Consider the following 56,125-nt stretch of genomic DNA (forward strand, 5'->3'; position numbering starts at 1 on the left):
TGTCGCAATCCACACCGAACCGGAAGGCCCTCACCTGTTCAAGATCCCTCAGCCGAGACCTGGCTCACCCGTCCACAACCTCCCCGGACAGAACATCTAGGGCAGGCCCCGGCGCCCGCTCCGGGTCACCGGCGACCACACGGCGCCGCGGCGGTCCGGTCCGCCACTCATCCGAACTGCACGGACCGCTTCGCCATTCCCATCCAGAAGCCGTCGATCACCGACTTCTGCGCGTCCGGCCCGCCGCCGGCGTCCGCCGCGCCCAGGGTGACGAAGAGCGGGGCGAAGTGTTCGGTGCGCGGATGGGCGTAGCGGCCGGCCGGGGCCTTGTCCAGGAAGTCCAGCAGGGCGTCCCAGTCGCGGTCCTCCAGGGCCCGGCGGCCCCAGTCGTCGAACTCGGCCGACCAGCTCGGCACGCCCGGCCCGGTGTGCCGCAGGGCGGCGAGGTTGTGGGTGAAGAAGCCCGAGCCGACGATCAGCACGCCCTCGTCGCGCAGCGGCGCGAGCCTGCGGCCGAGGTCCATGAGCCGGACCGGGTCGAGGGTGGGCAGGGAGACCTGGAGGACGGGGATGTCGGCGTCCGGGTACATCTCGACGAGCGGGACGTAAGCGCCGTGGTCCAGGCCCCGGTCGGGGATGTCCTGGACGGGCAGGCCGGGGGCGCGCAGCAGCTTGCGGACGGCGTCGGCGAGGGCGGGGGCGCCGGGAGCGGCGTAGCGGACCCGGTAGTAGTGCTCGGGGAAGCCCCAGAAGTCGTAGACGAGCGGGACGGTCCGCACGGCGCCGAGGGCGAGCGGGGCCTCCTCCCAGTGGGCGGAGACCATGAGGATCGCCCGGGGCCGGGGCAGGGCGGCGGACCAGGCGGCGAGCTGGCCGGGCCAGACCGGGTCGTCGGCGAGCGGCGGGGCGCCGTGGCTGAGGTACAGGGCGGGCATGCGCTCCTGGGCGGTGGCGGACATGGTGGCGGCTCCGGTGGTTCGATGAAGATGCTTTAACTCTCAAGCAGTCTCGGCGACACCCTACCCACCACTTGTTCAAGTTTCAAGAAGCTGCCTCGTACAGTGGATACATGAACACGGCACCGGACTCCGTCGCGCGGCAGCGCTGGCTCACCGACGAGGAACAGCGCGTCTGGCGCGCCTACCTGCACGCCACCACCCTGCTGGAGGACCACCTCGACCGGCAGCTCCAGCGCGACGCGGGCATGCCGCACATCTACTACGGCCTCCTCGTCGGCCTCGCCGAGGCCCCGCGGCGCCGGCTGCGGATGACCGAGCTGGCGATGCAGGCGAAGATCACCCGCTCCCGGCTCTCGCACGCCATCGCCAGGCTGGAGAAGAACGGCTGGGTCCGCCGCGAGGACTGCCCCTCCGACAAGCGCGGCCAGTTCGCCGTCCTCACCGACGAGGGCTACGAGGTGCTGCGGCACACCGCGCCCGGCCATGTGACCGCCGTACGGCAGGCGCTGTTCGACCGGCTGAGCCCGGAACAGCAGGAGGCCCTCGGCGAGATCATGGAGATCGTCGCCGAGGGCCTCCAGCCCAAGGAAGCGGGCGCGGACCTGCCCTGGCTGCGCTAGGGCCTCTCGTTCGGATCACGCCGGGCTCGCGGGCCGATCCAAACGAAAGACCCAGCCCGCCGGGCGGCTCACCGTACGGCCGCTCAGTGGGCGATCACCGGCACCGGCAGCTCGTCCTCGGCACCCTCGCCCGAGACCACGGCGCCGGTGTCCGGACGGCCGGCGTTGACGAAGGTGAAGGCGATCAGCGAGGCGAGCGCCAGGATGCCGACGGCGACCCAGATCGCGGCGCTGTAGCCGTGCACCATGCCCTGGAGCTGCACCAGCTCCTGCTGCGGCCTGGCGGTGGCACCGGCGATGTGGTCCTTGACGTACGAGGTGGTCGCCGAGGCGGCGATGGTGTTCAGCAGGGCGGTGCCGATCGCGCCGCCCACCTGCTGCGAGGTGTTGACCATCGCGGAGGCGACACCGGCGTCCCGGGGCTGGACGCCCTGGGTGGCCAGGGACATCGCCGGCATGAACGCCGTACCCATGCCGAGGCCGAGCAGCAGCATCGCGGGCAGCAGCAGCGCCGGGTACGAGGAGTCGATCTCCAGCTGGGTCAGAAGCAGCATGCCGAGGCCGGCGACCAGGAAGCCGGGGCCCATCAGCAGCCGGGCCGGGACCCGGGTCATCAGCCGGGTGCCGATCTGGGTGGAGCCGGTGATCATGCCCGCCACCATCGGCAGGAAGGCGAAGCCGGTCTTGACCGGCGAGTAGCCCTTCACGATCTGCAGGTAGTAGGTCAGGAAGAGGAACAGGCCGAACATGCCGATGATGGCGAGGCCGAGCGAGAGGTAGATACCGCCGCGGTTGCGGTCGGTCACCACGCGCAGCGGCAGCAGCGGCGCCCTGACCTTGGTCTCGACCAGCACGAACGCCAGCAGCAGCACCACGGACCCGACGAACATCGACACGGTCACCGAGTCGCCCCAGCCGTCGGACTCGGCGCGGGTGAAGCCGTAGACGAGCGCGACCAGGCCGAGGGTGGACAGGATCACGCCGGGGACGTCGAGCGGGGAGCGGTTGCGGGCACCCGCCGGCTCCCGGATGACGAAGTACGCGCCGGCCGCGGCGACCACGGCGAACGGGACGTTCACGAAGAAGGTCCAGCGCCAGTTCAGGTACTCGGTGAGGAACCCGCCGAGGATCAGGCCGACGGCACCGCCGCCGCCCGCGATGGCGCCGTAGATGCCGAACGCCTTGGCGCGCTCCTTGGCGTCCGTGAACATGACGGCCAGCAGGGACAGCGCGGCCGGGGCGAGCAGCGCGCCGAAGACGCCCTGGAGGGCGCGGGCGCCGAACATCAGCGTGCCGGTGGTGGCGGCGCCGCCGAGCGCGGAGGCGGCGGCGAAACCGGCGAGGCCGAGCACGAAGGTGCGCTTGCGGCCCCACAGGTCGGCGACCCGGCCGCCGAACAGCAGCAGACCGCCGAAGGCGAGCGCGTAGGCCGTGATCACCCACTGCTTGTTGCCGTCGGATATGCCCAGGTCCTGCTGGGCGGCGGGCAGGGCGATGTTCACGATGGTGGCGTCCAGGACGACCATCAGCTGGGCGAGCGCGATGAAGAGGAGCGCTTTCCAGCGGTTGGCGTCACCGCTCGTGGCGGCGGGACCGGGAGCCCTGAGGGCTGTTTCGGACATGGAGATACCCACTTCGGGACTTCGGGAGCAGACGGTGTCGGCAGGCGTGCCGAAAAATGACGAGAAAACGGAGTAAGGCGGAAAGATGAAGTGACGGGAGCGCGAACGGAGTCGGAAAGCGGCGGACGCGAACGGGAAGGACGGAAGGTGCGGTCGGAGGGAGCGGCCGTACCGGCCGCCGTACGGCCGGCGGACCGGGCACGGGAGCCGGACTGATCGGTCAGGAGCCGCGCAGCTCCCGGAGGTTGACGGCCCTCCCCGGCAGGAGCGAGCGGGCGGGCGCCCGCAGACCGTCGAGGAAGAGCTGGAGATGGCGGTGGACGAAGCGGTCGCCGCGCAGACAGTCCGTGCCGGCCGGGGGCCGGCTCAGCTGGGCCACGGCGATCATCAGATCGCCCACGTCGACGTCCGGCCTGAGCTGCCCGGCCGCCTTGGCCCGGGCCATGATCTCCTCGACGAGCTGCTCGACGCGCTCGCGGGCGGCCTCCAGGTCGGGGTGGTGCTGGTCGAACGTGCTGGACACCATGGGACACAGCGCGCTGATCCGCTCGTCGGCAGCGGCGTGCGCGAAGTGCTCCAGGGCGGTGAAGGCGTCCCCGGTCTCCGCGAGGGCCAGTTCGGCAGCCTCGGCGGTACGGTCCATCACGGAGCAGACGACCTCGCGGACGAGGGCGTCACGGTCGGGGAAGTTGCGGTACACCGTGGCGTTGCCGACGCCGGCCCGGCGGGCGATCTCGTCCAGCGGCACATCCGGGCCGTGCTCGACAAACATCTCGCGGGCGGCGGTGACGATCCGTTCCCGGTTGCGCAGGGCGTCGGCGCGCGGCCGGGTCACCTTGCGCGCTGCGGGGGCGGTCGCGGCGGACACGGGCACTCCTGAAGGTCGTGGTGGGCGATCCGGGGAGCAGGTCCCCGTTTCGCTCGGACACAGGGCTAAACGGGGAGAGCGTCCCCGGTTATTTCCGGCCAGGGAAAAGAATGCCTGTGACCTGAGCCACACTCACCATCCGTCGGGATTCACCCTTCCGCCGTCCCGCTTTCCCACCGTCGGCCTCCTCCAGCGCGCGGCCCCCGCGCCGTCGGCACAGGGTGTGCGCAAGGGTGCAGCCGGAGACCGGCGGCTGCCGTGGCGCGAAAGGTCCCCGCATGCAGCCGCAGCCCCGCCGCCGCATACGCCCGCGCCGGATGGCCGCCCTCTCCCTGGTGACCGCACTGACCCTCGCGGTCAGCACCTCGGCCGGGACCGGGCACCTGACGGCGCCGACCACCGCCGGGCCCGTCGGCCTGGCCCGCTCCGCCGCACTCGTCCCCTGCATGATCCACGGCGGCCTGGACGTGCAGATGACCGAGGGCCTGCCCACACCGGCCGGCTACTCCCGCTCCACCGGCACGGTGCACGCGCTGACCCTGATGGTGGACTTCCCGGACGCGCCCGGCGAGGGCGGCGCGATGGACCGCTTCCACGAGTTCTTCCCGCACACCCAGGACTGGTTCCACACCGCGTCGTACGGCCGGCTCGACTACCGCCCCGAAACCCCCGTCACCACCTGGCTGCGCATGCCCAAACGCTTCCAGGACTACGGCATAGAGCGCGGCGCCCCCTTCGACCCCGGGTACCGGAACCTGGTGCAGGACCTCGTGGCCGCCGCCGACCCGAAGGTGGACTTCCGCGACTACGACCTGCTGAACGTGCTCGTCACCCCGAACGCCGGCCCCTCCGCCCTGGACACCGTGCTCTCCGTGACCTTCGCCGGCAACGACGACGCCCCGGTCGCCGACGGCGTCCGCATATCCAACGCCTCCTTCGTCTACTCCCGGCAGGACGACGGCTCCGGCTCCTACGACAGCACCGGCTACCGGGTGCTGCCGCACGAGAACGGCCACACCTTCGGCCTGCCGGACCTCTACACGCAGGACGGCGGGGGCGCGGTCGGGCACTGGGACATCATGAGCGAGGACTGGGGCGCCAACAACGACCTGCTGGGCTGGCACAAGTGGAAGCTGGGCTGGCTGGACGGCGGACAGGTCGGCTGCGCGGCGGCACCGGGCAGCGCCGAGTTCGCCCTGACCCCGCTCTACCAGCAGGGCGGCGGGAAGCTGGTTCTCATACCGGTCACCGCGCGCAGCACCTACGCGCTGGAGGTCCGCGCCCAGGGCGGCAACGACGAGGCGGTGTGCCGGCCCGGCGTACTCATCTACAAGATCGACGCCGCGGTCGACACCGGCCGCGGCCCGGTCACCGTCTTCGACAGCCACCGCGGCAGCGGCGGCTGCACCCGCAGCCCCAACGTCCACGCGGAACTCTCCGACGCCCCGTTCACCGCCGGCGAGACCTTCAAGGACCCACGGCACGGCATCAGCGTGCACGTGGTGTCGATGGACGCGGACGGCAACTGCCGGATCCGTGTGACGCGAACGGGGGGTGGGGGCGGGGGTGTGACGGTGAGTACGGGGTGACGGTGAGTACGGGGTGAGGAGGGGGTGGGGTGGTGGGGAGGGGTGGCTGGTGGGGCGGGCTGGCCGGCTGCTCGGGTGGCCTGGCTACGGGGCGAGGTGAGCGGGGCGGCCGGGGCCGGGTGGGCCGTGCTCGGGGCGACTGGGCTGGCCGAGGCCGACTGAGCTGGCCGGGCTGCTCGGGCTGCTCGGCTGACCTGCCGGGGCCGGGTGGGCTGCTCGGCTGACCTGGCGACCGGGGCCGGGAACCGACCGGGACTCCGGGTCTCCGGGTCTCCGGGTCTCCGGGTCTCCGGGACTCCGGGACTCCGGGACTCCGGGACTCCGGGACTCCGGGACTCCGGGACTCCGGGACTCCGGGACTCCGGGACTCCGGGACTCCGGGCTGGCCGAGGCCGATCGAGGCTGACCGAGGCCGGCCGGGGCGTCGGGGTTTACCGTAGGCGTGCCCCCATGCCGTACCGGAGAGACGATGCCCGCGATGACCGCAGTGGATGCCGACGCCCGCGCCGGGGCCGGGACGCCGGCGGAGGTGGTCGGGCCGCTGGTGCGCGGGGTCGGGGTGCTGCGGCGGCTGACGGAGGCGGGCGGCGCGCTGAGCCCGAGCGCGCTGGAGCGGGCCACCGGTCTCGCCCGCTCCACGGTGGACCGGATCACCGCGACCCTGGCCCGCATGGGCTACGTCCGCCTGGACGGCCGGGACGTCGTCCTCACCCCCGGCGTACTGGAGCTGGGCAACGCCTACCTCGCCGCCCTGCGCCTGCCCGCGCTGCTCGGCACGCACGCCGACGCCCTCGCCGACGAACTGGACGAGTCGGTGTCGCTGGCGGTCGCCGACGGCGACGGCATCCGCTTCATCCACCAGGCCACCCGCCGCCGCGCGCTGTCCGTCAGCTTCCGCATCGGCGACCTGCTGCCGGCCGAACGCACCGCGCCCGGCGCCCTGTTCGCCACCGAGTGGACGGACGCGGAGTGGTCCCGCTGGCGCGCGCGCCGGGCCCAGGACCCCGAGGGTACGGCGTTCCCCGCGGTTCCCCCCGGCCCCGCCGCCGAGGAGACCGAAGCCGCGTTCGCGGAGCGGGTGCGCCGGGCCCGCCGGGACGGCTGGGCGCTGGACGACCAGTTGATCGAGCCGGGCCTGGTCGCGGTGTCCGTGCCGGTGCGCGACCCGGGCACCGGCCGTCCGGTCTGCGTGGCGAGCGTGGTCAGCCACACCAGTCGGCACGCGGCGGCGGATCTGCGCACCAGTCTGCTGCCCAGGCTGCGTACGGCGGTACGGGCGATGGAGGCCGCCCTGCGCACCGCGCCGCCGCCCGAGCCGGGCCCCGCGCCCGCCGGTCTGGCGGCCTGGACGACGGCGTCCAAGCACGAGCTGGGCCGGGACTTCGTGGAGTCGCTGGCCCGTGGTCTGACGGTACTGACGGCGTTCGGCGAGGGCCGCCCGGCGCTGTCCCCGGCCGAGGCGGCACGGGCGACCGGCCTGTCCCGGGCCACCGCCCGCCGGGCGCTGCTCACCCTCGACCACCTGGGCCTGATCGCCGCGCACGACGAGCACGCCTTCACTCTCACCCCGCGCGTCCTGGACCTCGGCTTCCCGCCCCTGGCCCGGACATCGCTGCCCCGCCTGGCGGAACCGCATCTGCGGGCCCTGGCGGAGCGGCTGGACGAGCCGGCGGCGCTGGCGGTCCTCACCCCCGACCGCACCGAGATCCAGTACACGGCGGGGGCGGGCGCGGGCCGGGTACTGACCGTCCGGGTCACCGTGGGCGCGCGGCTGCCGGCCGCCGCGACCTCGCTGGGCCGCGTCCTCCTGGCGGACACCGACGGACCCCTGCCTCCGGGGCTGGCCGAGGTCCGGGCGCAGGGGCACGCGCTGGCCGACGAGGAACTGGAGTCCGGCCTGCGGTCCGTCGCCGTACCGGTACGGGACCGCACGGGCCGCGCGGTCGCCGCGCTGAACGTGGCCACGCACGCGGCCCGCCGCACCCTGGCCGACTGCGCCGACACCCTGCTCCCGGCCCTCCGCGAAACGGCCGCCCGCATCGAACGGGACCTACACACCACGTCCCGCTTCACCCACGTCCCACCCACCTGACCTCCGACCCCCGCACCCCGCGTCACCCACGCCCCGGCCACCCGACCCACGACCCCCGCACCCCACCCGGGGCCCCGCCCTGGATCCGGTACCCTGTCCACCAAGCGCCCACCAGGACGCCCACCCACGCCTTCGTAGCTCAGGGGATAGAGCACCGCTCTCCTAAAGCGGGTGTCGCAGGTTCGAATCCTGCCGGGGGCACTAAACGCATGGCCCTGACCTGGGGTTTCTCCTCAGGGAAGGGGCCTACTCGGCCCCGGACGTCCCGTCCGGGGCCCCACAGCCGCCCACGCCGCGCCGCCGCCTTCGCGAATCCACGCTGCGCGAGAAGCGCGTCCACCCCCGCTACAGCAACGACGAGTTCACCCTCCTCGCGAACGCCGCCGCCCTCAGCCGCATGCCCGTCGGTGGCTATGTCGCCGAGACCTCGCTGGCCGCCGCCCATGCGGATGATCCCACCGCCGCGGTGGCCGACTACCGGGCCATGGTCAAGGCGCTGATGGCGGCCAACGGGCAGCTCGGCAAGATCGGCGGCAACCTCAACCAGCTCGCATGGCATCTCAACAAGGACGGCGCGTGGCCCGCACTGGACCTCGTGCAAAGGCTGCTGGACCGGGTCGAAGCGTCGATCGCGGATGTGGACGTGGCCGTCGCTCAGGTGACCTCAGGGCGGTGAGCACGTGATTCCGAAGATCATCCTTGGCAAGGGTGCTCGCGCCACCCGTCGCCTCATCGGCTACCTGTACGGACCGGGCTCCGCCAACGAGCACACCGACCCGCACCTGGTCGCGTCCTGGAACGACTTCGCCCCCGACCCCGGCCGCAGCCCCCACCGCAACCCCAAGGATGTCGAGGACCAACTCGCCGCGCAGCTCGACCAGCCCGTGAAGATGCTCGGCGACAAGGCCCCGACGACCACGGTGTGGCACTGCCCGGTCCGCGCCGCGCCCGAGGACCCGATCCTGACCGACGCCCAGTGGGCGGACGTCGCCCGCCGGATCGTGGCCGCCGCCGGCATCGCCCCCGAAGGCGACGAGGAAGCCTGCCGCTGGGTGGCGGTCCGCCACGCCGACGACCACATCCACATCGCCGCCACCCTCGTACGCCAGGACGGCCGCCGCCCCCGCCGCGACCACGACATCCGCGCCGTCCAGCGCGAAGCCCGCAAGATCGAAGCCGACCTCGGCCTGCGCCGCCTCAACCCCGGCGACGGCACCGCCGCCAAACGCCCCACCAGCAAGGAGCGCTTCAAGGCCAAGCGCCTGGGCCAGGACACCACCACCCGCGAGATCCTGCGCACGCGCGTACGGCAAGCGGTGGCAGCCGCCTCCACCGAGACCATATTCTTCGCCCTGCTGGAGGCGACCGGCGTCGTAGTGCGCCCCAAGACCGGACCGTCCGGCGACGTCCTCGGCTACAGCGTCGCCCTGCCCGGCGACCTCAACAAGCACGGCGAGCCCGTGTGGTTCTCCGGCTCCACCCTCGCCGGCGACCTCTCCCTGCCCAAGATCCGCCACCGCCTCACCTCCACCACCCCCGAACCGGCCACCGCCCGGGCGGCCGACCCTTGGCACCAGGCCACCGCCGCCACCGAACGCATCCCCCGCCGCCTCACCCACGGAGACGACCACGTCGCCCAGGGCCAGCTCGTCGCCCTCGGCGGAGCCCTCGACCTGCTCCCGCTCACCGCACCAGCCGCCGCGAGGAGCGAGCTCGAACGTGCCGCCGCCGTCTTCGAGCGCGCCACCCGCTCCCGCATCACCGCCGACTTCGACAGCGCCCGCGTCCTGCGCCGCAGCCTCCAGACGATCCTGCGCACCCGCGCCGCAACAAGCGACGGCGCCGGGCTGGCGATGCTGCTGGACGCCGCCCTCATCTCCGTGGCCTTCGCGAAGCACTGGCACCGCACCCACCAGCACGCCCAACAGGAGGCAGCAGCCCAGCAGGCCCTCGTCCACCTCCAGACCGCGTACGCCCAGGTCGCCGTCCCGGTCCTGGACGATCTCGCCCGCCGCGCCCCCGGTATCCAGACCAAGCAGCGTTACGCCCGCCACCTCCAGCAGGCCGTCCCCGAGCACGCCGATCGCATCCTGAAGGACCCCGCCTGGGACGCCCTCGCCACCGTCCTCGCCGACGCGGAGACAGCCGGCCACACCCCGTCCACCCTCCTCGACCAGGCCCTCGGCCAACGCGCTCTCGATGACGCCCGCAACCCAGCGCGTGCCCTGACCTGGCGCATCCACCGCCTCGGGCAACGCCACGCACCCGGCCCCCTCGCCCAGGCAGCCATGGCCCGCAGCACCACACGGCTCCCTGCCACCCCGGTCCACCCGCCGGCGGCCACACCGACCGCCGTACAGCAGCCGCAGGTGCGGCGGCGTTGACCGACCCTCGTGTTCCCCGAGGGAACAGGGAAAGCGTTCCCTCGGGGAACACCCGATTCGTTCCCTCCGGGAACGGGCGCGTCCTGCCGAGGCAGACCAGTGATCCTTGTGCGTCTGCACGGCCGACTCCCGTATCGTCGCCAGGGTGACCGACGCGAACGTGGCGGACAGGACGCACCTCCCCACAGACGATCTTGCCGAGCTGATCCGGGCATACGACATCGACGAAGTGCTGGACCGACAGCACCTGGCCGATGGCCTCATGAACGTGAACTGGCGGCTGGACACCCGGGCCGGGAGGTTCGCCCTCAAGCGGGTCACAGACGTGCCGCTCGATCGACTGCGTCGCAACCTCGCGGTCCTTCCCGTCCTGGCTTCGTACGGCGTCCCCGTATGTGCCCCGCTCCCCACCGTCCACGGCGATGTGATCGCCGAGGTCCGCGGTGGCGTCTACTGCCTCTTTCCCTGGTCGGCCGGGGAACACGTTCGCGGAACTGACCTGTCGCTGACGCAGACGTCCAAGCTCGGCACACACCTCGCGGGACTCCATACGGCACTCGGCCGTGCTGTCGATGAGGCCGGGATGACCGCAGTGCCGGCCTCGGTCACCGCTGAGGTGACCGAGGCCGGCCGAGCCGTCCAGAAGGCTGACCGGCTTGCCGGAGCCGTGTCGGCCCGGGGCGCGGGCGACGCTTTCGACAGGGCCGCGGGAACTGCCCTCGAAGAGCGCAAGATCCTCCTCGACAAGCACGCCCACCTGCGCCCCGAGGGAGACGCCCCTGCGGGCCCGCATGGCTGGACGCACGGTGACTTCCAGTACCGGAACCTCCTCTGGGCGGACGGCGGACTGGTTGCCGTCCTGGACTGGGATCGGCTGGGAGTCCGCCCGTACGCGGAAGAAGTCGTTCGTACGGCGCAGGTGCAGTTCGGGGTGGAGGGCGTGTTCGACCTGGAGCGGGTGGCTGCCTTCGTGGCCGGCTACCAGTCGGTGATCCCGTTGGAGTCGGCCGATCTGGTCGACGCCGCGCGGCGACTGTGGTGGAAGCGAATGACGGACTTCTGGCAGCTCGAGTTCCACTACGACCGGGGCGACCACTCCTGCGACGAGTTGTTCCTCGCCGACGAGGCGCTTCTTCACTGGTGGACGGAGCGGCTCGACGTGGTGGAGCGGGCATTCGCCGGATCTGCCTAGAGCCCCAGCTCCCGAAGCTCGGGCAGGCACGGTCGCGTGAACGTGACCGCCTGACGCCGGGCCCTCATGCCCAGCGCCTCGTGGTCCGCCTCTCGGATCGCGCGTGCCCACGTCTCGGGGCCGGCTGTGCTCGGCAGGACGATTCCGGCGTCGCCGATGGCTTCGGGGATGCCGCCCCGGTCGGTCCCGATGCTCGGGACGCCGTGGAGCGCGGCCTCGACGATCACGCGGGGGAAGGCATCTTCCACGGTGGACGGGACCAGCAGCAGGCGATGGCTGCGGTACAGAGGCCCCATGTCGTACACGCGGGGCACGTACGTCACGTTCGGGCAGGCGGCGAAGTCGGCGGCGGTGTCCCACCAGCCTTCGACCAAGGTGAAGTGCTGTTCCGGCATGAGACGGATGAGCTGGTGCAGTAGCTCGGATCCCTTGGCGGGGATGGGGTTGATCATGAGTACGGACGCGGTGCGGGCCTCGCCCGAGCCCTCCCCGGGCAGCGCGAACGGCGGGTACATCACGGCGAGGCGGGTGCCAGGCGTGTGGGGGGCGCGTGCCCGGACGAAATCCGACACGGCGAGGCCGTAGTGGGGTCGGCCGGCGAGGACCCCCAGTCCGGTGGCCGAGACGGAGTGCAGGAGGCCGACGACGAGCGCGGTCGGTCTGGCCTGCGCGGCGAGCTGCGCCGAGCCTTCCTGCGAGGTGAACACGACATCAGGGCGGAGATCTCCCAGGAGGCTGCCCAGCCCGTGCTCCACCTTGTTCTGCGTCAACGCTGCACACTCGACCCCGTTCCACCGGTAGCGCAGGGTGCCGTCCGCCTCGTCGTACGGGACGTGATGCTGGTCCAGGTGGGCACGCATGTCGGGGAGCTGGGTGGCTCCGTCCCAGGGCGCCTCGTGCGAGCCGAGATAGGTGACGTGCCAGCCGGCGGCGGCGAGTTCTTCGGCGAGGAGCTGTTGGGTGACCTCGGCGCCGCCAATGAGGAACGGGGGCGGGGTGCGGCGCCAGGCGAACAGGGCGGTGGGCATCTTCCTTCACCTCGCCCAGAAGGTGACGAGGGCTTCCACGGCCTGGGCCACATCGTCCGGCCCCGCGTCGGCGGCCAGGACCGTGAGCTCTCGCGTCACGGGCCGACGGGGCGTGTGGACGAAGTAGTCGCGGGCGTGGCGGAGGAAGCCCGGCTCGTGGAGGAAGTACTCGGACTCAGCGGCGGTGTGGCCGGCGGTCTTGCGGCGGAGGTGGAGCGTCTCCGCCGGTACGTCGAGGTAGAGGGTGTGGTCGGGGCGCAGGAAGGAAAGCGTCTTGAGGCGGTCGCGGAGCTGGTGGTGGACGCCGTACCCGAACAGGGCGTCCAGGGCGTACGCGTGGGCGAGGAGGGTGTCCACGGAGCGGTCGAGGATGACGAGCTGCCTGCCGCTCGCGGCGGCCTCGGCGAGGCGGGTCGCCTCGATCTCCATGAACCTCTCGAAGGCGGCGAGTTGGGCAGCGGCCGAGTCGGTCCGGGCCGGAGGGATGTCGTCGCGGTGGGCGATGTGCCTGACGTAGCAGTCCGAGACGAACGCCCGCGAGCCGAGGGCGGTGCGGCGGAGGTGACGTATCGCCGTGGACTTGCCTGCGTAGGAGGGTCCCTCCAGGGCGATGATCAGCACGTCGACTCCTCCATCCGGTAGAAGCGTTCGGCGTACGGGCCGGGCCCGTCGACGAGGTCGGCCGCCGTGGTGAAGGCATGCCGGATCGGCCGGTACATCTTCCGCGCTGGGTGCATCTGCGAGCCGTGCATCCGCAGGACGGTGACCTTGTCCAGGACGACGTCGGTGATGTCCACCAACTCGGGCCGCATCGTCGCCCCCGTACGTGCACGGAACAGGTTCTGGTCGCAGCCGGCGAGCGCGTACGTCGACCAGAACGCGAGGTCCTCCCAGAACCAGGTGCAGCCGAGGCGAACGGCGGCCTCATGGACGAGGAGGTGGTCGGGGTGGCGGGTGACGGCGGCGGGCGCGAGGAGTTCGGTGCCGGGGTGGGCCGCGGCAACCCGACCGAGGTCTTCGGTGACCCGGTCAAGCACCTGTGGGTCGTAGGGACGGTACGGCGGCTCGGCGTCCTTGTGGCCGAGGATGTGTCGGCGGGCGGCGAACGGCGCAAGCGCGGCGGCACCCTCCCGGTCGCGCAGCTCGGACACGGTGTCGACGTCGGCGTACGTGACCTCCAGGGCGGGGTGCACGCTCCGGGACCGGGTGAAGACGGTGGCCACGGTCAGCGGTCGGGGGCGGGCGAGGAAGGTTCCGGAGGCGGAGAGGGCGAAGTCGTCGTGGTGGGGCTCGATAACGAGGACCGGACGGCCGACGGGGGTGCGCGCCTCGATGTAGTACGGGACGCGGGTGTGGGGTGCGGTCACCTCCAGGACGCTGTGGTCGTGGTTCCGGTGGCGGGCGGCGAGCTGCCGGGTGTGCGTCTGGTGGGCACGGTGGAGGTCGTCGGGGAAGGTGTAGATGCCGTGCCCGTCCGGCACCGGCAGGTCTCCCAGGAACTGGGGCTGCACAGGAGTCTCCTTCGTCATCGCACGGTCGTCTCGTACCAGTGGCGCCACATGCGGGGCGACCGGAGGCGCAGGCGGGCGGTGACGGGGTTCTGCCACCAGAGCATCCGCAGGCTCGACCACTGGTCGTAGCGGCGGGTCGACGGGCGCACGCGCAGCTCGTCGAGGATGGTCACGGGCCGGTCGGTGGCCTGGCCGTGGGCGGTGAGGCGGGCGAAGAACTCCACGTCCTCACTCATGAACAGGTCGTCCCGGTACCCACCGATGTGGTGGAAGGCGTCGGCGGTGCAGAACTGGTTGACGCCCTGGGCCCCGCCGCTCCGGGTGCGGTAGTGGTCCCAGTAGGCGCACAGCAGGCGGGCGCCGAGCCGTTCCGGGGTGTAGAGCGGCGGGATGGCGCCGCCGACGGCCCCGGCGTCCATGGCGGCAGCAGCAGCGGTGACCGCCTCCAGGGGCAGAGCCACGTCCGCGTCGGTGAAGAAGAGCCGGCCACCGCGGGCGGCTGCCGCTCCTGTGTTGCGGACCCGGCCGATGTTGCGGACGGACTCGGTGACGACTCGGACACCGAAGGAGGAGGCCATGTCGGCGGTGGCGTCGGTGCTGGCGTTGTCGACGACGATCACCTCTCCCGTACGGCCGGTGATCTCCTCCCAGCGGGTGAGTGAGGCGAGGACGGAGGGCAGGTAGCGGGGCAGGTAGCCGGCCTCGTTGAAGGCCGGGATCACTACCGACAGGGCGGGGGTGCTCATCAGCGCGTCCTTTCCGGGCGGCGCGTACGGAAGAAGTGCGGGGTCCGTCGGCTGAGGTCGTCCAGGCGGCGGGCCCACAAGGCGCGGTCGTCGCCTGGGGAGGAATGCGCCCAGGAGCGCAGGGTGTGGAGGATGACCCAGGCGCCCAACAGGTGGTGATCGAGGGCAAGGGGGTAGGCGTCGGTGACCGTGCGGGCCCGGAGAGTCGAGAGGGCGCCGGTCATGACGAGGGTCTGGGCGACGTCGGATTCGCGGGGACCGGCCGCGGCGTCGGTGAAGTCGACCAGGTGGCGGATGGCTCGGGGGCCGGCGATCACGACGTTGTCGCCGTGTAGGTCGCCGTGGCACCACACGGGCGCCGTGTGGACGGCGTCGGCGATGGTGGCCAGCGCGGGCGCGATGCGGTCGAGGCTGCTGGGCGGGCAGCGGCGGCCCAGTGAGGTGACCTGCTCGTGGAGCGGCCGGCGTGGGGCCGACGGCCGGACGGGGGCCCGGTGCAGGCGGCCGAGCAGGCCGGCCAGGTCTTTCAGAGCTCGCTCGTCGGAGATCCGGCCGGAGCGCATGGCGCTGCCGAGGGTGAGCGGGCCGAGGTCGGCGGTGACGAGGGCGGTCGCCTCGTGGCCTGGAACGTGCCCGTATCCGATGAGGGCCGGTACGGGGACGTGATCGGCCACAGCCCGGATGGCAGCGCTCTCCGTGATCGCGTTGCGGCGTGCGGTCGCCGCGTACAGCTTGATCACGACACCGCGTCCGTCGGCCAGGCCCGCCCGGTACACGACGGTGCGCGTACGTGCGGACAGCCGGCAGGCGGTACGGGCCGGTGCCCCAGTCAGGGCGAGGGCAGCGCGCGAGACAGCGGGCGGTTTCCCCGCACTCACCGCACACCCGCCGGTTCCACGCCGACGGCACCCAGACGCCGGACGTGACGCATGGCCCTTTTCAGGTGCCGCCGGTATTCGACGACTTCCTCCGTGACGGGGCATTCGGCCTGCCACGGCTTCTCGGGACCGACGAAGTGCACGAGGGCCGCTGCCGGATCGGGCTTCGGCGACCGCGTGACGACCCGGCGCACCCAGTTCCCGCGTTCCAGGAATCGACCGACCTCGAACCGGTTGAAACCACCGGACACCGAGCGCACTCGGCCGGATCGCAGAAGCCACAGGTTCAGGGCGTCCTGGTCGTTGTGGAGGATGTGGCGCCGGGCGTGGATCAGGGCTTGCTCGACGCCTCGGCGGATGCGGGGCATGTGGTCGGTGTGGGCCCAGAGCACGCCCGCGTTGAAGTACGGGCGTCCGAGCAGGTGGGGCCAGCGCTCGGCGGCTCCGGGCAGCGCCGGGCACTCGCCGACGGCCGGGTTGAACTCGTCCCGCACGGCACCCGTCTCGTCCGGCGCGAGGGCGCCGAGCGGCTCGCTCACATCTCCGCGTACGAGTACGTCGGCGTCCACGTAGATCAGGTAGGGACGGCGGACGAAGCTCGGCGTGAACTCGAACCTCAGATAGGTGGTGACGGTGATGTACGAGGCGTCTGCCATGCGCGAGGAGCGCAGAGGGGCGCATCGACGGAGGTCGAAGGAGCCGAAGCCGGCCCGCTTGGCGAGGTCGGCGAGGAGGAGGGCCTGCGACGGGGTCAGGTCGAGGGTGAGCACCCGTACGGCAGCTTCGCGGCGGGCCGCCGGGGTGAGGCTGTCGGCCAGGCCGGCGAGGGCGGCGAGGCCGGGGACGAGGTACTGCTGGTCGATGCAGAGGCCGAACGCGTACACGGGGACTTCGCCTTTCAGGCGTGGTGCACGGGCATGACGGAAGGTCGGCAGCGAGCGCGGTCGCTCACGGCGTGTCCCTGGCTTCGGAGCGGGCGAGGATTTCGAGGCTGTCGGGGTCGTCGGTCTCCCAGTGGGGGCCACCGCCGGTCGGCGGCCGCAGCACCCACACGGTGCCGCCGGCACGGACGTCGGTGATGATCGCCCGTCGTCCGCCGCCGTCCCGGACGAGGTCACCGACCCAGGCGCGCCGGGCGCTCACAAGCCGTCCTCCTCGTACGTGCCTGTCTGCGTGAACCAGCCGGAGGCCGCGTCCGCGATGTCACGGCGGCGACGGGCCTGGCCGGGTGTTCGACGGGTCGGGGTACCGCTCGACGCGTCCGCGAGGAACCCTCCCCGGTCGCGGAGGAGAACGCCGAGCGCCGCGAACTGGGCGGCGTCGGCGGCGACATGCGTCAGGCCACTGACGACGACACCGCGGATCATTCCGGCGGACAGGGCGGCCGTGACGGCCTGCCAGCCCGGCCGCTCCATGAGCGGCAGCGACGGGGCGGGGTCGGACCAGACGCCGGCGACGTGCCAGTGCCGGGCGTCAGCGTAGTAGCGGCCACGCTCCTCGCTCTCACCGAGGGCGGTGGAGGTGGCGGCGCAGGAGTAGACGGCGACGGGTACGTGCCCGAGGCCGCCGGGCGGGTTGGTCGGCATGCCCACAAGGCTGCTGGGCTGCGGAGTCGGGGCCCAGGCACGGCCCGTCGCAGTGGAGAGACTTCGTATCCGGTCGGACCGCCACGCTGCGTGGCAGTGCAAGCAGGGGCGCACGAAGGTGTGCCACGCCCGTAGCAGTCGCGCTGATGGCGCGCCCGTACCTACTACGGACCGTGGTACTTCGGCTCGCAGGTCAACGCACGCCGAGGGGTACGCCCGCGGAGTTCGCCAGTCCTCGCAGTCGGTTGACGGACACCCCGGCGAGCCGACTGATGATGACGCCGGGAAGCATCTGGTGACGCACCCATCCCGGGGCCATCGCACAGACGGCCTGGAGGGTGTCGGCCGCGGCCTCCCACCGTCGGCATTCGACCTGGGTGAGCGCTACGTCCAGGCCGTAGCGGGCCCGAGTGGCCAGGGGCACCGTGTCGTCCAGGCGAACGGTGTCCATGAGCCGCAGCGCTCCAGCCGTATCACCGAGGGCCACGGCGATACTCATGGCCTGCGTTGCGGCGTACATCGGTCCGTACGGCTGGGCGTGCGCGCCACGGGCATGTTCGTCCCCGATTCGGGCGGCGACGGCGTGCGCCTGAGAGAGGTATTCGCGGGCGTTGTCCGAGCTCGCACCGCCCCGGGACGCGGCGACGGCGGCGTTCGTGACGAGCTGCCCGTACACGCTCAGCCGGTCCGGGTCGTGCTCGCTCATCTTGGGCTCGATCCGGTCGGCTTGTGCTGCGGCAAGGAGGAAGCCCTGCTTGGTCCGGCCGTCGCGGAGGTTGACCCACGCGGTGGTGGCGGCAAGGTGCGCGTCACGGAGATCGTCTCCGCCCTGCACGGCGATCTGCCGTCCGTACGTCAGCGCCGCATACGCCAGATCTCGTGATCCGAGCACGTTGGCGGCCATGCCCGCCGTCTGGAAGGTGTCGATCAAGACGCCGGCGGCGGCCTCCCGCTCATCGAGGCCGGCCATGTCGAACCTGGCCCGCGCCTCGGGAAGGAGCCGCCCAAGGAGAGTGCCGAGCTCGGTGTACCGGCCTCCCCAGTACGCGGCATCCGCGCGACGGACGACGGCGCGGAGCTCTTCGACGGTGCCCGGCTCGACCTCGGCGGGGATGCCGATGGCCGCGTCATGGGTGGCTGCGGAGACCAGGCGTAACGCGGCCCGCTCGTCGCGGTCCATGGAACGCCGTGGCGCCTGCTGACCGAGGAGCACGGCGATGTCCGTGCCGAGCGAATCGGCAATCGACAGCAGGGACGGCAGGGAAGCCGTTCCACCGCGTTCGAGCTTGCGGACCACGCCGACAGACACGCCGGCCGCCTCCGCCAACTGCTCCTGTGTCATGCCGCCGCGCAGCGCCTTCAAGCGCTCAGAGGTGGTGTACTCCGACCACTGCATGCTCCAGAACCTCCGCGTGATGGGCCCCACACGGACAGTACTGGCTGGAGCGGTGGAGCAGACAGCCTTTGATCAGACCGCAGTTGGGTTCACGCGGCGAGCACCGCTGTGACACCGAGGAGGGCCTCCAACTCGGTCACGGCCTCATCCTCGTCCGTGACGTGGACCGTGGCAATGCCCAGATCGGCGGCCGGCGGAAGGTTCGCCGCGTGATCGTCCACGAACACGCACCGCTCGGCGGGCAGCCCGATCCGCTCCAGGGCGAGTTCGTAGATCGCCGGATCGGGCTTGGCCATCCCAACCAGCTCGGAGACGACATGCACGTCGAACAGGTCCCAGATGCCGACGTGTTCGTACGGGTTGAATGGGTCGAGGCCGAAGCTGTTGGACAGCAAGGCAAGCCGGTGGCCGGCGGCACGCGCGGCACGCGCGAGCGCGACCATCCGACGGGCCACAGGCACCCGGGCCCAGGCCCGCCCCATCAGGTTCACCGGATCCACATGCGCACCCAACAGTGGCGCCGTGCCCTCGTTCCACTCGGCCTGCCCGATCTCCCCGATCTCCAGAGCCGCGTACAGACGCCGGCCCTCAGGGTGATCGTTGAGAGTGCTGCGCCACGCGCCCGGATCCAGCCCTTCTGACACGCACCAGGCGCGGTGGACATCGATCGGGCTGGCGGTAAGCACCCCGGCGAAGTCGAGGATCAGGCCGCGCCTGTCGGCGGCATCAGTCCTGTGCGGCATCCGGCGATCGTTCCTTCCCTGATGGGTTCTCCCCGGCGACGCTACCGCGCATCGACCACGCGGCCGGGCGAAGCCTCCCTCACCGATTCGCGCGAGCGCCTGGCGCCCCATCCGAAGAAACGCCTGGCCTGAGGGACGCTCGATGGCAGACACAGGCCGTTCATCCGCGCCTTCGCGTCCCCGCCCGTCGAGCCCTAGCGACCACGGCACGCCGATGCCCCGTGCGCCCAGGCCAGCTCATCGCCAGACGCCAGTGAAGAAAATTCACCGTTTTCCGCGCCAGACGTCAGGCCCCGCATCAGGCACGACGCCTCGCTGCGCTGATCAGGAGGACAGCACCGCGAGGCACAGTCTGAAACCGACCGGCACGGATTCAATCTCACTTCTAAAGCATCTATCCCGGAGAACATCCCACCCTCCAGGAAGGACTCTTACTCGGCCTCAGACTCCTCCTCTGAGGCCGATTGCGTGAGCGAATAGCGGTCTATTTTCCAGATGTCACTCCACAAAGGTAAGAGTCGGCTCCGATCTCAGCACACGTCGCCGTACCAACCCTCGTCCCGGCTCAGATGTCGGTACCCCACCCACTCCTGTGCCAGCCGTCGCCCTCTGGCCAATAGGATCGTCGACCTTTTGCGGTGGTCCACAGGTAGCCAGCCAACCAGATCCGCAGCCATGGACATTTCGGCAGGAGGCTCTTTGCCTTGCCGTGGGACGCCCATGTCCAGCAGTGCGGTGTAGAGCCGTTCCGTGGGCCGGACCGGTGGAAGGTCCTGCTTACGCGCGATGTCTGCGGCCGCAGCCGGAATGCGGAGGCCACTGAGGTCGAGATCGCCGAAGTACCGGACCTCGGCGATGTCTCGCTTCGCCGAGATCGTATGGATGGACGCGCGGAAGGTGCCGCCGAGACCCCAGGCCACGTACCCCAGCCGATGATTTTCAGGGAGAGTATTGACGAGGGACCACCATGTGGTCACGTTCTCGACAACCAGAAGCACGTCCCCCATACCGACGCGTTGGTAGTAGCCGTTGCCCACCTTTTCGACGAAGTCCTCCGCCAGCAGGGGCGGATGGACCGTGAATGTGCGCAGGACCTCGTGGAGCCGATCACGGTCCCCGAAGAGCGGGCCGGAACGGAGAGTGTCAAGGGTCTTCTCAGGCATAGAGAAGTCTTCCTCCGAGCCGAATCGGCCGAAGATCTCCAGAGCGCGCTCCCGTAGGGGTACATGAAAAAGGTCCGGACCGGAGAAGAACCATGCGTTGACGGCCAGGTAGGCAGCCCGTTGGCGGTCAGTTGCGGTGCGCCACTCCTTCGCCAACCAATACAGCTCGTGGTGCCAGACCGGCATCGGCGGCACGGGCCTGGGAGCGGCGTCGGGTAGCAGCCAGATACCCACCGGAAGTGTCACTGTCTCACGTGTACGCTTCTTGAATTGCTCAATCTTGCCGTGTTCCTCAAGAGAGTCCAGCTGCCTCGCGAGAACAATGGGTTCGTATTCATTCTCTGGATTCCGCAGAGGAACTTGCCGGAAGGCGGTCCACACCTCGTCCAACCCAATACGGGTACGGCTGGTCTTGCGACCCTTCTTCCGCCTCGCCATGGCAGTGAGAAACCCCAGGAAGTCAATCTCTCGCTGCTTCATCAGCGCCTCCCCCTCCGTCGGGGTCATGCCCATCGTCGTTGGTGGCCTCCCTGGCCAGGTCGCCTGAGTCCGCGCCAAGGTACATGATCCGAGTAGCTGTAATCTGCCCTCCGCCATCCGGGGCGTCGAGGGCGTCGAGCTGCTCTTGGACACGTTGAGCCACCATCAGGTACTTCCGACCAGTGCGCAGGTCCGCGTCATTTCGGAGCCGAAGTACGAGCGGGAAGCGCTTGAGCGTGTTGTCGTCCGAAAGCCCTGTGGTGTAGATGAGCTGCACACCGAGCGCCTCCGCTACCTTGCGCTGCAGGTCCAGCAGATAGTCGGCGTTGGCCCGGCCGATGGGATTGTCGAGGAAAAGGACGCCGGAGTGGGTGTGCTGCACATGCCCACGGTCATTGGCACGAAGTGCGGCCATGGTGCAGTAGAGCAGAATCGCCGCAGTTAGCACCTGGCCGCCGGAGAAGACATCCTTGATCTCCGACACCCGGACACGTTCGGTACGCAGAACCGCATCAGGCTTCAGCACCTCCACATGGAACCCGCGTGGGACGGCTGCTCTTACACCGCGGAGTAGCAGTGACATGCCATCGCGCTTGACGGCACGGCCGTCGGTGTTCTGGCCGGCCGCTGCTTCGTCGATCACCTCTGCGAGTGCCTCCGCGAGGTGTACGTCATCGGTCTGCCGGAAGCGGAAACGGAGGAACTCCTCGCCCGACCAGTCACCCAGGGTGTCGGGAAGACGTGAGACCCGTTGAGCCCGCCGGAGCGTGTTGAGGGCATTGCTGACGAGCCCGCGCAGGTTATCCACGATCAGCCGACGGTGAACTTCTGTCTGTTCTAGATCTTCGTCAAGCGACAGCAGACGCGGGTGCAGGGCCTCGGCCCATTCCCCTGCGCGAGCAGCGGTCGTCTGCCAGCCCGACACACGGATCTGGCTCTGCACCGGCAGGAGAAGATCCTTGAACTCTGCGGCGGTCGCATGCCGCTGCAACGCGCCTGCCCGCTCCTCAAGGGCCCTCTCATCGGTCTCGCGGGTCCTCGCAGCGGATGTGACGGCCTTGCGCAGCACCGTATACGCGTGCTGCGCCGACTCCGCATCACCCGGATACGGCTCTACGTCGGCGCAGCCTGGAGCCGTTGCGTCGGCAGCGTGCTCCGTGTCGCCTGCCACGGTTCCGGTGATGAATCGGAAGGAGCGCGCCGCCGTTTGCGCTTCCTCCAACCGCTGCTCAGCCTCTACATGCTCCTTCTCGCGCTCGGCGTGTGCTTGAAGAGCGGCAACGCTGCGCGCGGCGGCGTGTTCTGCGGCCGCGATGCACCGAGGGATGTCTGCGGGAGCCTCCGGCAGCAGCACTCGGCTGGTGACCCGCTTCGTCGCCTCGTCGAACTGATCCCTGCACCTCGAATGGGTGACGACCGCGTTCTCCTTGGCCTTTTCCCGTAGTTTCACGAGACGTTCAGCGCTGTCCGTCTGGGCTGCGCGTGCGGATTCCTCGGAGCCTTGTGGGGTCTTCAGCAGCGCTGCGGCACGTACGCGCACGCGCTCGTCCAAGGCCAGGTATGCAGCGTTCGCACGGGCGGCCCGCCCCTCGGCGTCGCTCTTCTCCTTCAGGAGATCGCTGCCAACCTCCACCCGGGTGTAGTTTTGGACGGCTTGTGCGTACGCACTATCCAGCAGGGCGATGGACAGGTCGGGGACGGGGTCCGAGACCGGCACCTCTTCGCCGCCGGGCAGCATGGCGCGCCGTTCGTTGAGCGAGCGAACGGTACGGCGGGCCTCGTCGGCGCTTCGTCCATGTTCGGAGACCTGCGTCTGGTGCTGTTCGGCAAGCTCCTCGGCTTCCTCAGCCTTCTTGTGGTGCGCCTCTGCCTGGGCCCGTGCGTTCTTCTCCTTCTCGGCCAATGCCGGGACGCGGCCCGTCTGCACGGACAGGTCGACAAGCCGACGCTCCTGCTTGTCCAACTTCTTCTCCGCACCGTACAACTCAGGCAGTTCCTTGCCGACCTCTCCCCTCCTGTTCTGGACCGCCTTGAGAGCGTTCTGGCAAGCAGTGACAATGTCCAGGGCCTCGGCATGGAGACGCCGCGTATCCGCCCACTTCTGCTCTAGAGTCGCGAGCGATCCCACGGGATACGTTGCACGCCATTCCTCGACCCGGTGTAGGAGCCGTTGATCCCCTGTACGCCGAGCCTGCAGATCCCTCAGTTCCGAGACGCGTTCGGCGTGACGCAGCTCGATCTGCCGGTGCTCGGCGGCAGCCGCCTCCGGGTCGTGCAGTGCCGGGTGCAGCGGAATCGCGGTGGCCACACTCGCAATGGGATCGGCTCCGGCTTCGTCGAAGGCACGGGTCGTGGCGACGGCGACGTGAACTGTCGGCTGAGGACTCAGTTCGGCGAGCAAGTTTTCGGCTTTGGGAAGGTCGGCGGGGTCGTTCAGGAGCACGCCAGCAGCGAGGTGAGGCGATCGCCGCACCCACGCACGGCGCCGCTCTAGGTCCGGAATGCCGGCCAGGTACTGCCATCCCGAAGTGGCGATGATGCCTGCGTCTTTGAGAAACCCGCACGCGTCCGCGATCACGGCTGGCGGAGGCAGGAGTTCCCCGTCGGCCAATGCCAGCCGCGCCCGCTCGTCAGCGTATTCGGCGGCGTTGAGGGCGGTAATGTCACGTTCTGCTGCTGAGATCGTCTCACTCAGTCGCCTGCGCAACTCCTCCGCATCGCGGTCGAGGTCGGCCTGTTCGCTGTCCAGCAGCTCAAGCGTCCGGGGCTCGTTCTCCAGCTTCCTGGTCCGCCTGACGGCTTCCTCGTGGTCGCTCGACGCCTTGTCACGAGCCTGCTTGCGTCCCGCCGCTTCTTCCGCCGCCTCCCGCAGCTCGTCCTGAGCAGTGGCTTCCCGCTCGGTGAGTTCTTCTCGCTCCTTCTCCAGGTCGGCGATACGACGGCGCAGCTTCCCTAGCTCATCCCCTACTTCACGAAGGCGGCTCGGCAGCGCCTCGGCGTCGGGCAGCAGTCCTTCGGTGACTGCATCGCTGACGCGCGCCATCACCTCAGCAATGTCCTTGAGGCATCCATCGGCCGTGTTCTCCGCGACGACGGCGGTCTTGAGTTCGTCCCGTGCGGTCGCGCGGGCGGTGGCCAGCTTCTCCTTGTGGAGGTCGCGCTGCTCGAGTTCCGTGGCCTCGACCGCGGCTGCCTCGTCGGCGCCTGCCAAGAGCGCGCGCGCCAGACGACGTGCCGCGTCGTCCCGCTCTTTGAGCGCCGGCCGGGCCTTTTCCTCGGTCGCGACGACCAAAGCGGTGAGGTCCTTCACCGCTGCGGCACTGACGTCGTGCTCCAGAACCTTCGGTGTCGCCTCCCATGCCTTCCACTCCTCTTGGGCCTGCACAAGTTGCGTGTCACAGGTCCTCACGAGGGCATTGGCCTCGGAGAGCCGCATCTCAGCGAGGAGCCGGGAGAGTTCCGCCTCGATGTCCTCGCACTCCTTCTTGTGGCGCGCGGCCAGCGCCAGCTCCTTGCGGGTACGCTCGCTCTCCTTGCCGAGTACCTCCTGCTTGCCTTCTTCGACTTCGGCACGGGCACGTACCTGGGCAGCGAAGCGGACGAGCGCCAGCTCCGCCTCCTTGTATGCGCGAACCGAATCCTTCAGCGCACGGCCCGCCGCGTCGACCGGCCCCAGAAGGTCAAGGGCTCCGGCGACGAACGCGCGCTCCGTGACCAGGGTGCCGCGATTGGCCAGCCGCTGCACATGGTCGTTCACCAGGGACGCAAGAGGGTCCAGTTCCTTCGTACGGATCACAACACCCAGCAGGAACTCTACGAACTTGGCGTCGGAATCGAGCGTCAGAGCGTTAGCTGCCTCGCCCTCGTCCACGTTCATGGCCCGCTGGTAGCGGAACAGCTCTGGGTCGATGTCGAGTTGCTGAAGCCGCTCTTTCCAGTCACCTTGATGGGAAAACCACGCCAGCTCAAGGCTCTGGTCCGCTGCGTAAGCCTCGTGCAGCTCTCGCTTGTACGCCGCCATGCGCAGGGGCTGGCCCTCGGCCTTGAAGGGCAGCACGTCCAGCGACATCCCGTCGTTGGGGCGCAGGCAGTACCACTGCTGTTTGAGCGCGTCGACCGCGGCAGAGGCCGACTGCTGCCGCCACTCCATCACCTTGCCGGTCAGCAGCAGCTTCCCGGTGCTGACGTCCATCCATTCCAGAACGATGTGCGAGACGTCTTTCGCAAGGACAAAGTTGTCGAGGACGCGCGTGTTCGTGGTGCCTAGAGTCTGCCGTCGGTCGGGGAGCAGAACGGAGAAGATCAGCTTCAGCAGCACTGACTTCCCGCCACCGTTCTCCAGGAGGATCACCGTGGCCGGCGAGGGCCGCAGCAGGGGTGGAGCGTCACCGAAGACCGAGTCCTGGTAGTGCTCGACGGGGCGGCCGGCGCCGCCCAGGTCCAGCACGACATCGGGAAATCGCGCGCCGGTAGGGCCTACGGACCGGAGCCGGACCCGGGAGAGTTCGTACACTTGGTGCCTTTTCTCGGTCGCAACGTCAGTCGTCGTACAGCGTGGTCTCGTCCGTCACGCTCAACCCGCCTCGTTCCGCGGGCAGGGGCACCTTGAGATCGAGCAGCTCCTGGTAGGCCCGGGTCGCCGCAAGTTCCCGTACGTGGAGCTGGTACCGATGTGTGGACCGATACATCTGCTCCCGTCGCTCAGGATCGACCCCCATCGACTTGAGCATGCCGTGATCGCACAGGTAGGTGAGGGTGTTCGTGACTACCGTGCGCGTCGCCGCGTAACCGGCGCGACGCTTCTTAGTGGGGGCGACTTCGGGGCGGCTCCGGTAGGCGTGCCAGGCACGTTCGAGTTCGGGCGCGTCTGCGGGCGGATCGTCGTCTTCTTCGGCTTCCGCCGCACGTTCGGCGAGGGTGTCGCACACTGAGCGGACGTAGCGGTCCACCTCGGAAACCCATACGCGGCCGGTGCGGCCGTCGTCCACAAGATCCTCCGCTCGGGGAAAGCAAAGTGCGGCAACTGCCAGATGGGCGATCCCATGAAGGACACGCTCGGCCGTCCGTGGTTCACGCACCCTTGCCTGTCGCACGAACTGGTCCATACGTGTCTCGAACACCGAGTTCGGCAGTGCCGTGTGCACGATGCCGGAACGCATGGAGACGCCGAGGACCCGAAGGCCCAGGCCAGCGGCCACTCGTTTGACGAGAAACCCGAAATCGGGATCTTCCTCGTATCGCCTGACCAACATTTCATAGTCGTCGTCCCTGGACGGAAGGAGCTTGACCCGAAAGCCATAGCCGACGAGCAGCGCGGCAGCCTCGGCGTCATCGCCCGCCGTTTCGATGGTCACCGGTTTAGATTCCTTTCCTCTGCGTCCTCCACTCCCCTGACGGTTGCGGGCCGGTCGAGCCTTGCCGTGGACAGCAATAGGTCGTCACCGACAAAGCCGTGTTCCTCGAAAATGGAACTGGCCGACACCGCGATGAGCAGCCGGTCCTGGTCGTTGCGCAGTGCGGATCCCAGCTGGGGACTGAAGGCCCGCAGGGCCGCCAGCACGACCAATTCCGGCAGATCGTCGTCCAGAAGCGCCGCCTCGGCCAGTACGTCGGAGAGAGTGCGCACAGAGTCCGGAATATCCAGCAGTTCGCGCGCCAAGCGCTGCTGCTCGGCGCTGAATCGGACCTCGTCCTCGGGAGCCAGCGGTCCCGGAACGTCCTCCTCCTCAGCAAAACGGCTGTACACGGGCGGTGGCGCAAGGAGCGTAGGAACCAGTGCCGCCAGGTTGACCTGAGCCTGACGTTCAGGACCCACGGCGCCCTCCACAAACGCCTCCAGCGGAGCGGCGGCCTCTCCGACTGTCAGCGCGAGGGAGGGGTGCAACAGATCGCTGTGCAGATCCAGGAAGGCCCGCCGAGGCGTTCCGGCGAACTGCTGTCGGTCTTGCTGGCTACGGAAGAGCGCGCGTGCCCCCAACAACCGGTGCTGCAGCACCGTGTGTCGGCGAATGCAGTCTCCAACGATGTGGACCAACTCGGCAGCCCGCCGCTTGGTGCGGAAGTCCTGTGCGGAATCACGATTGCTCAGGATCGATCGTTCGATCGCCTGCTCCTCATGGATGCGCGCCTCCACATGGGTCAACGCCTCGTTGAGGACATCAGGCACTTCCTGCATCCAGTCGACTGTTCGGACGTTCCGCTCAGTGGCGTCAAGGTGTCGACGGATGGTTTCGCCGTACTGAATTGTGCGCACTCTGGCCTGCTCGGCAACCTGCCGGGCGTCCGCAAATCGGCCTCGGTCGATCAGGTTGCGCAGTCTTACCTCGGCAGCGATCTGAGCAGATTCCACGTCGGTGTCGAGAGCACCCACGAGAACGTTAAGGGCCTCGTGAGAGGCGAGGAGGTAAAGATCACCTTGAGCGTCGGTGCGCTCTTCGAGGATTCGAAAACCGAAGTCCTTGAACTCATACGCTCCCGAGGAATTTATCGACCCGTATTTCCAGCGGAATGCACGGTCGGATTCCCGGACGTTGATGAGACTCTCCAGCACCCAGGCGGCAACCCTGCCGTGCTCGCCACCAGAGCGGTCCGGTGCCTGTCGTGCAACAAAGCGCTGCGCTCGTTCCAACACGTGCTCGTGGCGTGCCCCTGACTCAAAATCCATGGCGATGGCTACCTGGTCAATGATGAACAGCGCCACCTCTGCCATCTGGTAGCGCTCGCCCTCCATCCAAGGTTGATTCGCCTTGCGAACCTCAAGATCGTGCAACGGTGCGGTACACGCCAGAGCCTTCATCCGGCGGGACAACCCCTCGTCCACCCACCCGTCTTGCACTCCCTCCCCATAAGACATGCGCAGAACCGTAGCCCCTACCCAACCCCTGCCACATCGACACATTTCCGATCATGGCGAATTCTCGACAGTGCACAGCATTACATGTACACAACAAGAACCGTCGTTCGCCATTACTGCAGGAAGCGAGGGTTGCGGAATCACACCCTCCGGTAATTTCCGGCATGATCGCTTGATAAGTCGGCTCAAAAAGGCCAACCACAGAGCCCTAAGTTGAGCAGTATCTCCCGGTTCGCGTCATCGCCGATACGAACCGGGACGATCACGATGCTGTCTGCTCGGCGGGTGTCGGCGGAAGGGCTGACGTGGTCCAAGCCTGCTTGGTCTGCTGTTTGGTATCGAGTCCCCCCGTTGCATGGGAGAACCTCACCAGACCTGCCTGAGACCCCCGCGACTCCACGAGTTCAACCTCAGTAACGGCTCGCAGATCAGGTAGCGGATGCCGCCCACTTACGCTCCTACCCCGTGGGCGCGAGAGCACTTCGCGAAGCGCCTTCGCTCAGCAGCGTTTCATGCCAAGATCGCCCCGAAGGCACTGGTCTTGGGCAGCCAGTGAGCACCGCCAGCTCGAAGGAGCAGCATGGAACCCCGCAGCGCGGCTGCTGTCGGCAGGGACTTCCCGTACACCGCGAAGACGCTGTGCTACATCGAAGTAACCAAGGAGGGAGCGGTGTCTCACGGCGTTGATGCCGGCACTTACGAGCGGGCTCGCAGCGGGGAGTCCCGACTGTTCGCCGTATGGCCTAGCTCCTGGCGAAGCGACCTCTTCGCCATCGACGACCTCGACGAGTATGCCCGCGCACACGGGCTCCTTCACGATCAAGAGCGAACCGGGCTCGCTGACCACGAGCACGCCGTCCGCTGGACGCTGGACCCCAGCGAGAAGAAGCCGATGGGCAGCTACATCACTGTCCGTATCCATCTGGACTGCGGATGCGCCATCAATGACCTCGACGCGTTCGCCAAGCAGATGCACGCCCAGCAAGGATGGGACATCGCCACAACTGGCGGGTGGGGCGGGAGTACCGCATCAGGAACCTACATGCGCGTGCGGCGCAAGAGTCTGGACTCCTGACCGGCCGCGTGCGTGCGCGATGCGTGAGCGGACGGGTCAGCACCAGGCATCACACGCAGGATCAAACCCCGTGCCGCACCGCGCTGATCAGGCAGAACAGCACCGCGTGGCACGGTCTGGAACCGCCCGGCACGGATTCGATCCCACTCCTAAAGCGGGTGTCGCAGGTTCGAATCCTGCCGGGGGCACAGACCTAAGTTGCAGGTCAGATGAGGTACAGGCCCTCCGTTCCATTCGAACGGAGGGCCTTTCTCATGGTCGGATGCCACATGCCCTGGCGATCTGCTCGTCGTTCACCCGTACGAGGGGCCGGACTATGTGCGCCAGGCACGTAGAGTCCCGCCGTCGGGACGGGCAGGCGCGTCTCCCCACGCGCGCCCGAGATGCGCGTCCCGTGAACCTGCAAGGTGCCCGGCGGGGAGACCGGCCCGAGCAGACGGAGAACCCCTGCCGCAGTCGCCGGCAGGGGCCCATCCGTGCTCCACCGTGAACCGCCCCGGGCGCCAACGGCACCGGGGGCGGGACGCGTTGACTGAGTCATGGCGCCTGACGGCCGAACCGCAAAATCATCACCGACGCTCTGGGGCTACAGCCATGCGACCCCTTCCTGCCTGCTGCGTGAGCGGCCGCCCCTGACGGGGGCAGGGACGGCCGCTCGTCTCCAGCAGCGGGTTCGCGCTGAAGACCGGTTCCGTGGCCGCCGGCCACGGACCTACCGGGGCACCCGGACGAGTTCCAACTCCCGCTCGGCCAGGGCGCCGAGGTCAGCGACGGGAGCGATCTTTTCAAGGGTGATGACGAGCCGGGCCGCGAGAACCCAGCGGATGCGTCTGGAGTCCGTGAACGGGACGCGGTGCAGGTCCTTGGTCAGGACCTTCAGGGTCTGTGGGTGGTAGATCGGCCCGGCCACGCCCCAGGCCGGTGTGTACCCGACGAGCGCCGCCGCCCAGCCGTGGTCACGCAGCGGCGGACACTCCTCGACGGCGAGCCGCGCGCACACCGCGTGCACCGGAGGCGACATCGTCTGCTCCCCGGGAGCGATGGGCCGACCCCCGGCCGAGCCGGTCAGGAACAGGGTGCGCTCGTCCGGCCGGGTCCCGACCGTCGGTCCGCCGCATACCTGGCAGAGGAGGCGGCTCATCGCCTGCCGCTGCCGCAGGGCGTGGACGGCCGCGAAGTCGGGCCGGCCTCCGCGCACGGCCGGCATGCGTATCCAGGGGACGCCGTAGTGCCGGTCGATGTGGGCTTCTTCGCCCCGGAAGCCGAGGCCGCGTCCGCCGCGGCCCTGGATGACGGCGAGCGGCTGGGGCGGGACCGCTTCCTTGGTCCAGGCGGTGATGAAGGGGACGGGCTTGCCGTTCCAGTACGTGAGGGGGCGGACGGGGCTGGTCATCGGCTGCCCGGCCTCTCGGTCAGGCAGCGGACGTGGGCGTAGCCGAGGCGGGGTGCGAAGGTGCTCGGGCTGTGCCAGAGCAGCGGCGCGGCCCTCTCCGCCGGCAGGAGGGGGTTCCGGCACGGGAAGCAGGTTGGCTGGGGTTTGGCGGCCGGGCCGGTGGTCTGTTCGTGCAGGATGCGGCGGCCGTGGCCGACGTAGCAGGTGCGCCGCTGTCGGCAGGGGATGCAGCTTTCGTAGTGGTCGTGCCAGTCGTACCAGGTGACGTACCAGGCAAGGCGGGCGGAGTAGCAGGGCAGGCAGCCCCACCAGGGGAGAGCGGCCGACAGCTCCACGGTGGTGGCGTCGGCCGGGCTGGTGCACCAGACGCATGCCTCGCCGGCCAGGGCTGCCGGGGGCAGGGTCTGCGGGAACTCGTGTACGGCGATGAGCTGGTGCAGGCGTGACAGCTCACCGGCATCCTGCACGGTCACCGGCCCAGCTCCAGCAGCAGGTCGTGCAGGGCACGGCGGGTCGGGCAGAGGTCGGTGACGCTCTTGCAGTCCGGGCAGACACCCGGGTGCCGGCCGCGGGCGGCGTGTACGGCGCTGCGCAGGCAGCGCCGGCAAGCACGCGGGAACCAGTGCGCCCCGCTCTCGGTAACACGCTCGTTCAGGTCGATGGCCGTGTCGGTGGTCAGCGGCTCCCCGCCCCATACGCACGCCGCGCCGCGTGTCCGGGCGTCGGACAGCAACTCCAGGCGCGGCAGCAGGATGTGCGGCACGAAGTCGACCGGGAGAACCATCACCGCAGTGGTGCGGGCAGACGTCATGCCGGAACCCCCGCCGCATCACGGCCCCGCCGGATGAAGGCGGCGACGTCCGGCAGCTCACAAAGGTGGTCACGGCCGTAGGGCTGCACCACCCAGTAAGCACCCGGCGGGGCGGTGACACCGAGGTCCGGCACACCCAGGTACGTCCCGGGACCAAGCAGCGGCGTATCCGTGCCCCCGTCCCAGCAGGCGTCGGCGCGGTAGGACACCAACGCCCAGTAGGTCGGACCCAGAGCGGTGCGCACGTCCTGGATGACCGGGCCGCGCAACTGCTCCCGGACGGCCGCGGCGACCGCACGGGGCTGATCCGTACCCACTGCCGCGTGCACGATGCCACCCGGCATCCGCACGGCACCGAGCCCGATGCGGAGCGGCAGCACCGCCAGACGCTGCATCGACCACTCCAACCGCACCTGACCGGTCGTGCCGTGCGCGCCGGCGAGCCAGGCCCGGATCACCTCCGGCGGGTCCTGCCGCACAGTGGGGCTAGCCGGGAGAGGCGAAGGCAGGAGAGGGGCGGCCGAGTGCGGCAGCCCAACGGGAGATGTCACCGGGTCCGCTCCTCGTCAACCGGCTTTCCGGCCGCGTCCACGAGCGCCGCAGCCAGCGCGGCCGGGTCGGTCATCCATCCGTCGGCTCCGGGGCGAATCCGCCAATGTGGGCCCGGCCATTCTGTGCGACAGGCCGGCGGCAGCGGAACCGTCTCACCGCCGCGCAGTGCCAGCGTGTTCTCCGCACTCCATGCGGCGGCAGTACCGGCGGGGACGAAGAAGTACACGGCGGACACCGCCGGATCGTCGACAACTGCGCCGACGCGTGGGCACAGGATGGACATCGCGGTGAGGCCGAGTTGGTGCGGAACGCGGATGGCATCCCACTCGGCTGTGACGGTTGGCAGAGCAGTAGTCATCGCAGGCTCCTCGGCACGAACGTGATCGGGCGCACACCAGACTGGCCCTGTGCAGACGTGAGACCGAGGACTTCAACAGGTCTTTCTGCGGTCCGAGAAGGGACTTTCGTTGAGCCTTTCAGGTGACCACTGGCCAAGAGGAGGGCCTGACGCGACACTGGCAGCAGCATACGAAGACGGAGGAACAGCAGTGGCACGCCCCGCAGGGAACACCCGCCTCAAGGCCGCGCGCGTGGCAGCCGGCTACCACTCCCAGCAGGCCCTGGCCGACGCCCTGGGGGTCGGCGTCCGGCAGGTCCGGCGATGGGAGTCCGACCAGCCGCCGGTGCCTCAGCCCGAGGTAGCCCAAGCGCTTACACGGCTCCTCGGCCAGGACCTCGAAGCGCTCGGCTTCGCCCCGTCCGGCGGCCCACCGGCTGGTCACGCACGCCGGACCGTGCTCGCCGCAACCGCAGCCGCTGTCGGCCTGTCCACCGTTCCCACCCCGGCCGTTGCCGTCCAACCGGCCACCGCTGCCGAGGATTACGAGGCTGTCACCCGCTCACACCGGCGCCTGTACTGGTCCGTCGCACCGGCCACGCTGCACCCGGCGGCGCTCGCGCACGCCACCCTTGGCTGCGCACTGCTCCCGGAGACCGCCGGGCAGACCCGGCGACGGATCGCCGCAGCGCTCGGCGAGTCCTACTTGCTGGCGGGCCGGATCGAGTTCTTCGACCTGCGCGAGCCAGAGCGCGCCGGGCACACCCTGCTCCGGGCGCTTCAGGCCGCAGGCGAGGCGGACGATCCGTTGCTCGGTGCCGCCGTTCTGGCGCACACCGCGTTCATCCCCGGCTGGGACGGCCGCCGCGAAGAAGCCGTGGAGCGGATGGTGGCCGCGCGGACCTACGCCCGCCGAGGGCCGGCCTCCGCGGAACTGCTCGCCTGGCTCGACGCGGTGGAGGCCGAGTGCGAGACCCGCTGCGGGAACACCAGGACCGCTCTGCACCTCATCGGCCACGCCGAGGATGTCCTCGCCGCCGGCAGCGAGGCTTCTTCGCCGGAGTGGATCGACTGGTTCAGCCCGGTCCGGCTCGCCGCCTTCAAGGGGAACACCCAGCTCAAGGCGGGGCATCTGCCGCAGGCCCGGACCACGCTCCTCGGTGTCCTGGACGCGCTTGACCCGGGAGAGGAGAAGCAGCGGTCCGTGGTACTCGGCGACCTGGCCGCGGTCGAGGCCGCAGCCGGTGACCCCGAGGCCGCATGCGGGTACGCCCTGCGCGCGCTCGACCAGTTGGAACGGACCTGGTACGCGATGGGCATGGACCGTGTGCGGGAGGTGCGGCGCGCGTTGGCGCCGCACCAGCACGAGCGGTGTGTGCGCGACCTGGACGACCGGCTGTACGGGTGGAGTACGACCGTCAGCGCTCTGATTCGTTGAAGGTCCGGATCAGACCGGACAGTTCGAGGAGGCTCTCCACACGGAACGTGGGGAGCCTCTTCGCTTCCTCGCCGTTCCACTGGATCGTCGCCCACGGGCCGCGGTGTACGAGCGCGGTGTGCATGCCAGCCGCGGCAGCCGGTCGGATGTCGTTGTCGATGCGATCGCCGACGTACAGCATCTCGGCAGGCTCGGCCGGGACCACCTCGGCGACGCGGTCGAAGAAAGCGGGATCAGGCTTGGAGGCTCCCCAGTCGTCGCTGGTCCCGATCAGGTCGACGTCCGGGGTGAACAGTTCCCGCAGGATTCGGCCGGCGCGCACGGTCTGGTTCCCGGCGATGCCCAGCCACAGCCCGTCCGCCCGGAGCGCGGCCAGCGAGTCACGGACGTCCGGGTACAGGTCGGTCTCACCGAAGTGCTCAGGCTTACCTGCCGCGGCGCGCTTCTCTCGCTCCTTGTGCAGGTCGAAGCCGGGTCGGAACTCCTGGAACACCTCGCGGTAGTCGCGGCCCTGGGCGATCACAGCCCCGAACATCGCGGCGAAGGTGTGCCGGGGAACACCGAGCCAGTCGGCCCAGGTGCCGTACTCGGTAGTCTCGTCTACGAGGCACTCACCGACATCGAAGATCACAGCCCGAATCATGCGGGCAGGGTACCGGCCATGACGAAACGGCCCTCCCCCGCCCGAAGGCGAGAGAGGGCCCACGATCAGACTCCCGTGCCGTCGTACTCGTCCACCCGAGACGGCGGCGCCGGCGGCTCGATATACCCCGCTGCCGCATCAGCCCGGCCAACTCCGCGACATACCCGGCATACGCGCGCACCAGCGACGTCAGGCTGTCGATCCGGCGCTCGCTGCGGTCCACTCGCCGGTCGAGCGTCTCGCGGATCTCCCCGACGTCCCCCCGCGGCACGGGCTCGCGCCGAGTCCGAGCCCCACGACCGCGGACGTCCGTGCGTGTGCTGCCGTCACCACTGCCCTCCAGAGATGACCGGGACCGGAAGTCCTGGCACTCGCGTCAGGAGAATCGCGGGCGGGTCAGGGTCTCTGGGCCGGGAGCAGGACGACCAGCCGGGCACCGGGGCGGTTGTCCTCGATCAGGGTGCGGCCGTGGTGGGCCGTGACGACCTCGCGGACGATGGCCAGGCCGAGGCCGCTGCCGCCGTTGTCCTGGGAGCGGGCGTCGTCCAGGCGAGTGAAGCGCTCGAAGACCCGTTCCCGATCGGCGGCCGGGATGCCGGGGCCGTCGTCGGTGACGACCAGACGGGCGGTGCCCTCCTCGGTGTGCAGGCTGACGGTGACCCTGCTGCGAGCGTGGCGCACGGCGTTGTCGAGGAGATTGCGCACGACGCGTGCGAGGGCGTCCGCATCGCCCGATACGCGTGCCGCGCCGACGGCGCGCTGGTCGATCGGGAGCTGTGTGCGGTGGCGGACCTCGCGGACCTCGGTGAAGACGATGTCGTCCAGGTCCACGGGGCGCATCCGGATCCGGGGCCGGTCATCGAGCCGTGCGAGCTGGAGCAGGTCGTCCACGAGCCGGGTGAGGCGTTCACTGTCCCGCAGCAAGGATGCGGCGAGGACCCGTGTCTCCGGCGAGCTGGCGTGCCGGGTGGTCACGTCGAGACGGGCACGCAGGGCGCTCACGGGGCTGCGCAGTTCGTGGGCGGCGTCCGCGATGAACCGCCGCTGCCGCCGGGTCGACATGTCCAGGCGTTCCAGCAGGTCGTTGAGCGTCAGGGCGAGTCTGGCGAGGGCGTCCGCAGTGGGCGGCACATCGAGCCTGCGGCCGAGGTCGGAGGCGGTGATCTCGGCGGTCTGGGCGCGCATGGCCTCCACGGGGCGCAGGGCGCGGCCGGTGAGCTGCCATACCACTGCCGTGAGCAGGGCAGCGACGGCCGGTGTCCCGACGGCCAGGCCGGCGGTGAGCCGGGCCAGCCCGTGGTCGACGCTCTCGGTCGGTACGGCGACGTACACCGTCACGGGATTCCCGGCCGAGCCGGCAGGGACGCCGACGGCACGCCAGGCCCCGTTCTCGCCGATCGGTATGTCGTGAACGGTGTGCGCCCGGAGGGTGCTGGACCGGCTCGCGGAGAAGGAGAACACCCGCGGTCGGCCGCGCAGGTTTCCCGAGCTGGCAACGACTGTGCCGGTGCGGTCGACGATCTGTACGGCGGCCGCTCCGTGGTCGGCGGCCGGTATCTCCGCCCCGGTCCGTACGCTGTCGGCGTCCGCCGCGACGACCTCGGCGCGCTGAAGGGCACTGGTGTCCAGGCCGCGGATCAGGCTGGCGTGCAGCCACACCAGGAGCAGGACGGCGGCCGAGGCCAGGCCGGCGGTGATGACCAGGGTCGCCGCGGCGGTGAGCCGTAGCCGCAAGGACCTGCGAGCCCGCCAGGACCGGCGCGGGCGCTTTCGAGTCATCCCGCGGCGCCGCGCAGCCGATATCCGGCGCCACGGACGGTCTCGATCGTGCTGCGGCCGAACGGAGCGTCGATCTTGCGTCGGAGATATCCGATATACACCTCGACGATGTTGGTGTCGCCGTCGAAGTGCTCGTCCCACACATGGGTGAGGATCTCCGCCTTGCTGAGCACCTCGTCAGGGTGCCTGACCAGGTACTCCAGAAGGGCGAACTCGCGAGCGGTGAGTTCGATGGCCCGCTCCCCGCGCCGGCAACGGTGGCGGGAAGGATCGACCCTGAGGTCGCCGGCTTGGAGCACCGCGGGCCGGGCGGGTGCGCCGCGGCGCAGCAGTGCCCTGAGGTGGGCGACAAGGACGACGTACGAGAAGGGCTTGCTCACATAGTCGTCGGCGCCGAGGTCGAGGGCGTCCGCCTCGTCGTACTCGCCGTCCTTCGCTGTGAGCATCAACACCGGCGTCCAGACCCTGGCGCGGCGCAGCCGCTTGAGGACCTCGTAGCCGGACAGGCCGGGGAGCATGATGTCGAGCACGATCACGTCGTACGGCTCGTGCAGTGCCCGCCACAGGCCGTCCGGTCCGTTGTGGGCGACATCCGTGACGAAACCCTCCGCGGCGAGCCCCTCGGCGATCGCAGCGGCGAGTCCGCGCTCGTCCTCGATGATCAGCGTCCGCATGGCAGCCCCTGGTCTCCCGTCCACCATAGCTGTGATCGGTGACGGCCGTCGGCTGAGAAGGAGCTGAGAAGCGGGGCTCCTCTCAGCCTGCTCTCAGGGCCCGGACCGCAGGCTGGAGTCGTCAGCAAGGCACCGGAGAGACGAGGAGGATGACGACGATGAGCGACCTCAGCGAGCAGCGCCGGGACCGAGGCGAGGACCCCTCGCGGCGCTCGCGCCAGCAGGAGCGCCACGGTCGGCGTGAGACCGGAGAGCGGCGCGACGACCGGCGGCGTGACGACCCGCCACGTGACGACCGGCGGCGTGACGACCCGCCACGTGACGACCGGCGGCGTGACGGGGGACGCCGGGAGGCGGAAGAGGCGCGGCGTGAGCGTCTGGTGCGTTCCGCGTTCGTGGCCGAACGGCCCTTCGGATAGGGCGGCACTGAGACAGAAGGAGCACCCGCACGGCTGACGGCACCGGCAAACGGTGCCGTCAGCCGTGCCGTACGGCGATCGTCGCAGCTCGCGTCGCGTCCACGGCGACGCCGGTGATGGTCCAGCCCGCGGCCGGGCTGAGGCGCGGGCGCGCCGCCGATCCGCGCCGTTCAGGATCATCGAGCCGGGCTGCCGAGTGCCGTGCGTACGAGCCGCAGACGGGGCCTGGGGTCTGCCATGGGCTCACTCCTCCCGCCACATCGATTCCACCAGGTCGCGGGCGAGGTCCAGGGCGTGGTGCACGGGCAGGCCATGGTCGGTGAACCAGTCCTCCGTGGCCTCCGGGTGCGGGCCGGTGACAGCCACCCGGCCCGCCCCGAACCGGGCCACGAGGGCGGCGGGGGTGCCGTTGTCGTAGTGGGCGAGGATCCGCGCGCCGGCGTCGTGGGCGAGGAGGAAGACGGGGCCGTCCTGGAAGTACACGTTGCGCGGGGACCCCCGCCAGGTCACCCGGACCACCGTGGGGTCCTCGTCTTGGACCGTCGCCCCCGCGGTGGCGGTGTACTGGTCGGTATCGCCGGGCAGGAGGCCGAAGCCCGGTGTCGCTCCGGCGAGATAGCCGCCCAGACAGAACCCGAGGTAGCGCCCGCCACCGTGAACGAATTCCCGGATCGCCCGGCGCTGTGGTCGCAGGATGCGGTAGGCAGAGCCGAGCGTGCCGCCACCGGACTGGGCGTAGACGACGGCCTGGGACAGCGTTGCGGCCGAGAGCGGGAGCTTCTCCCGGGGCCCGGTGTACTGGACATCCAGGTCCCAGGGACCGGACGCCAGGAGATGCGCGACCGCCTCCGGGCAGCCGGACAGGGCGGCCGGCCCGCGATAGACGAGGGCCAGCGGGCGGCGCGGCTCGGTCAGGCCCGTCATGGCCGCCTCCCGGCCGGTTCTCCCGTCGACGCCACCGCCGGCCCGGTGCAGCCCTCGACCGGCAGGCCCTGCCATTCCGTGCCGTCGGGCAGCTCTTCGCCCTTCATGACGAGGGAGAGAGCGCCCAGCCGGACTCCGGCGCCGACCACGGCGTCGTACAGCACCACCGTGCGCGGGCCGATGCTCGCGCCGGGGCCCACGGTCACCGTCGACATCTTCATCACCCGGTCCTCGAAGAGGTGCGACTGCAGGGAGACGTGCATGCCGATCGCCGCGTCGTCGCCCACCTTCACCAGGTCGAACTCCGTCAGATACGTGGTGCCGATCCAGGTGCGCCGACCGATATGGGCGCCGAACAGGCGCAGCACGGACGGCAGGAACGGGGTGCCCACCAGGGCGCCAACGCCGGCGGGTACCGCGGCGGCCTCGAACAGGCCGGTGACGAACTCGGTTCGGCGGACGAACAGGCTCCACAGGGGCTCCACGCGCGGCCGGTACCGCCCGGCGACCACCCACTTGACCAGCGCGCAGCACCCGACGACGGCAGCCATGGCACCCATGGAGAGCAGCGGGGCCACCAGCAGCGTGGCCACCTGCCCGGCGCTGCGGGCCAGGCGAGACAGCACCAGCAGGTATCCGAAGCTGCTGGCGGCGAGCAGCATCGGAGGCAGGGTGGCGCGCAAGAACTCGACGGTCAGACGGCCGAGTACGGCCCTGCGAGCCGGCCGGAACGTCAGATGCTCGGGATAGTGCTCGCTGTCCTGGCGCACCGGCAGCCGTAGCGAGGGCGAGCCCAGCCAGGTGCTGCCGGCCGGTACCTGGCCGACGGGCGGCACGCTCGCGACGCCGACCAGGCTGCCCGGGCCCAGCCGGGCGCCGGCGGGCACAAGTGCCGCGTTCCCGACGAAGGCGCGCTCACCCACCTCGGTGGGTGCGAACCCCATGCGGCCGGCGGCGAAGACGGTGACGCCGACGCCGGCCATGTCCGCCACGAAGCTGCCGTCGCGGAGGGTGAGCAGGTCCGGGTCGACGTGCGCCACGGTGGACACCTCGGCGCCGCGGCCGATCCGGGCACCGAGCAGCCGCAGCCAGGGGATGGTGTAGAGGGTGGCGTAGAGCGAGTTGGTGAGGGCCAGACTCTCCTCCAGGAGCTTGTCCGCGACCCACTTGCGCACGCCGAGCGCCGACCGGACCGGGTGGATTCCCACCGGCGTCCTGCGCAGCACCCCCCGCTTGCCAACAGCGACGATCAAGCACACCGTGGCCACGAAGACGGGTCCGAACAGCGCGGCCATGGCGGACTCGCCGTGTGACCTCGCCCACCAGCCCAGAGCTATACCCGGTGCCGCCGCGATCACGGGCAGCGCTTCCAGCATGACCAGAGCGAGCAAGGTGGCGGCCACGAGCGGTGGCCGTCGGCGGTCCGTCGAGCGCGGGCCGTTCAGGACTGACTCGACGAGCGGGGTAAGTGTCTCGACGGGCCGGGCGGGCGATCCCGCACGGCGGCCCCCGGCGGGGATCGTGTCGCCCGGACCTGCCAGGGACTGCTCACCGAGCGCGGCGCCGGGCCCCAGCTCGGCGCCGGGTTCGCAGACAGCGTTGGCGCCCACGTACGCCCTTGCCCCGATGGTGATCGAGGCGACCGTGACCCACCCGTCGGCGACATGCCAGGGGCGCAGGGTGGCGCCGTAGCCGATCGCCGCGCCACTGCCGATGCGCAACAGCGCGGGCAGGCCGATCACGCTCGTGGCGATGGTGGTGTGTGAGCCGACCCGTGCTCCCAGAAGTCGCAGGTAAGGGCCCATGAGCGCGGATCCGCTGAGCACCCGCAGCGGGCTCACGCGGAGCAGCAGCACGTCGAGCGTCCACAGACGCAGGTAGGTGGCCCCCCACAGGGGGTACCGGCCGGCCCTGATCCCGGCGGCCAGTGGCCGGGCGAGCAGGACGGGGACGAGCCAGCGGACGGTCATGTAGCCGGCCAGTACTGCGAGCACCGGTCCGACGGGGCCCATGGCCGGAAGTCGGCCCCGATGCGCCGTGTAGAAGACGGCCAGTGGCGTCGTGAGGAGCAGCAGGAAGGAGTACAGCGCAGTCACCTGGACCAGACCCGCCCGTGCGAGCCGCGCACGTCCATGCCTCAGCGGCGTGTGGCGGCGCCGCACGGCCCGGCCGCCGCTCCGTTGTGCACGCAGCCGGGCGGTGAGGGACCGGACGGTGGGGTTCTCGTACAGGTCGCGCAGGGTCGGGCCGCTGCCGCCGCCGTCTGCCCGAAGCGACGACACGGTCTGGGCCGCGAGCAGGGAGTGCCCACCGAGGTCGGTGAAGAAGTCGGCCTCGGCCGACACTTCCTCGGGCGGAACACCGAGCACGCGGGCCCAGACGTCTCGCACACGCGCCTCCCCCATGTCGCGGACCGGCACCACCCGACCGCATGGCACGAGGCGACGGCCGGACGGCCGGGGCAGCCGTGCGCGGTCGGTCTTACCGCTCGGCGAGACCGGCAGCCGGTCGAGGAAGTCCAGTGTGGCCGGGACCATGTAGGCGGGCAGCGCACGCCGCAGGCGTGCGTGGAGCCGGGCGACCAGAGCAGAGTCGTCGGCGGTGCCGTCTGCGGCCCGCACGACGTATGCGGCCAGGATCTGCTCCTCCCCGTCGCCGCGCGGGACGAGCGCAGCGGCTGCCTGCGCGACGCCCGGATCCTCCATCAGAACGCTGTCGATCTCCTCCAGCGACACCCGGTAACCGCGGATCTTCACCTCCGCGTCGGCACGGCCGAGATACTCGATTTCCCCCTCCGCGGTGATTCTGCCGAGGTCACCGGTGCGGTACAGGCGTCCGCCGCCGGGCGCGAGGGCATGACGGACGAAACGGTCGGCGGTCAGGTCCGGGCGCCCGACGTAACCCCGGGCAACCCCCGGTCCGCCCAAACAGATCTCCCCGACGTCCCCCCGCGGCACGGGCTCGCGCCGCTTGTCGAGGAGGACGACCGTGTACGTCGGCAGGGGGCGGCCGATGGTCACCGGACGACCCGGACCCAGCTCCTGAACGGTGGCTGTGACGGTTGCCTCGGTCGGTCCGTAGGTGTTGAGCATGCGGCGCCCCGGCCTGCTCCAGCGTTCGACCAGCGCGGCGGGGCACGCCTCGCCGCCGACGAAGATGCTCCGCAGAAGCGGGATGTCGCGCTGGACGGTCGCCAGCAGGGTGGGCACGCAGTACAGGACGGTCACCCCGTGCCGGTCCAGGAAGTCGGCGAGTTCGCTCCCCAGCCGTGCGGGACCCGACGGGCCGGCGACCAGCGTGGCGCCGGCCGCCCAGGTGGGCCAGATCTCCTCGATCGAGAAGTCGAAGGAGATGGTCATGCCCTGGTACACGCGGTCCGAGGGCCGAATGTCGTAGACCGGGGACACCACGCGCACGAAGTTGCGGATGCTCGACCGGGCGATCACGACGCCCTTCGGCCTGCCGCTGGACCCCGAGGTGTACATCACGTAGGCCGGCGGATCCGTCTCGGCGCCCGCCTCCCCGCACGGCCGTCCGGTAGGCAGCACCGCCGGATCCCCGGCGCATGAGTCCGCCTCGACGACCGCACACGCCCCGTGCGGCATCGCTTGCCTGGCGTCGGACGCTCGGGCGGAGACGGTCACTACCGCGTCCACACCGGCGTCACGGACTATGCAGGCCACCCGGTCGATGGGCGCTTCCGGATCGACCGGCACGAACGCCGCACCCGCCTTGCACACGCCGAGCAGGCTCGTGTACATCTCCACGGACCTCGGCAGGAACAGTGCCGCACGGCTGTCCGGGCCGATACCCAGACGGCGCAGCCGGTGGGCGACCTGGTTTGCCCGGGCGTCCAGTTCGGCGTAGGTCAGACGCCGGGCACCACATTCGAGAGCCACGGCGTCCGGGGTTCGGTCACAGGCGTCCTCGAAGAAGCGGTGCAGCCCGGCGACGCCCTCCTCGGCCGGTCCCGCGCGGCCCGGGACCGGGACGACAGGCGGAGCGGCGGTGTCGAAAGTCATGATTCTCCTCTGGATGGCGATTCCGCGGCCGTGCGGCGCAGCCCGGGGCACACATCTCCCAGACAGACACCTCTTCAGCCTGGAGGGCACGCGCTGAGAGGACGCTGAGAGGCGGCGGAGCCCGCACGGCCGGCCGACAGCGCCACCACCGGGCCGGACGGGGCGTACGCCTGACTGCTGCGTCTCGCCCGCACCGACGGCACGCCCCGTCCACCCGTACCCGACCGGTCCGTGCCGGGGCTCTCGCGCATGACGGCAGACAGCCGGAGTTCGCCGACGGCCTGGAGGCGGGTGACATACACGACCTGGGGGACGCCCTGGCCAAGGCCGGAGCACGGGCGGCGGCATAGGCATCGGTCCGGCTCTGGCACGTGACCCCGGCGGAGCCGGCGTCGGCCCGGTGAGGGCTGCTCAGTGGGTGGTTTCGCCCTGGGCGACTTCGATGTCCTGGTGGACGTGGAGCGCGCCGGTCGCGGCGGTGGTGCAGGACAGCAGCGCGCAGGCGGCCAGCAGGGCTGCGATCCACGGCATGGCGCGAGGGGCGCGCGGAGCGGGCTGGAGGAGGGCGGCCACGCGGCGCGGTACGGGGCCGGTGGTGGCTGCGGGGGTCATCGCGGGCCGGGAGGTGTCCGCCGTGTGCGTGGCGAGGGCGGCGCGGGCGATGGCACGCGCGGTGAGGCGGCGGTCGCCGACGGCGGTCGCGGCGGCCTCGTCGGCGGCGCGCTCGGCGGCCAGCCGGATGGCCTCGCGGACCGGGCGCAGGGCGGGGTGGCAGTGGGCGGCCAGCTCGGCCGCCGCCAGGAAGTAGTGGTGGTGGCCCGCGTTGTGGGCGCGCTCGTGCGCGAAGAGCGCCTCGCGTTCGCGTGCGTCGAGGCTGCGCAGCATGGCGGTGGTGACGACGATGCGGTGCGGGCGACCGGGCAGGGCGTACGCGTCGGGGCGCGGGGAGTCGACGACGCACAGGTCGCCCGCGGCGGGCCGGCGGCCGGCCTCGGAGCGCGCGGTGCGCAGACCGGCGGTCTGCCGCAGCACCGTGCGGACGAGGGCGAGCGCGGCGAGGGTGAGCAGGCCGGCGGCGAGGGCGGCCAGCGGGAGGACCAGGCGTACGGAGGGCGTGGGCAGGGGGTGTACCAGCTCGCCCAGCGCGGCGAAGGCCGGGATCCTGAGCAGGCCGGTCAGGGCGAGGGTGCCGAGCGCCGCGACGGTGCCGGCCGCGAGCAGCAGCGCCGAGACGGTCAGGGTCCACAGTGCGGCCACGGGCGTGCAGCGGTCGAGGACCTTGTGGGCCGGTGCGGGCGCCGCCCAGGGCAGGAGCAGAGGGATCAGCAGCAGGACGATCCTCATGCGCCCTCCTCCAGCAGTCGGCGCAGGACCTCCTCGTCGTCCGGGCTGAGCCGGGCGACGAAGCGGGCCAGGACCGTCTCCCGGTCGCTGCCGCGGTCGAGTTCGCTGTGCATGCGCAGGGCGGTCAGGCCGTGCGGGTCCTCTACGGGCCGGTACGCGTAGCCGCGGCCCTGCCGCTCGCGTTCCAGCGTCCCCTTCTCGTACAGGCGGGTCAGGATGGTCGTGACGGTGGTCCGGGCCAGGCCGGAGGCGAGTTCGGACTGCACCTGGGCGGGGGTCAGTGGCGTGCCGGCCGCCCACAGCGCGGCCATCACGGCGGCCTCCAGCTCGCCCGCCAGCCGGCGTTCGTCCTTTTCGGCACTCATGGGCACGGTCCTCACTCCGCGATCGTCTACACTGCCGTAGACGGTCTACAGGATTGTAGACGATCGGGTGCCGTACCGTCCGGCGGCCCGCACGGAAAGGACTCATGCCGATGACCACACCCGTGGTTCTATCGTCGCAGCTCTCGGTGAACCCGCTGGACGCGCAGTCGCTGCTGGCGGCCTTCGGTGTGCTGGGCGTCGGCGTGGTGATGTTCGCCGAGACCGGCCTGCTGATCGGATTCTTCCTGCCGGGCGACTCGCTGCTGTTCACGGCGGGCCTGCTGTGCACGGGCACGGGGCAGCACGGCGTACATCTGTCGCTGGGACCGCTGCTGGCCGCCGCCGCGTTCGGCGCGCTGGCCGGCGCGCAGTGCGGCTATCTCATCGGGCGCCGCGCGGGCGGCGCCCTGCTGGCCCGCAGCCGCTCGGCGCGCCTGCGCGAGGGGGCCGGGCGGGCCGAGGAGCTGCTCGCGCGCTACGGGCACGCGAAGGCGATCGTGCTGGCCCGATTCGTGCCGGTGGTGCGGACCGTGCTCAATCCGCTCGCGGGTGCGCTGGGCGTGCCGGCCCGGGTGTTCACCGTGTGGCAGGCGGCCGGCGGGCTCGTGTGGAGCCTCGGCCTGACCCTGGCGGGCTACGCGCTGGGCTCCTCGATCCCGAACGTGGACCGCTATCTGCTGCCGTTGGTCGCACTGATCGTGGTGCTGTCGCTGATCCCGCTCGCCCTGGAGCTGTACCGCGGCCGGCGGCGCGCCAAGGCCGGGGAGGTGCGCGGATGATGCTCGCGTTCGGCGGAGCGTCGGTCGACGGTTCCGCGTACCGGGAGGTGGTGGGCCTCGCGGGGCGCTCGCCGGGCTGGCTGGACACCACGATCGGCTGGTGGTCGGCGTACGGTCTGGCGGTGTTCGCCCTGTTCATGGTCCTGGCGTGGTGGCGGGCGCGGCGGACGGGAGCCGGACTCGCGTTGACGGCGCTGGCCGTGCCGGTGGTCGTGGTCCTCGCGTACGGCGTCAACGATGTCCTGAAGCTGCTCGTCCGTGAGGACCGGCCCTGCCGGAACCTGCCGATACGCACCCTGGAGGCGTGTCCGGCGCACGGGGACTGGTCGTTCCCGAGCAACCATGCGGCGATCGCTGCGGCGGCCGCCGTGGCGCTGCTGTTCCTGTCGCGGTGGCTGGGCGGGATCGCCTGCGGGGCGGCGGTCGCGATGGCGGCCTCCCGGGTCTGGGTCGGCGTGCACTATCCGCACGACGTGGCGGCCGGGACGGTGGTGGGCGCGGGCGTCGCGCTCGTGACCATGGCCGTGGTGCGCGGCCGGTCCGAGGTGCTGGCCGGACGGCTCGCGTCGGCCGCGCCCCTGCGTGCGCTGCTGTCGGCCTCATGAACCGAAGGGACGTCGCCGAGGTGGCGGGCAGCGTCGGCCTCGGCGCGTGGGCGGCCTTCACCGTGCTGGCGCTGGTCGTCACCGGCCGGGCCGGCGCACCGCTGTGGCTGGACGACAGGTTCCTCATGGAGTCGGTCGGCCACCGCCCGGAGGAGGCCGTGGCACTGGCTCGGGGGGTGACCGCCACCGGCACCGGCACCGTCCCGTACCTCTTCGCGGTGCTGGCGGGAGCGGTCGCGGGACGCACGGCACGGACCCGGTTGCTCGCCTCCGCCCTCGCCCTCGCCTGTCTCGCCACGGGTCAGCTCCTGCGCTACGGCGTGATGGAGGCGGTCCGGCGGCCGCGGCCGCCGCGGGGCGACTGGACGGCACACGCGGGCGGCTGGGCGTTCCCCTCCGGCCACACCACCACGGCCGCCCTGGCCGCCGGCCTGCTGATCATCGCGCTCACCCTGCGCGCCCCCCGAGGGGCGACAGCCCTGCGGACAGCGGTGTGCGGCTGGGGCCTGCTGGTCGGGCTCACCCGGGTCTATCTGGGAGTGCACTGGTTCACGGACGTCATCGGCGGCTGGCTGTTCGCCGCCGGCTGGCTCGGGGTGTGCCTGTGCGCAGCCGCCCACTGGCTGCCCGCCTCCCTGCTCACCGACATGATCACCCCGACTCCGAGACCGGCAGAGGGCCATGCGACAGAAGATCCTGGTCGTCGAGGACGATCACGCCCTGCGTGACGCGCTGCGCCGCGGCCTGTACGAGGAGGATTTCGACCCGGTCCCGGCCGCCGACGGCGCCACCGCCCTGCGCCTCGCCACGGACGACGTCGCGGCGGCCGTCCTGGACGTCGGCCTGCCCGACGCCGACGGCCGGGACGTGTGCCAGGCGATGCGCGCCCACGGCTTCCTCGCCCCCGTGATCTTCCTGACCGCACGCCACCAGCTCACCGACCGCCTGTCCGGCTTCTCCGCCGGGGGCGACGACTACCTGCCCAAGCCCTTCCACCTGGCCGAACTCGCCGCCCGGCTGCGAGCAGCCCTCAGGCGGGCGGCCACCACGGCACCGGCCACGACCGGCGACCTGGTCCTGGACGCGGTGAACCACACCGTCACCGTGCTCGGCGCCCAGGCCGTCGCCCTGTCCCCCACCGAGTTCCGGCTGCTGGCCACGCTGGCCGCCGCGAACGGGAGCCTCGTACGCCGCCGCGCCCTGGTGGGGGCCGGCTGGCCCGAGGGCGCGCAGGTCAGCGACAACACCCTGGACCAGTACCTGAGCCGGCTGCGCCGCAAGTTGCGGGAGGCGGGCAGCGGCCTGACGATCGGTACGGCGCGCGGGATCGGACACCGCCTGTCGTGAAGCGTGTCCGGCCGGTCCTGCGGCGCCTCGCCCCGCGCACCCTGCGCGGCCGCCTCTCCCTGGTGGCGCTGACCACCGCGGCCCTGCTCATGACGGTCCTGACCATCGTGTTCAACGCCGTGACGGACCGGCACCTGCGGCACCAGGCGGACGACGAACTACGCGACCGGGCGGCCGCGGTCGCCACGACCGTCGACACCACCGGGCCCCGGGTGCGCGTCCTGGAAACCGTCAACGACCGCCTCCTCGACGCCAACGTGTGGATCTACGCCGGAACCCGTCTACTGGAGAAGCCGCCGTCCGCCACGGCCGGTGACCTGCCGGCCCGAGCCGCCGACCGGCTCGCCGCCCGGCCGAGGGACCTCTGCGCGACCGTTCAGGCACCCGCTCACCGGCCCGTCCGGCTGTGCGCCCGGCGCGTCCCCGGCCGCCGCGCCACCGCCACCGTCGTCACCGCCCTGGACCTGACTCCGTACCGCAGCTCGGCTGACACCCTGCTGGTGGGATCACTCGTCCTGGACGCCGTCATGCTCGGCTGCACCTACGTACTCACCCGTCTGGCCGTCGGCCGGGCACTGCGCCCGGTGCGGACGATGACCGACCAGGCCACCCAATGGAGCGCAGTGGGCTCCGACGAGCGCTTCGGCACGGAGGACCACCCGGCCGAACTCGCCCGCCTCGGTGCCTCCCTGGACGCACTTCTGGACCGCATACGCACCGTCCTGCGCCACGAACAGCAGCTCACGGGAGAGCTGTCCCACGAACTGCGCACGCCGCTCACCCGGATCGTCATGGAACTCGACTGGTGGCGGGCCCGCCCCCGCACGGACGCCGAGACCCGCGCCGCCCAAGAGGTGATCGCCGAGGCCGCCCAGTCCATGCGCGTCATCTGCGACACGCTCCTGAACGACGCCCGCGAGAACGCGCTGAACCCGGCCACGGTCCCCGGGACAACCGACGTCCTCCCGGTGCTGGACCGCCTGCTCCAGCACCTCGACCTCCCTGACCGGGTGAAGACCGAGGTGGAGGCGGAGGCACCGGTGCTGGAGGCGGTCGTCGCCCCCGCCCCCCTCGCACGCATCCTCAGCCCCCTGCTCACCAACGCCGTCCGCTACGCCCGCTCCCGGGTGACCGTGTCGGCGCGGCGCGTGCCCGGCGCCGTGCGGATCGACGTCGTCGATGACGGCCCCGGTGTGCCGGAGACGTTCGCGGACGACCTGTTCCAGCCCGGCCGGCGAGCCGATCCCGGTGACGGACACGACGGCGCGGGCCTGGGGCTGCCGCTCGCGCGCCGTCTGGCTCGCGCCGTCGGCGGTGAGGTGTCCTACGACGCCCTGCACACGCCGGGGGCCAGGTTCACGATCACTCTGCCCGCCGGGTGACCGGTGCCTGTCCCTCCCGCACCGACCGGCGTTCCCGCACATGGGCGTAGGCCATCAGTCCGAACAGGACGGCGAGGAGTACGGCGGACGAGCCCGCGGTACCCAGGTCCAGGCCGCCCTTGGCGACGGGCTTGGTGAGGAAGTCGCCGGCGGTGGCGCCCAGCGGGCGGGTGAGGACGAAGGCGATCCAGAACAGCAGCACGTTCGGCACCACGGGTACCTTCATCAGCACCACCAGCACGGCCAGCACCCCGGTCACGAGCAAAGCGCCGCCCAGGTAGCCGAGGCCGGAGCTGTCGGAGAGGAAGTCGCCCATCGAGGTGCCGAGGGTGTTCGAGACGAGGATCGCCGCCCAGAACAACGCCTCCCCCCGGAAAGTGACGATGTCGCGGATCCGGAACGTCATCCCGCTCAGCTTCCAGGCGAGGAAGATCGCCATGAGGATCGAGATCAGGATCGCCGCGCCCGCCGGATAGCCGAGGCCCAGGCCCTGCGGGCCCCAGCCCAGCTTCGTCGCGCCGTTCGCAAGGTACTTGGCGCTGGCGTCCCGGTTCATGAAGTCGGACATGGTGGTGCCGGCCATGGAGGTCGACAGGATCACGGTCCAGTAGAAGAACGGGTTGTAGTGGCGGGAGCGCAACTGGACCACCAGCGTCACCAGGAAGACCAGGAACAGCGCGACCGTGGTCAGGAAGTAGCCCAGTTTCAGGGTCTGCGCGAAGAGGTCGCCCGCCGTCTCGCCCAGGGTGGTGGCGGCGATCTTCATGATCCAGAACGCCAGCGTGGCCTCGGGCAGCTTCTTCATCACCGACTTGGCCGTCCTCGACGCGGCCGCCACGTCGAGGTCGGTGAGGGCCTCCGGTTTCTCCATTCGGCGTCTCCTGTGCGGTCGAACGACAGGGCGCTCCACCCGCGTGCCGGATCGAGCGCCCTGTCGCATGGGCCGGCCGCCGACAGCGGCCTGGATCTCCGACCGTCGCACAGGATGCCTGAACACTTCCTGAACACCCGCCGTGTGCCAGGTCAGGCCGCGCGTCGGGCAGCAGGGTCAGGCCCGGCGACGTCCTTGCGCGTCACACTCAGACAGACGACCAGGCCGAGAATGACGGCCAGGAACAGCGCGCTGGTCACCACCGTGCCCAGACCCAGGCCACCGTCACCGGTGGACTGGGAGAGGTAGTCGCCGATGGAGGCGCCGGAGGGGGCGGGTGCTGCACCACCAGCACCGCGGCCAGCAGCGCGCTCATCAGCACCGACACACCGGTCAGACCCAGGCCGGCCTTCACCTGACGATCCCACTGCTGGTCATCCCCGGCGTCGCGTTCCTGCTCCGCCTGACCCCCGACACCGACGGCGGCAGCGGCCTGGTGACGGCGATGATCCTCATCACGGCGATGCCCGTCGCCGCCGGAGCCACCGTGTGGACCGGCAAGGGGGAGGGCGACCAGCCCACCATGGTGGGTCTCGTCCTCGCCTCCACCTTCCTCAGCCCGCTCACCATTCCCCTGGTCATCGGCAGCCTGCTGCCGCTGCTCAGCGACGCTTACGCGGGCATGCTCGCCAGGGCCGCGCACACCGCCCACGGCGGATTCGCCCTGATCGGCGTGGTCCTGCCCTGCGCGGCCGGCACACTGTGCCGTCTGGCACTGTCCGAGCCGTGGCCGAGCCGGGTGCTCGGCATCATCGAGCCGGCCGCCCTGGTCGGCTCGCTCGTCCTTACCCACGTCAACGCCTGCGGCGCCCTCGGCTGTCGAGCTGATCCGTGGGCCGGCTTGCGCGGCTAAGTGGTTCCTCCCTGAGAGTCGGCGCAACCAGAGGAGCACACCACCCACAGGGGTTACGTCATGCGTATCGATGAAGGGCAGGATCCGGGTACGGACGGGGAAGCGCCGTGCAAAGTGGTGCCGAGGTCGCCACCCCTCCCCCGGGGGCGGTCCCGGGGAAACAGGCGGGCAGCGACCTGGAGTCCCCTACCGCTTGTGGCCGTTGCCGTGGCCGTTCGGGTGCAGGACCACCTTGGTCCAGCCCTCGTCACGGGCGTCGAAGTGCTCGTAGCCGGTGGGGGCCTCGTCCAGGCTGAGTTCGTGGGAGACGACGAAGCTGGGCTTCGCCTTCTCGCCGGCGATCAGGTCCCGCAGCGCCCGGTTGTACTTCTTCACCGGCGCCTGCCCGGTCCCCATGTGCTGGCCCTTGAACCACATCATGCCGAAGTCGATCGGGACCTTGCCATGCGCCTCCATCTCCCCCTGGGCCTCGGCACCGCCGGGGTCCTCGGGCAGGAACACGCCCACCACGCCGATGTCGCCCGTGAACCTGACCGAGTCGATCAGTCCGTTGAGCGTGAGGCTGGCGTCCTCGTGGCCCTGGGGGTCGTGTGCCTGGTAGCCGACGCATTCACAGCCGTTGTCGGCGCCCAGACCGAGGGTGGCCTCCTTGACGACCTCCGCCGGATTCTGCTCGGCGGTGTTGATCGGGATGGCCCCGATCTCCTCCGCCTTGCGCAGCCGGTCGGGCTGGTGGTCGGCCGTCCACACGCGGCCGGCGCCCTTGAGGAGGGCGGAGTAGGTCGCCATCAGCCCGACGGGACCGGCCCCGAAGACGATGGTCTGGTCGCCCGGCTTGACGTGGGCCATCTCGGTGGCGTGATAGCCGGTGGGGAAGATGTCGGCGAGCATCACGTAGTCGCTCTGCCGCTCGGCGGCGTCCTCGCCCAGACGCAGCGCGTTGAAGTCGCCGTAGGGCACGCGCAGCAGTTCCGCCTGGCCGCCCTGGTAGGGGCCCATGTCGGCGAACCCGTAGGCGGCTCCCGCGAGGGCCGGTTCCGGCTGCATGGTCAGGCAGTAGTTGGTCAGACCCCGCTCGCACTGTTTGCAGAAGCCGCAGGCGATGTTGAAGGGCATGACCACGTACTCGCCGACCTGGACCTTGCGGACGGCCGAGCCGACCTCCACGACCTGGCCCATGTTCTCGTGCCCCAGGGTGCGGCCGGCCTCGAAGGAAGTGCGGCCCTCGTACATGTGCAGGTCGGAACCGCAGATGTTGGTGGCGGTGATCTTGACGATGATGTCGCAGGGGTGCTCGATCTTCGCGTCCGGTACGTCCTTCACCGTGACCGTTCGCGGGCCTTCATAGACTGCTGCTTTCATGATGGCTTCCCTTGGCGCCGCAGCGTGGCCGCAGCGCAGCGATGGTGGAAACGGTGCAAGAAGTCCGAGGCCCGTGAGCTTGCTGCGGCGGGGACCTGCGCTCCGGCACGCCTCTGGAGACCGTTCGCCCGATGCGGTAGAACGGCACCGCCGCCGGCCGCCAGGCGGGAGCTTGCACGCACCGGCGTCGTACCGTCCGGGTCCCCGCCGCCCCCGGCGCGAAACAACCGCACACCGACCGATCAGCAGAGATCTCCGGGGCCGGACGACCAGCGGCCGGCGACGCCTGTCCGACTCAGGTCACCCGTCAGTCGCCGTCGTCGTCCCGCAGCATCCGGCGACGTTCCTGTTCGCGCTTGGAGTAGGCGGCTGCCCGGATCGCCTCGTCGCTCTCCAAGCCTGATCCGAGCGCGCCGCCCACCGTGGCGATCGAAGCGACGAACCAGGACAGCGTCCAGTAGTCCGTGGCGCGCAGCGGGGTCCGGGTCATGGAGGCGAACACCTGGTCGTTGAGGATGAAGAGCGCCCACACCCAGTTGACGACCAGCAAACCGACGTAGCAGACGAGGACCCCGATGCCCACGGTCACGACCGTGGACGCGTTGTAGAGAGCCGTCCTCTTCCTCGCCTCCGGTGAACCCTGTGCTGATCGATGCCACAGGTGCGCGTCCACGATCAGCCAGCCGATCATGAGCGCGACGGACCCGACCATGGCGGTCAGGAGGCGCGGCGTACTCAGGGAGGCGGACAGGCTCCAGAGGGTGGAGTTCACGGTGGCGACCGCTCCCGTGGCGAGTGCGGCCGCCAGGGCTTTGGACAGACCCGGCACCAACCGCCACGGCCGATTGGCACGGACCATACCGACGAGCATCCTCAGATAGCCACGCGGCCCGCTGAGGACGTACCGGAGGTCAGCGGCCTCCTCCTCGTCGACCGGGCCCGGGTGAACAGGCGCGAGGCGACTGACGAAACGCCCCAGCGGCTGGCGCCGCGGAGGTTCCCCAGCCCCGGTGGCTCGCGGACCCGCCAGGCTGAGCACGGCCTCTTCCACCGCCCGCAGGGCCCTTCTCTCAGCACGCAGGCCACCCAGCGACGGAAGGGACAGCAGCGCCAAACCGTGTTCGTGACTCAGATCCAGCACCAGTTTGCGCCCGTGTGAGTGCAGCGGAAGGTCGGTGAGGGCCACGACGATGTCCCAGTGCTCCGCACGCCCGCGGTCCATGATCCGGCGCGTCACCGTGGTCAGGTCCTCGGTCCCCGAGGTGAAGGGCTCGCTGACCACCTCCACGTCGAACCGTCGCCCCCGACCTGCCCTGTCGGCGAGCCGGGCAGGGAGTACCCGGGCCATGCGGTGCGCGATCTCGGTCGGCGCGTCCGGATCGGCGAGGAGAGCCACGACCGTGACTCCCTGCGACGACACCCGCATGACCGGACCCTTCTCGTCGGCTGTCCCGGCGATCACCAGTGCCCACAGGATGCGCCCGAGACAACGCCGGTGCCCTGTGACACGCTGGCCCCGCGTCGGCAGGCGCACAGGGTCAGAGCACATCCCCGCAGCGCGTCCCACGTGGAGGTTCGCTGGTGTGTGCCGGGTGGTCAGTCCAGGGCGGGGCCTGTGCGGCGTGCGGTGTGTGCCGGCCGCCCGACTGCGGCGTACCAGACCAGGACCGCGCATATGAAGGCCGTCGCCGCGGAGACCAGTGACCTGGTGAGGGTGTCGTTCCGTGCGCCGGACACGAGGGCGACGGCCAGTGCCAGCGTCAGGGTGATGACGGGCAGCGCACGGGGGCTCCGCGTGGCGCGTGGCGCGGCGGCCGGCGGCAGCAGCCAGGTCGCGAGGCCGTAACAGACACAGGCCAACAGGGTGGCTCCCAGCACTTCGCTGGGCCGGTGGCCGCCCATGGTCGCGCTGGCGGCGGCGATGCAGGCGAGCCACAGCACACCGGCCGTGGCGACGTAGGGGCGGATGCGGGGGGAAACGACGAGGACGGCAGCGAGGGTCAGCGCGGCGGGGATGGCCGTGTGCCCGCTGGGGAACCCCTGATCAAGGAGATTCTCCGGCGCGCCCACCAGATCGGGGCGGGGCAGGATGGTCGATTTGAGCACCTCCTTGCCTCCGGTCGTCAGAATGACGACCCCGAGCGCCGCGCACCCCTGCCGCCAGCACCGCCGCGCCAGGGTGAGGACCACGATGACGGCCAGCCCCACCATCAGGGTGGGCTTGGCGCTCAGTTCCATCGGCGGCAGGGGCGTCGAGCCGTAGGCCGCTCCCGACAGGGGGTAGAACCATGCTTCTTCGCCGCCCTGTTTGCCGAGATCGAACAGGGCGTTCTCCGCTCGTTGCCCCCACGGGGTGCAGATGGCGAGCAGGTAGACCGTCAGGAACCCCAGGGTGTAAAGGAGGGCCGGCATCCACGGCCGTGCCGTACGCGACGGGCTGGAGTCGTCGGGGGCCTCGGGGGCCTCGGGGGCCTGCCTTGAGGGCCCCGGACGGTCCGCGGGCAGGGGCTGGGAATCGTGCTGAGTCATCGCTCGGTTTCTTCCGTCGGAGGGAGTTCGGTCACGCACGTCTTCCGGCACGACGTGGGCCGCCGGGCTCGGCCGGCCCGCCGGAGGTCCGCTCCTATTCGGCGAGTGCCCGCCTCTGTCGGCGCTGGGCGGCGATCGCCAGGGCGGGGAGGGGTGCGATCAGCAGGATGAGGACGACCAGGTCCGGGAAGGACTGCATGAACGCGTCCGGCCGGACGACGATCGCCTGCGTGCGGACGATCGCGAACGCCGCGACGGGGATCAGCCACCGGTGGTCGCCGGTGGCGGCCGTCGCCACCCACGCGGCGATCAGCGCGGCGACTTCCAGGACGAACAGACCGCGCTGGAAAGCCGGACTGACGGAGATGACGTGCAGGCCCCCGGCCACGAACATGGCGAGTACGACGGGGGCCAGCCAGCGGTACGAACGGCGTCGCAGACGGCTGGGACGGCAGAGCGCCAGCACGGCGCATGCCGCGCACAGTGCCCCCGACAGCACCAGGTCACGGGCCGTTATCGGGGCGCCGAGACCGTAGTAGCCCAGGCCCGCCTTGCCCTCGTCGCCGAAGAGGGTGCGGCCGTGGGACGTGGCGCCGGCCCACATCATGGCTGCCGCGGCCGGCAGCGCGATCCACGGCCTGCCGCGCAGCAGGGCGATCAGGCAGCCCAGCGGGAGCAGCCCGTAGGGCAGCAGCCGTATCCGCGTGGGACCTTCGGCCCACGGGTACCAGCCGGAGAAGCGGAAGGCGATGGCGTGCTGTCCGGGGTCGATGTGCAGTGCCCAGTGCCACACATCCTGCAAGTACGGAACCAGCGCCAGCGCGGCGAGGGCCAGGGCGGCCAGATGGATGCCGTCCAGCCACCACGGCCGGGCCGTGTCGTCGGCGACGGCACGGGCGCGGGCCTGCACCCCGGCGCGCACCAGGGCGGCGACTTCCCGCGGCGGGGGCCAGGAGCGGCCGGGATACGCCTCGGACAGGCAGGCCAGCACCTCCTCTCCCTGCCGGGAGCGGTAGGGCTCGGGATAGGCCGCGAGCAGCAGACGATTCATGCCGGGGCTGCTCCGGCGTCCCGCGAGTGTCCGATGACGACGGCCGCCGCCTGCTGCATCCGCAGCGCCTCCCGGCCGAGCGCCTCGGTGCCGTCCTCGGTGAGCCGGTAGTAGCGCCGCGCCCGCCCGTCCACGATCTCCTCATGGCCGGCGGCCACCAGCCCGGCCCGCTCCATCCGCTCCAACGCGCCGTAGAGAGTGCCGACAGCGATCCGGAGCCTCCCGTCGGTGGCCTGCTCGGCAGCCTTGATGATGCCGTAACCGTGCAACGGACCATCCATGAGTGCAGCGAGGATGAAGTACTGCGGTTCCGTCAGGGGCGGATTCTGTCTGGTCATGCACCGAGCATATATCGAGCTACGAAATATATCTGCCGGCCGGGTGATCACCGGAAGCACCTCCACGCCCGCGGCGAGCGCCACCCCCTCTTCCGCATCGACGAGTTGTCATCCGCCGGTGGCGAAGCCGGGGAAGAGGGTCATGCCGCCGTCCACGTAGAGGGTGGTTCCCACCACGTAGTCCATGAGGTCCGAGGAGAGACCGACGACGGCGTTGGCGATGTCCTCGGGGTCGCCGATGCGCCTGTAGGGGATCAGCCGCAGCAGGTCTGCGCGGGCCTCGGGCGTCTCCCAGGCGCTGCGGTTGATCGGTGTCCTGATGGCTCCCGGGGCCACCGCGTTCACGCGGATCTTCTGCGGTGCCAGTTCCTGCGCCAAGGTCTCCATCATCATCTGCAGGCCCCCCTTGGAGGTGGCGTAGTTCGCGTGTCCCGCCCAGGGGATGAGCTGGTGCACGGAGCTCATGCAGATGATCTTCCCTGCGGCGCTGGAGACCTCCGGCACGACCCCGCGCCGCAGGAATTCCTTCGTCGCTTCCCGGGCGCACAGGAACTGACCTGTGAGGTTGACGTCCAGTACCTTCTGCCACTGGGCGAGCGTCATCTCCGTGAAGGGGGCGTCGCGCTGGAGCCCGGCGTTGGCGACCAGGATGTCGATCGTGCCGAAGTCCTGGATCATCCGGTCCAGCATGGCGACGACCTGGTCCTCGTCGGAGACGTCCGCCTCGTAGACGGCAGCGCGGCCGCCGAAGGAGGTGATCTCTTCGGCCACTTTTTCGGCGTCCTCGCGTCCGGCCACGTAGTTCACGACGACGTCGGCGCCGGCCCGGCCGAGGGCGATGGCTGTCGCCTTGCCGATTCCGGAGTTGGCGCCGGTGACCAGTGCCTTCTGGCCCTTGAGGATGTGGGCGGGTATCACGTCCCGGGGACGTGCGTCTTCGGAGGTTGGGTTCACGGTGGTCTGCCTCCTTGCTCGGTGTCCCCCGGGCCTCCGGGACCGGGTACCGCGTCGTCCGCGTCGAGGGAACCGGCGCCGGCGGGTCCGGTCTCCCGTGCCGTCAGCCGCTCTGCTCGACGTGCAGATGGATCGGCCCGCGCAGAATGGGACTCGGCCGGTACGGCGGAGGGTCGGCGAGCAGCCGGGGCCCGTCGAGACGGCGTACCAGTTCCCGCAGCGCGATCTGGGTCTCCAGGCGGGCCAGCGGTCCCCCGAAGCACAGGTGGATGCCGCTGCCGAACCCCAGGTGCTGGTTGTCCTGCCGGTCGGGGTCGAAATGATCGGGACGGTCGAAGCGTTGTGGATCGCGGCTGCCCGAGGCGAGCATGAGCATGATCTGCGAGCCCTTGGGGATGACGGTGCCGCCGACCGGGATGTCGCTGTACGCCGCCCGCCACGGAATGATGTGAACGGGAGGCTCGTAACGCAGCAGCTCCTCGACCAGGGGGACGACCAGGTCCGGTTC

General features: G+C 70.6%; 51 protein-coding genes, 1 tRNA gene and 1 pseudogene (1 of these 53 cut by a window edge). 15 read left to right on the forward strand and 38 right to left on the reverse strand.

Translation table 11 applies throughout. The features are described 5' to 3' along the window. Nucleotides 1–167: 167 nt before the first annotated feature. Nucleotides 168–959 carry a dioxygenase family protein gene (locus tag ACZ4SV_RS23705; protein ID WP_397937852.1) on the reverse strand — a complete coding sequence of 264 codons (792 nt, stop codon included), beginning with the start codon at nt 957–959 and terminating at the stop codon, nt 168–170. A 110-nt stretch (nt 960–1,069) separates the two neighbouring features. Here ACZ4SV_RS23705 and ACZ4SV_RS23710 point away from each other — a divergent pair, with 110 nt between their 5' ends. Then, nucleotides 1,070–1,579, forward strand: a complete 510-nt coding sequence (locus ACZ4SV_RS23710) for a MarR family winged helix-turn-helix transcriptional regulator (RefSeq protein ID WP_365879800.1) — start codon at nt 1,070–1,072, stop codon at nt 1,577–1,579. Between the two features lie 83 nt (nt 1,580–1,662). Here ACZ4SV_RS23710 and ACZ4SV_RS23715 read toward each other — a convergent pair whose 3' ends face one another. Both ACZ4SV_RS23715 and ACZ4SV_RS23720 read right to left on the reverse strand, forming a co-directional pair. Continuing rightward, nucleotides 1,663–3,201, reverse strand: a complete 1,539-nt coding sequence (locus ACZ4SV_RS23715; protein ID WP_468006294.1) for an MFS transporter — start codon at nt 3,199–3,201, stop codon at nt 1,663–1,665. A gap of 220 nt (nt 3,202–3,421) precedes the next feature. Further along, nucleotides 3,422–4,069 (reverse strand): TetR/AcrR family transcriptional regulator, encoded by a 648-nt coding sequence (locus ACZ4SV_RS23720; protein WP_468006295.1) that lies wholly within the window; start codon nt 4,067–4,069, stop codon nt 3,422–3,424. 278 nt (nt 4,070–4,347) lie between these two features. Between ACZ4SV_RS23720 and ACZ4SV_RS23725 the strand changes: the two genes are divergently transcribed. The 6 genes from ACZ4SV_RS23725 (at nt 4,348) to ACZ4SV_RS23750 (ending at nt 11,326) form a co-directional block, all read left to right on the forward strand. Then, nucleotides 4,348–5,658 (forward strand): M6 family metalloprotease domain-containing protein, encoded by a 1,311-nt coding sequence (locus tag ACZ4SV_RS23725; protein ID WP_468006296.1) that lies wholly within the window; start codon nt 4,348–4,350, stop codon nt 5,656–5,658. Nucleotides 5,659–6,127: 469 nt separating this feature from the next. Next, nucleotides 6,128–7,750, forward strand: a complete 1,623-nt coding sequence (locus ACZ4SV_RS23730; RefSeq protein ID WP_468006297.1) for an IclR family transcriptional regulator domain-containing protein — start codon at nt 6,128–6,130, stop codon at nt 7,748–7,750. Nucleotides 7,751–7,878: 128 nt separating this feature from the next. After that, nucleotides 7,879–7,951, forward strand: a tRNA-Arg gene (locus ACZ4SV_RS23735). Nucleotides 7,952–8,069: 118 nt separating this feature from the next. Beyond that, complete coding sequence (locus ACZ4SV_RS23740) at nt 8,070–8,426, forward strand: plasmid mobilization protein (RefSeq protein WP_468006616.1); 357 nt, start codon at nt 8,070–8,072, stop codon at nt 8,424–8,426. A gap of 4 nt (nt 8,427–8,430) precedes the next feature. Further along, nucleotides 8,431–10,134 carry a relaxase/mobilization nuclease domain-containing protein gene (locus tag ACZ4SV_RS23745; RefSeq protein WP_468006298.1) on the forward strand — a complete coding sequence of 568 codons (1,704 nt, stop codon included), beginning with the start codon at nt 8,431–8,433 and terminating at the stop codon, nt 10,132–10,134. Between the two features lie 106 nt (nt 10,135–10,240). Further along, nucleotides 10,241–11,326, forward strand: coding sequence for a phosphotransferase (locus ACZ4SV_RS23750; protein WP_468006299.1), 1,086 nt, complete (start codon nt 10,241–10,243; stop codon nt 11,324–11,326). Here the strand turns inward: ACZ4SV_RS23750 and ACZ4SV_RS23755 are convergent. From ACZ4SV_RS23755 to ACZ4SV_RS23820, 14 genes are all read right to left on the reverse strand, one after another. Next, nucleotides 11,323–12,354 carry a glycosyltransferase gene (locus tag ACZ4SV_RS23755; protein WP_468006300.1) on the reverse strand — a complete coding sequence of 344 codons (1,032 nt, stop codon included), beginning with the start codon at nt 12,352–12,354 and terminating at the stop codon, nt 11,323–11,325. The two genes, ACZ4SV_RS23750 and ACZ4SV_RS23755, sit on opposite strands and share 4 nt — an antisense overlap. Nucleotides 12,355–12,360: 6 nt before the next feature. Then, nucleotides 12,361–12,975, reverse strand: coding sequence for an AAA family ATPase (locus tag ACZ4SV_RS23760; protein WP_382704525.1), 615 nt, complete (start codon nt 12,973–12,975; stop codon nt 12,361–12,363). After that, entirely contained in the window at nt 12,969–13,883 is a 915-nt protein-coding gene (locus ACZ4SV_RS23765; protein ID WP_468006301.1) for a PIG-L deacetylase family protein, read from the reverse strand. The genes ACZ4SV_RS23760 and ACZ4SV_RS23765 overlap by 7 nt, the downstream gene beginning before the upstream one ends. Then, complete coding sequence (locus tag ACZ4SV_RS23770) at nt 13,880–14,611, reverse strand: glycosyltransferase (RefSeq protein ID WP_468006302.1); 732 nt, start codon at nt 14,609–14,611, stop codon at nt 13,880–13,882. Before ACZ4SV_RS23770 ends, ACZ4SV_RS23765 begins: the two co-directional genes overlap by 4 nt. Further along, nucleotides 14,611–15,387 (reverse strand): phosphotransferase, encoded by a 777-nt coding sequence (locus tag ACZ4SV_RS23775; protein WP_468006303.1) that lies wholly within the window; start codon nt 15,385–15,387, stop codon nt 14,611–14,613. The genes ACZ4SV_RS23770 and ACZ4SV_RS23775 overlap by 1 nt, the downstream gene beginning before the upstream one ends. 98 nt (nt 15,388–15,485) lie before the next feature. Beyond that, nucleotides 15,486–16,373, reverse strand: a complete 888-nt coding sequence (locus ACZ4SV_RS23780; RefSeq protein ID WP_468006304.1) for a glycosyltransferase family 8 protein — start codon at nt 16,371–16,373, stop codon at nt 15,486–15,488. A gap of 64 nt (nt 16,374–16,437) precedes the next feature. Continuing rightward, nucleotides 16,438–16,632, reverse strand: coding sequence for a hypothetical protein (locus ACZ4SV_RS23785; RefSeq protein ID WP_468006305.1), 195 nt, complete (start codon nt 16,630–16,632; stop codon nt 16,438–16,440). After that, entirely contained in the window at nt 16,629–17,075 is a 447-nt protein-coding gene (locus ACZ4SV_RS23790; RefSeq protein ID WP_468006306.1) for a recombinase family protein, read from the reverse strand. The genes ACZ4SV_RS23785 and ACZ4SV_RS23790 overlap by 4 nt, the downstream gene beginning before the upstream one ends. A gap of 193 nt (nt 17,076–17,268) precedes the next feature. Continuing rightward, entirely contained in the window at nt 17,269–18,471 is a 1,203-nt protein-coding gene (locus tag ACZ4SV_RS23795) for a helix-turn-helix domain-containing protein (RefSeq protein WP_468006307.1), read from the reverse strand. A gap of 89 nt (nt 18,472–18,560) precedes the next feature. After that, nucleotides 18,561–19,214 (reverse strand): HAD-IA family hydrolase, encoded by a 654-nt coding sequence (locus tag ACZ4SV_RS23800; protein WP_468006308.1) that lies wholly within the window; start codon nt 19,212–19,214, stop codon nt 18,561–18,563. Nucleotides 19,215–19,744: 530 nt separating this feature from the next. Next, the gene (locus tag ACZ4SV_RS23805; RefSeq protein WP_468006309.1) at nt 19,745–20,857 is read right to left on the reverse strand and encodes a Wadjet anti-phage system protein JetD domain-containing protein; all 1,113 of its coding nucleotides are present in this window, start codon (nt 20,855–20,857) and stop codon (nt 19,745–19,747) included. Further along, nucleotides 20,838–25,304: a coiled-coil domain-containing protein gene (locus tag ACZ4SV_RS23810; protein ID WP_468006310.1), complete on the reverse strand. Its 4,467-nt coding sequence runs from the start codon at nt 25,302–25,304 to the stop codon at nt 20,838–20,840. The genes ACZ4SV_RS23805 and ACZ4SV_RS23810 overlap by 20 nt, the downstream gene beginning before the upstream one ends. Before the next feature lie 91 nt (nt 25,305–25,395). Further along, on the reverse strand, nt 25,396–26,211 hold the full coding sequence (locus ACZ4SV_RS23815; RefSeq protein WP_468006311.1) for a hypothetical protein: 816 nt from the start codon (nt 26,209–26,211) through the stop codon (nt 25,396–25,398). Then, the gene (locus ACZ4SV_RS23820; RefSeq protein WP_468006312.1) at nt 26,208–27,710 is read right to left on the reverse strand and encodes a hypothetical protein; all 1,503 of its coding nucleotides are present in this window, start codon (nt 27,708–27,710) and stop codon (nt 26,208–26,210) included. The genes ACZ4SV_RS23815 and ACZ4SV_RS23820 overlap by 4 nt, the downstream gene beginning before the upstream one ends. 580 nt (nt 27,711–28,290) lie before the next feature. Here ACZ4SV_RS23820 and ACZ4SV_RS23825 point away from each other — a divergent pair. Next, nucleotides 28,291–28,785: a hypothetical protein gene (locus tag ACZ4SV_RS23825; protein ID WP_468006313.1), complete on the forward strand. Its 495-nt coding sequence runs from the start codon at nt 28,291–28,293 to the stop codon at nt 28,783–28,785. A gap of 712 nt (nt 28,786–29,497) precedes the next feature. Here the strand turns inward: ACZ4SV_RS23825 and ACZ4SV_RS23830 are convergent. From ACZ4SV_RS23830 to ACZ4SV_RS23850, 5 genes are all read right to left on the reverse strand, one after another. Further along, a complete protein-coding gene (locus ACZ4SV_RS23830) occupies nt 29,498–30,178 on the reverse strand; it encodes a hypothetical protein (protein WP_468006314.1) in 681 nt (226 codons plus the stop codon). Beyond that, entirely contained in the window at nt 30,175–30,651 is a 477-nt protein-coding gene (locus ACZ4SV_RS23835; RefSeq protein ID WP_468006315.1) for a hypothetical protein, read from the reverse strand. Before ACZ4SV_RS23835 ends, ACZ4SV_RS23830 begins: the two co-directional genes overlap by 4 nt. Further along, nucleotides 30,648–30,989, reverse strand: coding sequence for a hypothetical protein (locus ACZ4SV_RS23840; protein WP_468006316.1), 342 nt, complete (start codon nt 30,987–30,989; stop codon nt 30,648–30,650). The genes ACZ4SV_RS23835 and ACZ4SV_RS23840 overlap by 4 nt, the downstream gene beginning before the upstream one ends. Next, the gene (locus ACZ4SV_RS23845; protein WP_468006317.1) at nt 30,986–31,447 is read right to left on the reverse strand and encodes a hypothetical protein; all 462 of its coding nucleotides are present in this window, start codon (nt 31,445–31,447) and stop codon (nt 30,986–30,988) included. Before ACZ4SV_RS23845 ends, ACZ4SV_RS23840 begins: the two co-directional genes overlap by 4 nt. An 89-nt stretch (nt 31,448–31,536) precedes the next feature. Next, nucleotides 31,537–31,899 carry a hypothetical protein gene (locus tag ACZ4SV_RS23850; protein WP_468006318.1) on the reverse strand — a complete coding sequence of 121 codons (363 nt, stop codon included), beginning with the start codon at nt 31,897–31,899 and terminating at the stop codon, nt 31,537–31,539. Nucleotides 31,900–32,089: 190 nt separating this feature from the next. Between ACZ4SV_RS23850 and ACZ4SV_RS23855 the strand changes: the two genes are divergently transcribed. Continuing rightward, on the forward strand, nt 32,090–33,316 hold the full coding sequence (locus ACZ4SV_RS23855) for a helix-turn-helix transcriptional regulator (protein ID WP_468006319.1): 1,227 nt from the start codon (nt 32,090–32,092) through the stop codon (nt 33,314–33,316). On the opposite strand, the gene ACZ4SV_RS23860 is transcribed toward ACZ4SV_RS23855, so the two are convergent. From ACZ4SV_RS23860 to ACZ4SV_RS23890, 7 genes are all read right to left on the reverse strand, one after another. Beyond that, entirely contained in the window at nt 33,297–33,959 is a 663-nt protein-coding gene (locus tag ACZ4SV_RS23860) for an HAD family hydrolase (protein WP_468006320.1), read from the reverse strand. The genes ACZ4SV_RS23855 and ACZ4SV_RS23860 overlap by 20 nt on opposite strands. 396 nt (nt 33,960–34,355) lie before the next feature. Continuing rightward, the gene (locus tag ACZ4SV_RS23865) at nt 34,356–35,738 is read right to left on the reverse strand and encodes a sensor histidine kinase (protein WP_468006321.1); all 1,383 of its coding nucleotides are present in this window, start codon (nt 35,736–35,738) and stop codon (nt 34,356–34,358) included. After that, nucleotides 35,735–36,412: a response regulator transcription factor gene (locus tag ACZ4SV_RS23870; RefSeq protein WP_468006322.1), complete on the reverse strand. Its 678-nt coding sequence runs from the start codon at nt 36,410–36,412 to the stop codon at nt 35,735–35,737. Before ACZ4SV_RS23870 ends, ACZ4SV_RS23865 begins: the two co-directional genes overlap by 4 nt. A 662-nt stretch (nt 36,413–37,074) precedes the next feature. Then, complete coding sequence (locus tag ACZ4SV_RS23875) at nt 37,075–37,755, reverse strand: BPL-N domain-containing protein (RefSeq protein WP_468006323.1); 681 nt, start codon at nt 37,753–37,755, stop codon at nt 37,075–37,077. Next, complete coding sequence (locus ACZ4SV_RS23880; protein ID WP_468006324.1) at nt 37,752–41,777, reverse strand: Pls/PosA family non-ribosomal peptide synthetase; 4,026 nt, start codon at nt 41,775–41,777, stop codon at nt 37,752–37,754. The genes ACZ4SV_RS23875 and ACZ4SV_RS23880 overlap by 4 nt, the downstream gene beginning before the upstream one ends. A gap of 411 nt (nt 41,778–42,188) precedes the next feature. Continuing rightward, entirely contained in the window at nt 42,189–43,121 is a 933-nt protein-coding gene (locus ACZ4SV_RS23885; protein WP_365881696.1) for a M48 family metalloprotease, read from the reverse strand. Further along, nucleotides 43,118–43,486, reverse strand: a complete 369-nt coding sequence (locus ACZ4SV_RS23890) for a BlaI/MecI/CopY family transcriptional regulator (protein WP_365881694.1) — start codon at nt 43,484–43,486, stop codon at nt 43,118–43,120. The genes ACZ4SV_RS23885 and ACZ4SV_RS23890 overlap by 4 nt, the downstream gene beginning before the upstream one ends. A 110-nt stretch (nt 43,487–43,596) precedes the next feature. Here ACZ4SV_RS23890 and ACZ4SV_RS23895 point away from each other — a divergent pair, with 110 nt between their 5' ends. Genes ACZ4SV_RS23895 through ACZ4SV_RS23915 form a run of 5 tightly spaced genes read left to right on the forward strand, consistent with a single transcriptional unit; the run spans nt 43,597 to nt 47,599 of the window. Further along, nucleotides 43,597–44,265, forward strand: a complete 669-nt coding sequence (locus ACZ4SV_RS23895) for a DedA family protein (protein WP_468006325.1) — start codon at nt 43,597–43,599, stop codon at nt 44,263–44,265. Continuing rightward, nucleotides 44,262–44,870 (forward strand): phosphatase PAP2 family protein, encoded by a 609-nt coding sequence (locus tag ACZ4SV_RS23900; RefSeq protein WP_468006326.1) that lies wholly within the window; start codon nt 44,262–44,264, stop codon nt 44,868–44,870. Before ACZ4SV_RS23895 ends, ACZ4SV_RS23900 begins: the two co-directional genes overlap by 4 nt. Continuing rightward, entirely contained in the window at nt 44,867–45,598 is a 732-nt protein-coding gene (locus tag ACZ4SV_RS23905; protein ID WP_468006327.1) for a phosphatase PAP2 family protein, read from the forward strand. Before ACZ4SV_RS23900 ends, ACZ4SV_RS23905 begins: the two co-directional genes overlap by 4 nt. Further along, nucleotides 45,552–46,217, forward strand: a complete 666-nt coding sequence (locus tag ACZ4SV_RS23910; protein ID WP_468006328.1) for a response regulator transcription factor — start codon at nt 45,552–45,554, stop codon at nt 46,215–46,217. Before ACZ4SV_RS23905 ends, ACZ4SV_RS23910 begins: the two co-directional genes overlap by 47 nt. Then, nucleotides 46,214–47,599 (forward strand): sensor histidine kinase, encoded by a 1,386-nt coding sequence (locus ACZ4SV_RS23915; RefSeq protein ID WP_468006329.1) that lies wholly within the window; start codon nt 46,214–46,216, stop codon nt 47,597–47,599. The genes ACZ4SV_RS23910 and ACZ4SV_RS23915 overlap by 4 nt, the downstream gene beginning before the upstream one ends. Here ACZ4SV_RS23915 and ACZ4SV_RS23920 read toward each other — a convergent pair. Beyond that, nucleotides 47,580–48,470 (reverse strand): COG4705 family protein, encoded by an 891-nt coding sequence (locus tag ACZ4SV_RS23920; RefSeq protein WP_468006330.1) that lies wholly within the window; start codon nt 48,468–48,470, stop codon nt 47,580–47,582. The genes ACZ4SV_RS23915 and ACZ4SV_RS23920 overlap by 20 nt on opposite strands. Nucleotides 48,471–48,622: 152 nt before the next feature. Then, nucleotides 48,623–48,802, reverse strand: a pseudogene (locus ACZ4SV_RS23925) (hypothetical protein); the annotation flags it as partial. A 5-nt stretch (nt 48,803–48,807) separates the two neighbouring features. Between ACZ4SV_RS23925 and ACZ4SV_RS23930 the strand changes: the two are divergent. Further along, entirely contained in the window at nt 48,808–49,383 is a 576-nt protein-coding gene (locus tag ACZ4SV_RS23930) for a bile acid:sodium symporter family protein (protein ID WP_468006331.1), read from the forward strand. A 186-nt stretch (nt 49,384–49,569) separates the two neighbouring features. Here ACZ4SV_RS23930 and ACZ4SV_RS23935 read toward each other — a convergent pair whose 3' ends face one another. The 7 genes from ACZ4SV_RS23935 to ACZ4SV_RS23965 form a co-directional block, all read right to left on the reverse strand. After that, nucleotides 49,570–50,745: a glutathione-independent formaldehyde dehydrogenase gene (locus tag ACZ4SV_RS23935; protein ID WP_468006332.1), complete on the reverse strand. Its 1,176-nt coding sequence runs from the start codon at nt 50,743–50,745 to the stop codon at nt 49,570–49,572. A 307-nt stretch (nt 50,746–51,052) separates the two neighbouring features. After that, nucleotides 51,053–52,171, reverse strand: a complete 1,119-nt coding sequence (locus ACZ4SV_RS23940; RefSeq protein WP_468006618.1) for a hypothetical protein — start codon at nt 52,169–52,171, stop codon at nt 51,053–51,055. Between the two features lie 170 nt (nt 52,172–52,341). After that, a complete protein-coding gene (locus ACZ4SV_RS23945) occupies nt 52,342–53,274 on the reverse strand; it encodes a phosphatase PAP2 family protein (protein ID WP_468006333.1) in 933 nt (310 codons plus the stop codon). Between the two features lie 94 nt (nt 53,275–53,368). After that, complete coding sequence (locus ACZ4SV_RS23950; protein WP_468006334.1) at nt 53,369–54,325, reverse strand: hypothetical protein; 957 nt, start codon at nt 54,323–54,325, stop codon at nt 53,369–53,371. Next, the gene (locus ACZ4SV_RS23955) at nt 54,322–54,663 is read right to left on the reverse strand and encodes a PadR family transcriptional regulator (protein ID WP_063731093.1); all 342 of its coding nucleotides are present in this window, start codon (nt 54,661–54,663) and stop codon (nt 54,322–54,324) included. The genes ACZ4SV_RS23950 and ACZ4SV_RS23955 overlap by 4 nt, the downstream gene beginning before the upstream one ends. Before the next feature lie 108 nt (nt 54,664–54,771). Further along, on the reverse strand, nt 54,772–55,566 hold the full coding sequence (locus tag ACZ4SV_RS23960) for an SDR family oxidoreductase (protein WP_468006620.1): 795 nt from the start codon (nt 55,564–55,566) through the stop codon (nt 54,772–54,774). A gap of 154 nt (nt 55,567–55,720) precedes the next feature. Further along, nucleotides 55,721–56,125, reverse strand: partial view of a cytochrome P450 gene (locus ACZ4SV_RS23965; protein WP_468006335.1) — the 3' portion only. Its footprint extends 813 nt past the window's final position; only the last 405 of its 1,218 coding nucleotides appear in the window; its start codon lies off the right edge, out of view; its stop codon occupies nt 55,721–55,723.

The sequence above is a fragment of the Streptomyces sp. NPDC027672 genome (assembly GCF_055566335.1).

What these genes read in the sequence shown, in the direction of transcription:
- ACZ4SV_RS23910 (WP_468006328.1), top strand. Translation starts at nt 45,552, where the DNA reads ATGCGACAGAAGATCCTGGTCGTCGAGGACGATCACGCCCTGCGTGAC.
- ACZ4SV_RS23820 (WP_468006312.1), bottom strand. Translation starts at nt 27,710, where the DNA reads ATGTCTTATGGGGAGGGAGTGCAAGACGGGTGGGTGGACGAGGGGTTG.
- ACZ4SV_RS23840 (WP_468006316.1), bottom strand. Translation starts at nt 30,989, where the DNA reads ATGACGTCTGCCCGCACCACTGCGGTGATGGTTCTCCCGGTCGACTTC.
- ACZ4SV_RS23880 (WP_468006324.1), bottom strand. Translation starts at nt 41,777, where the DNA reads ATGACTTTCGACACCGCCGCTCCGCCTGTCGTCCCGGTCCCGGGCCGC.
- ACZ4SV_RS23900 (WP_468006326.1), top strand. Translation starts at nt 44,262, where the DNA reads ATGATGCTCGCGTTCGGCGGAGCGTCGGTCGACGGTTCCGCGTACCGG.
- ACZ4SV_RS23805 (WP_468006309.1), bottom strand. Translation starts at nt 20,857, where the DNA reads ATGAAGCAGCGAGAGATTGACTTCCTGGGGTTTCTCACTGCCATGGCG.
- ACZ4SV_RS23890 (WP_365881694.1), bottom strand. Translation starts at nt 43,486, where the DNA reads ATGAGTGCCGAAAAGGACGAACGCCGGCTGGCGGGCGAGCTGGAGGCC.
- ACZ4SV_RS23850 (WP_468006318.1), bottom strand. Translation starts at nt 31,899, where the DNA reads ATGACTACTGCTCTGCCAACCGTCACAGCCGAGTGGGATGCCATCCGC.
- ACZ4SV_RS23945 (WP_468006333.1), bottom strand. Translation starts at nt 53,274, where the DNA reads ATGACTCAGCACGATTCCCAGCCCCTGCCCGCGGACCGTCCGGGGCCC.
- ACZ4SV_RS23905 (WP_468006327.1), top strand. Translation starts at nt 44,867, where the DNA reads ATGAACCGAAGGGACGTCGCCGAGGTGGCGGGCAGCGTCGGCCTCGGC.
- ACZ4SV_RS23875 (WP_468006323.1), bottom strand. Translation starts at nt 37,755, where the DNA reads ATGACGGGCCTGACCGAGCCGCGCCGCCCGCTGGCCCTCGTCTATCGC.
- ACZ4SV_RS23955 (WP_063731093.1), bottom strand. Translation starts at nt 54,663, where the DNA reads ATGACCAGACAGAATCCGCCCCTGACGGAACCGCAGTACTTCATCCTC.
- ACZ4SV_RS23705 (WP_397937852.1), bottom strand. Translation starts at nt 959, where the DNA reads ATGTCCGCCACCGCCCAGGAGCGCATGCCCGCCCTGTACCTCAGCCAC.
- ACZ4SV_RS23935 (WP_468006332.1), bottom strand. Translation starts at nt 50,745, where the DNA reads ATGAAAGCAGCAGTCTATGAAGGCCCGCGAACGGTCACGGTGAAGGAC.
- ACZ4SV_RS23795 (WP_468006307.1), bottom strand. Translation starts at nt 18,471, where the DNA reads ATGCAGTGGTCGGAGTACACCACCTCTGAGCGCTTGAAGGCGCTGCGC.
- ACZ4SV_RS23755 (WP_468006300.1), bottom strand. Translation starts at nt 12,354, where the DNA reads ATGCCCACCGCCCTGTTCGCCTGGCGCCGCACCCCGCCCCCGTTCCTC.
- ACZ4SV_RS23710 (WP_365879800.1), top strand. Translation starts at nt 1,070, where the DNA reads ATGAACACGGCACCGGACTCCGTCGCGCGGCAGCGCTGGCTCACCGAC.
- ACZ4SV_RS23940 (WP_468006618.1), bottom strand. Translation starts at nt 52,171, where the DNA reads ATGCGGGTGTCGTCGCAGGGAGTCACGGTCGTGGCTCTCCTCGCCGAT.
- ACZ4SV_RS23765 (WP_468006301.1), bottom strand. Translation starts at nt 13,883, where the DNA reads ATGACGAAGGAGACTCCTGTGCAGCCCCAGTTCCTGGGAGACCTGCCG.
- ACZ4SV_RS23920 (WP_468006330.1), bottom strand. Translation starts at nt 48,470, where the DNA reads ATGGAGAAACCGGAGGCCCTCACCGACCTCGACGTGGCGGCCGCGTCG.
- ACZ4SV_RS23830 (WP_468006314.1), bottom strand. Translation starts at nt 30,178, where the DNA reads ATGACCAGCCCCGTCCGCCCCCTCACGTACTGGAACGGCAAGCCCGTC.
- ACZ4SV_RS23790 (WP_468006306.1), bottom strand. Translation starts at nt 17,075, where the DNA reads ATGCCGACCAACCCGCCCGGCGGCCTCGGGCACGTACCCGTCGCCGTC.
- ACZ4SV_RS23865 (WP_468006321.1), bottom strand. Translation starts at nt 35,738, where the DNA reads ATGACTCGAAAGCGCCCGCGCCGGTCCTGGCGGGCTCGCAGGTCCTTG.
- ACZ4SV_RS23950 (WP_468006334.1), bottom strand. Translation starts at nt 54,325, where the DNA reads ATGAATCGTCTGCTGCTCGCGGCCTATCCCGAGCCCTACCGCTCCCGG.
- ACZ4SV_RS23715 (WP_468006294.1), bottom strand. Translation starts at nt 3,201, where the DNA reads ATGTCCGAAACAGCCCTCAGGGCTCCCGGTCCCGCCGCCACGAGCGGT.
- ACZ4SV_RS23730 (WP_468006297.1), top strand. Translation starts at nt 6,128, where the DNA reads ATGCCCGCGATGACCGCAGTGGATGCCGACGCCCGCGCCGGGGCCGGG.
- ACZ4SV_RS23725 (WP_468006296.1), top strand. Translation starts at nt 4,348, where the DNA reads ATGCAGCCGCAGCCCCGCCGCCGCATACGCCCGCGCCGGATGGCCGCC.
- ACZ4SV_RS23885 (WP_365881696.1), bottom strand. Translation starts at nt 43,121, where the DNA reads ATGAGGATCGTCCTGCTGCTGATCCCTCTGCTCCTGCCCTGGGCGGCG.
- ACZ4SV_RS23825 (WP_468006313.1), top strand. Translation starts at nt 28,291, where the DNA reads ATGGAACCCCGCAGCGCGGCTGCTGTCGGCAGGGACTTCCCGTACACC.
- ACZ4SV_RS23895 (WP_468006325.1), top strand. Translation starts at nt 43,597, where the DNA reads ATGACCACACCCGTGGTTCTATCGTCGCAGCTCTCGGTGAACCCGCTG.
- ACZ4SV_RS23800 (WP_468006308.1), bottom strand. Translation starts at nt 19,214, where the DNA reads ATGCCGCACAGGACTGATGCCGCCGACAGGCGCGGCCTGATCCTCGAC.
- ACZ4SV_RS23770 (WP_468006302.1), bottom strand. Translation starts at nt 14,611, where the DNA reads ATGAGCACCCCCGCCCTGTCGGTAGTGATCCCGGCCTTCAACGAGGCC.
- ACZ4SV_RS23860 (WP_468006320.1), bottom strand. Translation starts at nt 33,959, where the DNA reads ATGATTCGGGCTGTGATCTTCGATGTCGGTGAGTGCCTCGTAGACGAG.
- ACZ4SV_RS23870 (WP_468006322.1), bottom strand. Translation starts at nt 36,412, where the DNA reads ATGCGGACGCTGATCATCGAGGACGAGCGCGGACTCGCCGCTGCGATC.